We start from the raw sequence: 56,130 nt of genomic DNA on the forward strand, positions 1-56,130 counted from the left end.
TCACCGACCGCTTCCCGGCCGCGGTGTGTGCGGTACGACGACCGCTGCCCGCGCTGATGAGTTGGGCGGCCGTGTCCGCGGTGTCGCGCATGAGGGCGTGCAGTTCGGCCGCGGCCGGGAAGCGGTCGGTGAGTGCGGCCAGGGGGGATGCCGTGGCGCTCGGGAGGGGGGTGCGCAGTTCCGCCCGCAGTTTCACCAGACTCGGGGCGTCGAGGGACACGAGGGCGCCGTCCATGTCGAGCCGTACCGGGGGCAGTTCCCGTCGTACGGCCGGTCGCTGCGCTGCCAGTGCCGTCGGGTCGGCCGTTCCGCCCGCCGCCCACAACGCGACCGCCACGCGCCGGAGTTGGGCCAGTCCGGAGCGGTGGGGCGAGTTGGCGGCCACGACCAGGTGATCGCGTCCGCCGAGTGTGGCGTCGATGAGGGAGCCGAGTTGGCCCGTGCCGACCTGGACGAACGCGCGATGACCGGCGTCGTACATGGCCTCGACGAGCTGGCGGAAGCGCACGGGCTCCAGCAGATGCCGGATGAACAGCGCGCGGACCGCCGACTCGTCCGTGGGATACGGCGAGGCGGTGGTCCCCGACCACAGCGGGACCGTCGGCGGATGGAGGCGGAAGCGGTTCGTGGCCTCCTCGATCGGGGCGAGGTAGGGCTTCAACATCGGTGTGTGGAAGCCGGATTGGAAGGGGAGGACCTGACTCAGCACGCCCTGCGCGCGGAAGGACCGCACGAATCCGTCCACCGCTTCGGCGGGTCCGCACACCATCGACTGGCCCGGCGCGTTGTCGTGGGAGAGCACGATCCCGGCGCCGGTCCATTCGTCGGCCAGCGCCGACAGCACACGCTCGGCGGGGGCGCCGATCGCCCCGAAGGCGAGGCCCGGCACCGTCACCGAGTCGGGGTCGAACGCCTCCATGAAGTCGCTGACCTCGTCCGGCGAGTACACCCCGGCGGCGGTCATCGCGGTCCACTCACCGACGCTGTGCCCGGCGACCGCGTCCGGCACGACACCCATCCGGCGCAGCGCCGCGTCCAACAGCCGCCCGACGCCGACGACATCGAAGCCGTGGCGGCCGACGTCCCCCACCTGTGCGGGAGTCGAGGACTTGGTCGCGCGCAGCCCGAAGTGCGCGGCGACATCCTCGACCCGGGGCGTGAAGTCGCCCTCCAGACCCGGGAAGACGAACGCCAGTTTGCCCCCGCCGGACCCGAGCAGCGGGCTCGGCGTGAACCACACATCGCTACGGCCCTGCCACGCCCGCCCCTTGGCGATCGCCCGGCGGGCGAGCGCGAGCCGCTTGGCGTCCGGGGCGACGATGCCGAGCCGGGAGCGGCCGGCCGGGGCACTGGTTCGCGCTGCGGCCATGGCCAGTACGGCGGAGTCGTCGGCGTCCAGCAGCGCGGCCAGCGCCTCGGGGCTGTCGGCGGCGAGCGTCAGCACGCGTTCCGGCTCGTCGACGACCACGGCGGCCGTCCGTGGTGCGCGTGCGCCCGGCGCCTCCTCCAGCACCACATGCGCGTTGATGCCGCCGAACCCGAACGCGTTGACCGCCGCCCGCCGTACCGGCTGTTCGGACGTCGTCTCCCAGGGCGTCGCCTTCTCCAGCGGACGGAACCGGGTCGCCGCGAGTGCCGGATGCGGGTCGTCGCAGTGCAGGGTCGGCAGCAGCATGCCGTGATGGACGGCGAGGGCGGCCTTGACCAGACCGGCCACCCCGGCGGCCGGCATCGTGTGGCCGATCATCGACTTCACGGAGCCGATGACCGCATCACCGTCGGGCCCGAACACCTCGGCCAGCGTGGCCAGTTCGGCCCCGTCACCGGCCGGCGTCGCCGTGCCGTGCGCCTCCAGCAGACCGATCGAGTCGGGGCGCGCCGGGTCGAGTCCCGCCGCTTCCCAGGCCTGCCGTACGGCGTGGGTCTGGCCGGCCGAGTCCGGGTTGACGAGACTCGCGGCGCGGCCGTCGCTGGACACACCGGTGCCCCGGATGACGGCGTAGATCCGGTCGCCGTCGCGTTCGGCGTCGGCGAGCCGCTTGAGGACGACGACTCCCGTGCCCTCGCCGATCAGGATGCCGTCGGCCTCGCGGTGGAAGGGGCGGATGCGCTGGCTCGGGGAGAGCGCGCGCAGTTGGGAGAACACGCTCCACAACGTGATGTCGTGGCAGTGGTGGACGCCTCCGGCAAGCATCAAGTCGCAGCGCCCGGCGGCCAGTTCGGTCACGGCCTGGTCGACGGCGATCAGCGAGGACGCGCAGGCCGCGTCCACCGTGTACGCCGGGCCGCGCAGGTCGAGGCGGTTGGCGACCCGGGACGCCGCGAGGTTGGGCACCAGGCCGATGACCGACTCGGGACTGTCGGGGCCGAGCCGGTCGGTGAACGCCGTGCGGATCCGGTCGAGCTGGCCGGGATCCAGGTCCGGCAGCAACTCGCCCAGCGTGCGGACGAGTTGGCCCGCCGTGCGGACCCGCTGGTCGAGGCGGACCAGGCCGGGGGTGAGATAGCCGCCCCGGCCGAGCACCACGCCGACGCGCTGCCGGTCGGGCAGGCGGGACTCGCCGCCCGCGTCGGCGAGGGCGGCGGCGGCCACATGGAGGGCGATGAGCTGGTCGGGTTCGGTGCCGGGCACCGAGTTCGGCATGATGCCGAACCGGGTGACCTCGACCTCGGCCAGCCCGTCCACGAAGCCGCCGCGCCGGCAGTACACCTGGTCGGCCACGGCCGGACCGCTCGCGGAGTCCGGGCGGTAGTAGTCCGCGTCCCACCGCCCGTCCGGCACCTCGCTGATGGCGTCCGTGCCGGCCAGCAGATTCCGCCAGTACGCGTCGAGGTCGGCGGCGCCCGGCAACAGCACCGACATTCCCACGATGGCGACCGGCACTTGACGGTCCGTCATGGCTACCAGCCCGAAGCGGTGTAGACGACGGCTCCGGCCGACTCGTCGCCGAAGGCGAGTTCGCGCAGCAGCGCCGCGGTGCCCTCCTCGGGGTCGATCAGCGAGATGCCGCGCCGGGCGTACTCGCGTCCCAACTCCGGGGTGACCATGCCGTGGTGACCGCCGGTGGGCGCCCACGGACCCCAGTGCACGGTCAGCGCGCGGTGCCCGGTACGGGCGGCCCAGGCGGTGCCCAGGTTCTGGAGGGCGTCGTTGGCGGCGGCGTAGTCGACCTGTCCGCGGTTGCCGAGCACGGCCGAGATGGAGCCGAACAGGACCGCGAAAGCAGGGCCGTTGGGGAGTTGCTCCAGCGCCGACAGCAGGGTCTCGGCGCCGTGGGTCTTCGTGCCGTAGACCCGCTGGAAGGACTCGGTGGTCTTCTCGGCGATCAGCCGGTCCTCGATGACCCCGGCCGCGTAGACGACACCGTCGAGGCGGCCGTGTTCGGCGTGGATCTCCTTGACCGCCTGGAGCGCGGCATCCGGTTCGCGGAAGTCCACGGAGTGGTAGCGGGCCTGGCTGCCGAGCGCCGTCAGTTCGTCCAGGGTCGCGGTGATCTCCCGCTGGGCGAGCAGGAGTTCGGCGGTGCGGTTGATCTCGGCGGGGGTGAGCCCACCGCCCTGCCGGGCGAGGGCGGCGCGCAGTTCGGCCGGGGTGCGGGCGCCCGCCGTCGCCGGGTCCTCGGGACCGGCCGGGGCGGGCGTCCTGCCCAGCAGTTCGACACGGCACCGGGAGGCGGCGGCGAGGGCGACGGCGAACTTCGCGGTGATGCCCCGCGCACCACCCACCAGCAGCACCACCGAGTCGCGGTCGAGCCCGATCGCGGCGGCTTCGGCGACCCCGTCACCGGCCGGTCCGGCGCCGTTCGTCGCGAGTGCGCCCAGCGGGGTCTCCACCAGCTCAAGTCCGTGTCGTCCGGCGGCGGTTCGCAGCACCACCGGCTCCGTGCCGGGGGCGAGCAGTTCGGCGATCAGCGCGTCGGCGACGGCGGTCGGCGCGGTGTCCGCGAGCTCGACGACCCGGGCGACGGTGTCCGGATACTCCCGGGCCACCGTACGGAACAGCCCGTGCAGCCCCGCCGATCCGCCGTCCGCGCCCTGAACCGCGAGGAGTTGGCGCGGGCCGCGTCCCAGTGCCGCCTGGAACACGGGGAACGCGTCGGGCAGCACCGGCGCCGACGCGGTGAGCGGCGCGAGATACAGGACGGCGTCCACCTGGCCGTCGGCTTCGGTGAGTTGGTGCTCGGGAGCGACGATCACCGCGTCGGCGCCGTACGAGGACAGGCGCGCGGCGACCGCCTCCGGGCCGTCACCGTCGCCGTGGACGAAGAATCGTCGGCCGCTCAGGACGGAGGCCGGGTCAGCCGGGTTGTCGCTGTCCTGGTGCGGCAGGAGTACCGGCCGGAGTTGGAGGCGCTTCGGTGCGGAGCCGGTGACCTCGTCCTGCGGGGAGGTGCCGGCCGGGGTGGTGTCGCCTGCCGGAGTGCTCTCGACCGGGGCCGGGGCGGCGGGCTCCGTAAGGCGTGCCGACAGCCAGCCCGTGACGGAGGCCGCCGTGCGGGCCTTCGCCAGGTCCTCCAGCTCGGAGTCGTCGAGCATGGCGATGTCTGTCCCGCCGCCGATGCCCAGGCGTTGGGCCAGTTCGCCGGCGATCTCGGCCCGCTTGATGGAGTCGATGCTGAGGTCCGCCTCCAGGTCGAGATCGGGCTCGATCATGTCGACGGGATAGCCGGTGCGTTCGCTGATGATCTCCAGGACGACCCGGAGCACATCGGCCTCGGTGACGGCCTCGGGAGCCGACTCCGGCTGAGCGGTGGGCTGTTGGGGTATCGGAGCCTCGGCGGCCGGCAGCGCGGCCAGCTGCGGGAGCGCCTCGACCACGGCGGGCGCGGGTGCGGGCACCCAGGTTCCCTGCGGCACCGTGGCCTGTACCGCGCCGAAGTACGTCAGCAGGACGTCCCGTTGCGCGGCCACCATCTCCCGGCTGGTGCGCAGGAATTCGGAGATGAGCGCGTCCCTGTTCGCCTCGCCGGGGGCACCGGCGGTTCCGTCGGCGGGGTTTGTCGTCACAGTCGTCTCCACAACGCGTCGGGCCGGTGCGAGGGCACCGGGCAGAAGTGCTCCGGCGGCGGTACGGACGAGTTGTCCGTCGACCGTCCAGCCGGGTCGCGAGGGCACGGGAGTCCGGGCCGCGTCGACGGCGTCGCGCCCGTTGAACAGCCATCCGGTCCGCACCGGCAGCCCCGCGACGGCCAGTTGGGCCAGCGCGTCGAGCCAGCCGCGCAGCCCGCTGTCCGGCCGGGGCTCGCACGCGACCGTGCGGTGCGGGCGGTCGCCGAGGATCTGGTCGACCAGCCGGGTCAGCACGGATCCGGGTCCGGCCTCGACGAAGACCCGCGCCCCCGCCTCGTACATCGCCTCGATCTGCGCGACGAAACCGACCGGGGAGCCGATCTGCGCGGCGAGTTCGGCCCGTACCGCGTCGGCGTCGTCGCCGTACGGGGCCGCCGTGCGGTTGGACCACACCGGGAACTCGGGGGCGAGCACCGGCCGTTGGGCGAGGGCTCGCGCGAACCGCTCGCCCGCCGCCGCCACCAGCGGGCTGTGGAAGGCGCAGGCGACGGGGATGCGCTTGGCGCCGAGTCCGGCCTCGCGCAGCAGCCGCACGGCAGTGGCGACGGCCTCGGTGGGACCCGAAATGACCGTCTGGCGGGGCGAGTTGTGGTTGGCGACGACGACGGAGTCGGGGGCGCCCGCCGCCTTCAGGGCCTGCTCGACGTCCTCGGCACCGGCCGCGACCGCGGCCATCGTGCCCGGGTCGTCGGCGCCGGTGGCTTCGAGGATCGCCGCCGCGCGTTCGGCGCTCAGCTCCAGCAGCGCCTCGGGCGCGATCGCGCCCGCCGCGCACAGGGCGACCAACTCGCCGTAGCTGTGCCCGGCCGCCATGTCGGGCCGTACGCCCGCCTCGGTGAGCAGGGCGTGTGCGGCCAGCCCGGCGATGCCCAGCGCGGGTTGCGCGACCCGGGTGTCGGTGAGGCCGGCCTGCTGGCGGTCGCGGGCGGCGTCGTCGAAGGCGGTGGGCGGGTAGAGCGCGTCGGCGTGGTCGCGGCCGAGGTGCAGATAGTGCTGCAATTCGGGGAACGCGATGAACACGTCGGCGAGCATGCCGGGCCGCTGACTGCCCTGACCGGGGAAGAGGAACGCGAGCTTGCCGGTCGAGGTGTCCGCGTCCGCTGCGGTCTCCGCGAGGTGGACGCCCCTGGCCGGATCGTGTTCACCGGCCAGCGCCCAGCGCAGTTGCCCGGTCAGCTCCTCCACGTCCCGTGCCACGACGGCCACTTGCACAGGCTCGTGCCGGGCGTCCGCGCGGCGGGACGCGCTGAGGGCGAGGTCGCGCAGCTTCCAGGAGCCCGTCTCGGCGAGCTTCAGGATCTCCTCTATGCCCCGCCGCGCCGCCGTCCGGTCCGTGCCCCGGAAGGTGAACAACTCGGCGGGCCACGCGTCCAGTCCGTGCGCGGGCGGTACGGCATCGCCGTAGGCCTGGATCACCGTATGGAAGTTGGTGCCGCCGAAGCCGAACGCGCTGAGTCCCGCGACGCGTTCCTCGGCGGGGGCCGCCCAGGGCCGTGGCCGGGCGTGGAAGACGAACGGGCTGTTGTCCTCCTGCCAGGCCGAGTTGGGCTGCTTCATGTGCAGGGTGGGCGGCTTGACGCCGGTGTAGAGCGACAGCACGGTCTTGATGAGACCGGCGAGTCCCGCGGCGCACTTCGTGTGCCCGATCTGGGACTTGACCGAGCCGAGCGCACAACTGCCCGTCGCCGCGCCGGACTCGGTGAACACCTCGCTGAGGATGGACAGTTCGGTGCGGTCGCCGACGACCGTCCCGGTGCCGTGCGCCTCGACCAGGCCGACCTCGGCGGGGGAGACGCCCGCGTTGCGGTACGCCCGTTCCAGCGCGGCCCGTTGGCCCTCGGGCCGGGGTGCGGTGAGGCCCAGGGAGCGGCCGTCGCTGGAGCTGCCGACCCCCTTGATGACGCCGTAGATCCGGTCGCCGTCCCGCTCCGCGTCCGCGAGCCGCTTGAGGACGACGCACGCGACACCCTCGCCGAGCGCGATGCCGTCCGCCGAGCTGTCGAAGGCGCGGGAGCGGCCGGTGGGGGACAGGGCGTGCACGGAGGCGAAGAGGACGTAGTCGTTGATGCCGTTGTGGAGGTCGGCGCCCCCGCACAGCACGACATCGCTGGTGCCGCCCACGAGTTCCTTGCAGGCGACGTCGACGGCGGCCAGCGAGGACGCGCAGGCCGCGTCGACCGTGAAGTTGGCCCCGCCGAGGTCGAGCCGGTTGGCGATCCGGCCCGAGATGACGTTGGAGAGCATGCCGGGGAACGAGTCCTCGGTGAGGGTGGGGAGTTGCTCCTCGACGCCCTGCGGGATCTTCCCGTAGTAGGACGGCAGTACGGCGCGCAGCGTGGTCGCGTTGGACAGGTCGCTGCCCGCCTCCGCGCCGAACACCACGGAGGTGCGCGCGCGGTCGAACTCCCGCCCCCGGTCGCCGTATCCGGCGTCCTCCAGCGAGCGCCGGGCGGCTTCGAGGGCGAGCAGCTGCACCGGTTCGATGCTGCCGAGGGAGGTCGGCGGGATGCCGTAGCGCAGCGGGTCGAAGGGGATGCGCGGCAGGAAGCCGCCCCACTTGGACGGGGTGGCGCCGCCCTTGTCGGGCGAGTAGTGGACGGCGGGGTCCCAGCGGTCGGGCGGGACCTCGTCGACCGCGTCGTGGCCGCCGAGGATGTTCGCCCAGAACGTGGGGAGGTCGGGGGCCTGCGGGAACATGCACGCCATGCCGATGACAGCGATGTCCAGCGGGGCGGGTGCCGCCGGCTCGACATTCTCCTCAAGTCCCAGGCGGACGCGGGCGGTTCGCGTGCTGTCGGCCAGGAACCCGGCGGCCTCCTCGGTCACCGAGCGGTGCAGGGCGTCGATCGTGGTGGTCGCCGAACGCAGCACGGCGACCTCGCCGGCCATGAACATCCCCTCGGCGAGCTGACGTTGCTCGTCGACGGCGGCCAACGCGCCGTCCGCGTCCCGCTCCACGCCCTTGCTGGCGATCCGCAGCCGGCCGACGTTGAGCCGCTCCAGCTTCTCCCAGATCTGGCGGTCGGGTACGCCCTCCGCACGCAACCGGGCCTCGAAATCGAGGTAGTTGTCGCTGAACGGACTCGGTACGCAGCGGGTGGCATGACCGGGCGCGGTCTCCAGGAGCGCGGTCCGGGTCGCCCGGATCACCTGCTCCTGGAACAGGGGCTGGACCGCCCCGCGCGTCACCGCCTCCTCCGTGAACAGATAGGCGGTGCCCATCAGGACGCCGACGGCGGCGCCGCGCGCGGTGAGCGGCGCGGCGAGCGCGGCCACCATCGCCGCCGAGCGTCCGTCGTGCACGCCGCCCGCGAAGAACACCTCGACGCGCTCCGCCGTGCCCGGCTCGGCGGTCGCCAAGAAGTCGTCCAGGACGGCGAGTTGGGCCTCCCAGAGCGGGAAGCTGCCGCGCGGTCCGACATGCCCGCCGCACTCGGACCCCTCGAAGACGAACCTGCGTACCCCCGCGTCCAGGAACTGCCGCAGCAGCCCCGGCGAGGGCACGTGCAGGAAGGTGGCGATCCCGGCCCGCTCCAGCGCCTCGGCCTGCGAGGGACGGCCGCCCGCGATGATCGCGTGCGTCGGCCCCAGCTCCCGTACGGCTTCGAGCTGGGCGTTGCGCAGCTCCTCCGGCGCGAAGCCCAGCACCCCGACACCCCAGGGCCGGTCGCCCACGGCGGCGCGGGTCTCGGCCAGCACCGCACGCGACTGCTCGCCGCTCGACAGGGCCAGCGCGACGAACGGCAGGGCTCCGCCCTCCGCGACGGCCGCGGCGAACTCCGCCTGGTCGCTGACACGGGTCATCGGGCCCTGGGCGACGGGGAGTCGAGTGCCGAGGGCCCGGCTCATCCGGGAGCCGGCGCGCAGGGCGTCGGCCGGTCGCTCGTCGCGTACGGATTCCCTGATGGCGGCGGTGAGTTCACGCACCGTACGGCCTGTGTCGCCCCAGCGCTCGGCGAAGCGCGCGGCGAGGAAACCGTCCTGGCCGACCGGCAGCAACTGGGTGCGCGGGTCACGGGCGCCGAGCAGCTCGGACACCCGCTCGGCGGGCACCTGGGGGGCGTCCGGGCCGCGGCGCAGCAGCACCCGGTGACCGGCCACCAGCGTCGTCTCGGACCCGTCCATCGAGCGCAGCGCGGCGGCGGCCGCCTCGGGCAGACCCGACTCGGCGAGCAGTGCCAGTTGGCTGTCCAGGACGACCCCGGCCGCGCCACCGGCCACGGCGGCGGCGGCCGTATGCGGGCCGATGCCGCCGCAGGCCCAGACCGGGACGTCCACACCGGGCTCGGCGAGCAGCCGCTGGAGCAGCACGAAGGTGCTCAGCTCGCCCACCGGGCCGCCGCTTTCGGCACCGCGGGCGATCAGCCCGTGCGCACCGGCGCGGACCGCCGTGAGCGCCTGCTCCGGGTCGGTGACCTCGACCAGTACCCGGTACTTTTCGGCGACCTCGTCGATCCGCCAGGGCGCGCCCGCGGCGAGGACCACGGTGTCCGGGGCGGCGCCACCGCCCGCCGCGAGGTCACCGGGACCGACCCGGCAGTGGGCCGTGATCCGTACCCCGAACGGGCCGGGGGACCAGCGCCGGATACGCGCCAGGGCCTCTCTGGATCTTCGGTCGCCCGGCCCCATGTCCAGTACCCCCAGCCCGCCGGCGCGGCTGACGGCCGCCGCGAGTCGGGCATCCGGTTCATGGAACGGAGTGATTCCAATGATCAGTTCTGCGGCGCGCGCGACAGACGTCATGATTCTCCGAATAAACGGTGAAACTGCACGGTGGGGGGTTTCGGCAGGGGACGCCGATTGAATTCGCAGAGGCGCGAGATGGCTGATGAAAAGCTAGCCCCCTGTTACTCGTCGGTCAACAACGACAAGGCAAGCAGCATGTGTAGGGGAGTGATCCGGCCAGCCGAAAACCGGACCCCAAACAACCGAAAACCCGGCCAATTTCCTTCAGAGGGCACAGCATTCGGACCGCAGTGGCGCAAGCGGTCCAAAAGCCCCCGATATTCATCCGGGGCTCACAGTCCCGAAACACCACTGACGGCGGGACGGAATTATGTAAACGTTGGGTGTCGATGCCTCCTCGCATAAGCCGCGCTAGGTTGGCATCCATGAGCACACCGCGGGACCTGATGATCGTCGCCCTGGATGTCGCACCGGACCGCCCCGTCGAGACCGGTGATCTTTCGCTCGCGCTCGCCGGAGCGGAGGTGATCGACCTGCTCGCCGCCGAAGTCGTGGCGCTGGACGGCGACTTGATCGTGCCGAACCTCCAAGTCGCACTGCCGGACGGCCTGTTGGACCAGGCGGCGACCGCGCTGGTACGGCAGGCGCCGTACGAGTCGGTCGAGGACTGGCTGTGGCGGCGGGGGCGCGGCCTCTCCTCCGCCTATCTCGCCGCGCTGGAGGCGGAGGGCCTGGTCGCCCGGCAGCGCGGCCGCTGGCTCCCGGTCCGCACCGGGAGGACGGCCCTGGTCGACTCCCCGGCCCGCAGCCGCGCGGCGGACCGCTGGGCGGAGGGCGAACCCGTCCTCGCCCAGCTCGCCGCGGCCGCCGGGATCGGCGAGGTGTCGGACGAGGACTCCGCGAAGGTCACCGACGAGTCGCTGGACACGGTCCTGGCCGTCGTCCACGACGCGGTGACGGAGCTGGAGGCGGTGCGGCAGCGGAAGAGTGTGGAGGACGCGGCGTACGACAATGTGTGGCGCGGGATGTGACGGCTGCGCCGGCCGGGCCGGCGGTGGGCGGGTGCCGGTGGGCCGCGGTCCGTCCGGCGCGCGCCCACGCGTCCGCCCGGCCTCGGTGACGAGTCCCCTGGGCATGCCGTCCCGCTCGGCTCTCGGGGCGCGGGGCGACGTCCCGGACGTCTGCCGCGGATGCCGCAACTGCCCGCAAACCAGGGTCAGTTGATGGTCGTGTGTCTCGGGTGACGCCACGTGACGCATGGTAGTCGCATCCGTGCCGCCCGGCCTAGGGTCCTCCCCGGGCCCGCATATGCCTGGTGGCGGGCGTTGGCCAGTTGTCATGCCCTGTGGAGGGCAGCCATCTTCCGTAACCCCTTCGAGTGCGTAACCATGAAGGGGGATGCGTGTGTCATCGGCGATGAGGGGGACGAGCCGTGGATCTGTCGGCACTTGATGTCGAGACCGAATTGGTGGATCTCTCGGACGTGCCGGTGGCGGACCTGGGTTCCCTCGACTCCGTCGGACTGGCCGACCAGGCCGGGCGTCTGCTCGCGCTCATCGACGAGCCGCCCACGCTCGGCAACTCCAGCGGCGCCGGCTGCTGACAGCGCGGATGGCGGGTCCGGAGTCGGCGGTCGATGAGGAGGGCCATGTCGGTTGACGGACCCGCGCGCCACCGCCTGACGGCCGATCAGGTCCTGGAACTCGCCCAAGGCGGCGGGGGCGTGGCCTCCGTCGCGGTGCTGCGGTCCGCTCAGCGCAGCCGTCGGCTGGTGTTGTTACGGGCCCTGGTCGAGACCGTGGACGGGCGCCCGCCGCACGGCACCGGCCTGCCACCCGCGCAGCGCGCCTGGGAACTCCTCGGGCGGGCGGAGAGCGCGGACCGGGACGCCGTGGAGGCGGTCCTTCTCCATCCCAGCGTGGGGAGTTGGCTGACCCGGGCACTGCGCGCACTGCGTGCCGAGGACGGTTCCACGCCGGGGTCGACGGCGCTGCGCGACGCCGGCCATGTGCACGCCCTCGCCGCCGCGGCGGCCCTGAAGGCCGGGATCACCTTCCGCGCGGTCGTCCAACTCGTCGACGAGGGCCTGCTGTTGCCCTCCGTGGGCTGTGCGCCGCTCCCCGATCGGCCCGCCGCCACCGTCGAGGTGTACCGAGATCGGCGCGGCGCCGGAGTGCGCTGCGCCTCGGGGACCGTACCGTTACCCGACGACCTCACCCGGGACGGGCCCGGCTGGTGGGCGCTGCGCCGGCTGCGGTCGACACCCGAACTCCCTTCCTGCGCGCCCCTGTTGGAGGACCTCGACCCCTGGCGGCACTATCTGCGCCGCTTACCGGTCGAGCGGCTGGACGAGACCGAGGCCGCCGTGTGGCAGAGCCGGTACGAGGCCGCCTGGGAGCTGGTGCGCGGCCAGCGCAGAATCGATCCCGCCGGGGTCGCCGACTGCCTCCTCGCGATCACCCCGCTGCCCGACCGCAGCCCCGCGGAACTCTTCAGCGGCAGCGCCCCCGAGTCGTACGGCGGCGCGTTGATGAGCAGACCGGCGCGGCCCGTGGACATGGCCGCCGCCCTCGTCCACGAGGCCCAGCACACCAAGCTCAGCGCACTGCTCGACCTCGTCACCCTGCTGCGGGGCGGCCTGGAGGAGGTCCACTACGCGCCCTGGCGGCCGGACCCCAGGCCCCTGCGCGGAATCCTCCACGGGGTGTACGCGTTCCTGGGCGTCGCGACGTTCTGGCAGGCCCGGCGTGAGGGACCGGACATCGGCGACGCCGAACGTGCCGAGGCCGACTTCGAGTTCGCGTTACGGCGGAGTCAAGTCGAAGAAGGGTTACGGGTGTTGTGGGCCGAGGGGACGCTGACCGACCTCGGCGAGCACTGTCTGCGCGGTATCGAGCGCTCGCTCACCGTACTCCTGAAGGAACCGGTGCCCGCGGCGGCGGCCCTCGCGGTCGAGGAGGCCCGCGACGACCATCGCATGGTGTACCGGCTCTCCCAACTCCGGCTCGACGAGGCCGAGTTGACTGCCTGGGTGGACGCCTACGACGACCGCAGACCGCCCCCGCTCCGGGCCCCCGACGCCCACCCGCAGGCCGGTCCCGTCGCGGCCGAGATCCGCACCCGGCTGGTCCGAGTCCGCCTCGGTGACCCGGAGCGTTTCGCCCGGCTCCGTGACGATCCGCTGACCGGCGCCGGAGCCTCCCGCACGGACTACGCGTGGGCCGCGGGCGAACGCGAGACGGCACTCGCCGGCTATCGACGTCAGGTGGGCAGGCACCCGGAGGACCCCACCGCCTGGTCCGGACTCGCCCTCAGTCTCCCCGAGGGGCAAGCCCGGGAAGCCCTTCTGCACCGCCCCGAACTGGTCGCCGCCGTCCACCGCGAACTACGCCGCCGAGGCACCCCGCAGACTCCGGAGGCGGTGGCCGAATGGACCGCGGAACCGGCCGCCAGGTCCGAAGGGGACGACTGACGCGCGGCGGACCCGGTCGGCGTCGAGGAAGGCGACAGCCCGTCCCGAGCCGGAGGCCCGGCCGGACGGCACCCGTTCACGAACTTGAGGCGCTGTGTCCGCCGCCCGAACGGACCCGGGCGGCAGACACAGTGGCGGCGGACCGGCCGGCCCGCCGCGTCGGTTCAGCGGTGTGCCTCCACGTCGCAGTCCGCGCGCATCCCGCGTACGCAACCCACCGTGGCGGGGTGGTTGGCGCCCAGCACGGTGCGGTAGCGCTGCAGTGTGTCGGCGTGGATGGTCTCGCCCTCCTGGCTGCGGCCCAGCGCCCGCAGGTCCAGTGAGAGGTTCATGGCGCAGGCGAGGGTCGCCGGGTGGTTCTCGCCCAGCCGCGTCCGGCAGACCGGCAGCGTGCGCTCGTCGATCTCGGCGGCCTCCGCGTAGTCCGCGAGCGCGTAGTGGTCGCTCGCCAGATTGATCGCGATCGACAGTGAGCCCGGGTGGTCGGCGCCCAGCACCTCGGCGTGCGTGGTGTACGTCTCTTTGTCCGACGTCAGCGCCTGCTCCGCCTCGCCCAGCAGCCGCATGGTCACCGCGAGGTCGGCGGCGGCGGCGAGCACATAGGGATGCCGGGGGCCGAGCACGTCCCTGAGCGTCTTCAGGCACTCGGCACCCACCGTGCGGGCCCGTTCCAGTTCGGCGTTCTGCCGCAGGTCCATGGAGACGTTGAGCACGGTCGCGGCCACGTTGAGGTTCCGCTCGCCGAACCTGCTCCGGTACAGGCGGAGCGTCTCCTCGTTCAGCTCCAGCGCGCCCGCGTGGTCACCGGCCTTGCGGCGGGCCACGGCCAGGGTCCGGGCCGCGATCAGACTGATCGGCGCCGTACGGTCCCTGATGGCGTGCCGTACGCGTTGCAGGGCCTCCTCCTGCATCTGCCTGCTGGCGAGGTAGTCGCCGGTCTCGCGGACGTCGATGGAGAGGTTGGTGGTGATCAGCAGGGTGAGCAGGGCGTCGTAGCCCAGTGACCTGACCGCCGACTCCCGTGCCTGGGTGTCGATCTCCAGCGACTCCTCGAACTTGCCGACCAGGCGCAGCGCGAGGGCGTAGTCGTTGGCGGCGGCCAGGGTGGTGGGGTCGCCGTCGCCGTTCTCGCGCCTGGCCCGCCGCCAGCGGTCCTCCTCCAGTTCCACGGAGGCCGCGAAGTCGCCGCGGATCTGCGCGTTCTCCGACACCGCGCCGATGGCGCCGAGCGTGTTGGGGTGGTCGTCGCCGACGGTCGCCCGCAGCAGCCGCAGGTTCTTGTCGTTGAGGTCCGAGGCCTCCTTGAAGTTGCCCAGGGTGCGCAGGGCGTGGCCCAGGGTGGAGGCCACGGCGAGGGTCTGGAGGTCGGACTCGCCGAGCCGTTCGGTCCAGGCCTCGACCACTTCACGGCCGTACTCCCGGCAGGTGACGTGGTCGCCCGAGGTGTGGAGATAACGGACGACGTTGCGCACCATGTCGCGCACCCAGCCGTCGTCGCAGTCCACCGCGCGCGAGAACCGGGCGTGCACCAACAGCTCCGCGTAGCGCGGCCAGTTGTTCACGGCCATGTCGCCGGGGTCGTAGGTGGCGAGCAGGATGTGCGCCGCGTGCCGCATGTCGGCGCGCTCCTGCGGGGACATGCGGCCGACCAGGACGGCACGGACCAGACGGTGCATGTGGATCGTGTTGTCACGGTGGTTGATCTTGATGAGGGAGTACCGGCTGATCTCCCGGATCGCCTGCCCCAGTTTGACCGGATCGCGCAGCACTTCGGTGAGTTCCGCCGGGAGTTCGACCCCGCGGACGCCGGTGAAGATACGGCGGGCGATCGGTTCGGGCGCGAAGAACGAGCAGGCTTGCAGAAGTTGATGGGCTCCCGGATGACGCTCGGCGAGACGGCCCAGCGACATGTTCCAGGCGGCGGCGACCGGTTCCGGGTAGTCCACGGGCACTCCGGAGGCCAGCAGTTCATTGCGCTGGGAGTCCAGATCGGCCCGTTCGTCCTCGAAGATCTGGAGGTACTCGTCGACCGGCATACCGGTCTCGGACAGCCAGGCCGCGGCCTGTTCGAGGGCCAGCGGCAGATTGCCCAGCGCGTCCGCGACCCGGGCGGCCTGGTCCGGTTGCAGCTCCGGGCCGCGCCGGGCCAGGAGTTCGACGCTCTCCTCGGTGGTGAACACGTCGATGTCGACGGTCCGCGCGATACGCCCCCACTGCGGGTTGCGCGAGGTCACCAGGATCTTCCCCGGGCCGCCGAGCGGGAAGAACTGCCGTACGACCTCCGGGTCCTCGGCATTGTCGAAGACCAACAGCCACCGGTGGTACGGGCGGCCGGTCCGCAGGGCGTTGAGCACCGCCGCGATGGTGATCTCCTGCTCGCCGCCGGTCTCGATGCCCAGCGCGCCGCCCAACTGGGTCAGCGACACCCGGATCTGCTCGGGTCGTTCGGCGGAGATCCACCAGATCACGTCGTATTCATCGGCATGCTGATACACGTATTCGACGGCGATCTGGGTTTTCCCCACGCCGCCCAGACCGTGGAGTGCCTCGGGCAGTACGGCCGCCGCTCCCTCGAGGGTGAGCCTGCGGTGGAGGGCATCCAATTCCTTGCCCCGGCCGGTGAAACTCTGGTTCCGGGGTTGGACGTTCCACACCGGGACGAGATCTCCGGCCCGGCGCTCCTCCACGGCGGGCCCGCTCCGGGCGAGGGGGAGTGACACTGGGTCTCCTTCTGTGTATTCTTCGGGTAATTCAACTGGTACTGGATTACGTTGGTTTGTGGTTCCGGCCTCGGGTGGATCTTGGCTCGGATTCTGTGCCTGCGCCACGTTGATCACCTCGGGGCCCTGAATAATTGCAGTGGTTGATTCCCCCTCCTGCCCGGTGCCAGGGGGTGGGTGAGCTGGTGCGTATTGCTCCAGACGGCTGCGGAGCGAGCGGGAGGACGCCAAGTACGGGCCGCTGAGCGCGCGAGCCACTTTCACCTGGATGGCGGCATACGGAATGAGCCGTTCGTGCAGCGTGAGCTCCGTCGCCGGGGTATGCGGATCGTCGAGCAGCGCGCCGAGTTCACGCAAAGGCTGCCAGTTCCGGCCGAGCCGTTCGAGAGTGCTGCGCAGAAGATAGCGTGTCTCGTCCCGCGAAGGCGCCGCCGACAACATCAGATCGCGCACTCCGTCATGGAATTCGTAAGCAATTTCCGATTCGTTCAACGGATTTGTTCCGACCTGCCGCAGCAGGCCGCTCAGGAGAACTTCGGCCAATTCTCCGGGGCCTGTTCCGCTGTCGCCGGTCTGTAAGGCGAATTCCATCGTCGGAATGTTCAGGGGAATTGCGGAGAGCCTGGCCGCGAGTTCCCAGGCGGCCGGACTCGCGTCGGCCCTGAAACGGGAGACCCGCTCCATCGCGTTAGGCACCGAGGCTTCTTCGGGGAACGCCTCGGCGAGCGCGAACTGCCCCGGTGAGGTCACCCACAACTCCTGCGCGCCCGGCCGCAGCCCCGCCGCCACCTGCGCCCAGCGGGCCAGCCAGGACGGCGCCAGTTCGAGCACGGGGACCACGGGACCGTCCTCCTGTACGGCACCCCGCACCTGCCAACTCCCGTTCGGGGCACCCGGACCCGGCACCCGCACCCGGGCCAGCCGCGCGGGCAGACCGGTGCGGTGCCAGGCCGACTGCGCGAGGACGTGCACCACCGCCACCGACGCGTGTCGCGCCCACTCGCCGAGCAGCCGGGCCGCCCGTCCGCTGCGCCAGCCCGGACCGACCCCGTCGGTCAGCAGGAGGACCACCTGCCGACCCAGGTCCGGCCGGCGTACCGGCAGGGTCGACCGGCCGATGTGCCAGGAGGGTTCGGTGTCGGCGAGCTTGTCCCCGTCGATCTCGTGCACCCGGATGTCGCGGAAGGCCCCGGTGTGCCGGAGCACCTCCTCGAACTCGGCCGCGGGCCGCCGCCACACGGTCATCGAGGAACTGACGTCGACGATCAGCGCGGCGTCCATCCACCGCTCCCGCAACGGCCGGTACTCGGGCACCCAGCGGCTGCTGAGCGCGGCCGACTCCGCCGTCGCCTCCTCGTCCAGCTCCACCTCGGTCGTCGAGAGGGTGGGCCGCTTGAACGGCCGTAACGCTCGCGTGAGTTCACGGCTGCGGCTCGGCACCGACGTCACCCAGTGCGCCGTCGCGGAACCGTGCGCCGAGCGGGCACCGCCAGCGACGGCCGAGCCCGGCGGGCGCCCCACGAGCCCGCCGAGCTGGGCGAGCAGACCCCCGGGCCGGTGGTCCGTCGTGCTCTGGCCACCGCGCCCGGGCAGGTCGGTGGAGCCCGGGCCCCGATGGCCGGGGTCGGGCTGCGGCGAGGTGTGCTCGTCCTCGGGCAGGGCGTCGGTCGGCAGGGGAGTGGACAGGTCGAGGTCGGATCGCGACGGGCCGCCGGTGCCCGTCCGGTTCCCGGCGGGGTCGGTGCCCGCCCCGTTGACCAGGAGGATCAGTGCGTCGGCGATCTCGGACCAGGAGATGCCCAGCGGCTCGTCGGTGTCCGGTTCGCCGCTGCCGTGCCGCGTCACGTGTCTCTCACACCGTCTAGGCGGTGCCAGACGGCGCGCAGCAGCGTGTCCCAGTCGGCGCCGCGGGAGTACGCGCCGGAGGTGGCCAGCCAGATCGAGTTCAGCAACTGATCGGTCGCCAGGCCCTCCTCCTGCGCGCTGTGCTCGGCGAAGGTGCGGATGAGTTCGGCGACGCGCGGGTCCTTGTCCTGCGGGCCCAGATGGGCGGCCACGATGTCGGCCAGACGCTTGGGTTCCGGTTCCTCCATGTGCAGGTGCAGACAGCGGCGCAGGAAGGCGGGCGGGAAGTCCCGTTCACCGTTGCTGGTGATGACGACGAGGGGGAACTCCCGGCAGCGGACCCGGCCGTTCTCGATCAGCACCGTGCGGTCCGTGTCGTCCGACCGGACCTCCACCACCGACTGATGACTGCGCATGCGCGCCAGCTCGGGCACGGTGAACTCACCGGCCTCGAAGACGTCGAGCAGGTCGTTCGGCAGGTCCATGTCGCTCTTGTCGAACTCGTCGATCAAGAGCACACGGGGCAGCGCGTACGGGAGCAACGCCGTCCCCAGCGGCCCGAGTTCGAGGAACGAGCCGATGTTCGAGACAGGGGTGTCCGCCGTCGGACGCGGTGCGTCGCCGGGCGCCGGGGCGTCGTAGGTCGCGGCGGCATGGATCCGGCCCACGGCGTCGTAGCGGTACAGACCGGACCGGAGGGTCGTGTGGGACGTGATCGGCCAGCGGAGCACCCGCCCCAGCCGCAGCTCTCTGCTGATCCGGTACGCCAGCGTCGACTTGCCGGTGCCGGGGCGTCCCGTCACCAGCAGCGGACGGCGCAGGATCAGGGCGGCGTTGACGAGATCGGCCTCGGTGGGGTCCGCGGGCATGCCGTTGAGAGTCGCGCCGAGCCGGCGCCGCAACTCGGCCTCGCTCTCCGGAGGCGGGGTCGCCTCGACGGGGACGGCGGCGGCGCTGCCGGGGTCCTTCCTGCCCGAGCCCACCGCGCCGTTTGAGCCGGCGTCCGCGTCCGCGCCGGGGAGGAGTGCCGAGCGGCCGTCGAAGGTCCGCCAGGGCGGTGCCGGGGGCAGGTTTTCGGACAACTCGAAGTCGTGGAGCGGCAGTCCAGTGCCCCGGTAGATCCACCAAGGCCGCGGAATGCGTGATTCCGCCGCCGCTGTGCCGTCCCCGTCGAACGATGCCGTGCCGGTCATCGACCGCCCACCCCCTGGTCCGGTCCCGCCAACGGCTGGTGGCTCTCGATGGGCCGCGTGGGGTCGTCGAACAGCAGAACCAAGTGGTGACCCGGATGGTTGTCGCGGCCGTTCAAAGAACCCCCGTGGGCTTCGGTTCGCAATTGTGTCACGGCCTCGCGCAGCCCTGGAAGGTCGTGGAGCATGCCGTAAATGCGGTCGTCGGCCTGAACAACGCCCCGTTGTGCCGTCACGTCACGCGAGTCCCAGAGAAGAGCCGGCAGGCCGCAGCGCAAGGCGATCAGCGCCTCCCGCGCGCTGTCCGTCGCGGGTTCCGGCGGACCCGACAGCAGCAGACAGCCGATGGATCTGTCACCCCTCAACCGGGCGTCCAGCGAAGGGAGATCGTCGCACCGCGGATCGTCGTGCCCCGGACCTCCCATGACAAGGGGCCGCGCCAGCTCGGGAGTTCGGGACAGGGACGTCCAGCGCTGCTTCCACGCGCGATGCCAGCGAGGCGTCCGGCAGCGGGTGAGCGAACGGACCACCACGCAGTATCCGACCCCCAGGGAAGCGGGCTCGGGGCTGTCGATCTCGATCCGGAAGCGATGCACCGGCAGATTCAAGTCCTCCTGCCCGAGGGCGAATTCGACGTGAATTCGATCCGCGTCCCGGGCCCAGTCCTCGTCCGCCTCGAAGACCAGCCGCTCCACCTCGCGCTCCGCCTCCGCGAGCGTCACGTCGACGCTCGCCTCCTGCGCGGGCCGCCACGACGTGGGCTCGTCGGGGTCGTAGTGCCGCCACGAGGTGAGCCGGTAGCGCCCGGGTTCCTCCCGGCGCAGCAGCCGCACCACCAGATAGGCGTTGCCCGGTTCCGGGCTGTGCGCGTACGCCACTTGCTGGCGCAGGCTGCGCAACTCCGTGAGCAGGGACAGACCATGGGCCTGCGCGTCGTTCCAGGCGCGCAGCGCGATGCCCCGCTCGTACGGCGCCTCGGCGGCCACGTACTCGACGAAGGCCATCGTGGTGGGGAGCCCGTCGGGGCGGGCGTTGAGCCGGCTCAGCCCCTCGAAGGCGCTCCACGGGTCGTCGTACGGCGGCACCTGGCGCAGTCCGCCGGCGGCCCTGCGGCACAGGTCCGGCAGGTTGGGCAGGGCGAAGCCGTCCAGCAGCGGGCGGAGCGTCATCATCTCGCCGACCGGGAGCGCCGGGTCGGCCAGCAGATCGTCCGTCAGCCGGCGCAGTTCCGCCACGTCCTCGTTCAGGGCGGTGAGCGCCTCGTGGAGGGCGCGCATCGTGCGCGGGTTCTCCAGACAGGCCCAGGCGAGTTCGAGGAGGAAGTAGTGCGCCACGTCGTGTTCCCGGACCGGGGGAGGAGCGCCGAGTTCCTTGGCCATCAGACGCAGGCACAGGGCTCTGGAACTCCTCTCCTGCAGACTGCCGCACCTGGCCAAGGCTTCCGCCAGCTCCCGTACTAGTCCGAGACCGCCGCCCCCGTAGGCAGTCATTCCCCCATCCCTTCGTCGCCGTGCGCGACGGGAATGCGCGGCACTTTGCCACATCCGCCGCCGTCCGTCAGGGTTCTTCGAGAGATCAAGTACTACTTTTCACTTACGAGTTGATGACGCATCAGTTCCTCCCGCAGTGCCTCCACCGACGGCGCGTCCGGCCGCAGGGTCTCCAGGGCGTCCATCAGCCGGGACCAGCCGTCGGTGAACTCACAGGTCTGCAACAGCGCCAACGCCTCCTGGTGCTGGTTCGGTTGACGGCTGACCAGCACCGAGACCTCCGGCAGCAGATCGAGCAACTGCTGCCAGGTGACCGGGTTGGTGAGCCCGGGCACCGTCAGCAACAGCCCCGTGATCGCGCCGAGTTGCCGTACCGACAGCCGAGGCCGCACCACCCCCCGCCCCGGCACGACATCCAGCACCGACACCAACTCGAACGCGAACGCCGCCGCGTGCGCCGCCGCCACCGGCTGCCACACGGCGTCGTGCGCCCCGTCCTTGTCGCCGAGCAGGTCCGAGACGCCCCGGACGACCAGGGCCTGTACGGCGGGGTTGATGCGGGCGGCCGTGAGCAGGCCGAGGGCCTCCATCTCGACGGCCAGCGCGTCGCCCGCCGACTCGCTCAGCAGCCGACCGGAGGCCGAGCGGGCATGGGCGACCAGCTTCGCGCCCGTTGCCAGCGCGCCGATGTGCGCGGCCGGGGGCCGGGCGGGCACGGGGAGGATCCGCTGCTGCCAGGTGGCGTCGGCCGCGACCAGCCGGGCCTTCTGCACCAGGGCGAACGACGACGGCCAGGACTTGATACGTGGCCGGAATCCGTCCTCCTCGTCCCGGCCGCTCTCATAGCCGTAGACCGTGTCGGCCACCACCACGTCCCCCAGCGCGGCGTCCTTGCGACCGCCCGCGACCCCCACCAGCAGCAGCACGTCGGGACGCAGATGCCGGATCGCCCGCTCGCACAGCGCGGCCGCCAACTCGTTCCCGGGGCCCGCCAGTTGGACGGCCACCGTGTGCCGGCCGAAGCGGGCGAGTTCGTAGGTGGCGCCCTCCCACGTGCGCCGCGTGCGGCCGGGTTCGAGATGGCGGACGACGGCCCGGTACTCGGGCTCGATCGCCGTCAGCACGAAGACGTCGACGGCGCGGCCCTCCTGCGCAGCCACAGACGGTGCCCCCTCCCACCACGGACCGCCCCCGTCACGATCCGGACCTCCATGGTGCGGGATCGGCGCTGCCAGGGGAACGGTCCGGCCGCCACGTCATCGGGACGAGGCCGCCCCCGGCGGAGACGAGGCAGCCCGCAGCGGAATCGTCATCGTGAACACCGTCGCCCCGGGCTCCGACGTCAGCTCCACCGTGCCGCCGTGCGCCTTCGCCAGCGACCGCGCCACCGCGAGGCCCAGCCCGCTGCCGCCCCGGTCCCGGGTGCGGGCCTTGTCGACGCGGTAGAAGCGGTCGAAGACCCGGGCGCGGTCGTCCTCGGGGATGCCGGGGCCCGCGTCCACGACCCGCACCGACGCCGCGCCGGGCGCGACCGAGAGCGTCACCGACACCGGTGTCCCGGGCGGGGTGTGCACGGCCGCGTTGGTGAGGAGGTTGTCCAGCACCTGCCGGATACGGACCGGGTCCACCCGCAGCGGTACGGGTTCCTCGCTCAGCTCGGCCGTCAGCGGGTGGTCCGGGTGCCCCGCGCGGAAGGCGTCCGCCGCCTGCCCCACCAGCTCCACCAGGTCCGCGTCCCGCAGCCGTATCGGAGTCTCCACGTCCGCCGCGTCGAGGCGGGCCAGCAGGAGGAGGTCGTCGAGGAGGACGCCCATGCGGGCGGCCTCGGCGCGCAGCCGGGCCAGGTGCTTGTCGCGCTCCTCGGGGACGTTCGCCGCCGCGTACTGGAACAGGTCCGCGTAGCCGCGCACCGACATCAGCGGGGTCCGCAGCTCGTGCGAGGCGTCCGCGACGAACCGGCGCAGCCGCTGCTCCGCCTCCGCGCGCACCGCGAGGGAGTCGTCGATGTGCTCCAGCATCGTGTTGAACGCGGTGCGCAGCTCCTCCACCTCGGGCCCGCCGTTGCGGTTCTCCGCGCGCAGGGGGAGCCGGGCCGCCGAGTCGGTCAGGTCGTGCGAGGCGATGCCGTGCGCGGTGTGCGCCATGTCGCTCAGCGGCTGCAGCCCGCGCCGCAGCAGCCTGCGGCCGAGCACCACCAGCGCCAGCAGGGCAAGACCGAAGGCGACCACCTGGATGATCACCAGCTGTCGTACCGTGTTGTCGATCGCGTCCGTCGGCGCGCCGCTGACCAGCACCACACCGGGCTCGACCTCGCAGCCGCGCAGCCGGTACTCGCCCTCGCCGCTGAGGTCGCTGGTGCGCAGCACCTCGGTGCCCTTGGAGATCTGGGCCCGCGCCACGGCGGTGAGGCCGGCGATGTCCGACGGCAGGTCCGAGCTCTCCTCGGGCTTGCGGAGCACCGGGGTGCCGTCCTTGACGTCGTACACGGCGTAGTACCAGCGGTAGTACTTCTTGCCCTGGAGGGAGCCGTTCGCCGCGATGGACTTGGACTGGGCGACCTGGGCGAGCCCGAGCTGGTCGTCGAGCTGGTTCGACAGGTAGTCCCGCATGTACGTCGTCAGAGCCGTGCCCACGACGGCGAACACCACCAGGGCCAGCGCCCCGAGCCCCAGCGCCAGCCGGGTGCCGAGCCGCAGCCGCCGGTACGTCCGCCGCAGCCGTCCGATCATTCGGCGGCCTGCCGGATCACATACCCGAAGCCGCGCACGGTGTGGATCAGCGGATCGTGTCCCTCGTCGAGCTTCCGGCGCAGCCGGCTGACCACCAGTTCCACCACATTGGAGCGGCCACCGAAGCCGTACTCCCACACGTGGTCGAGGATCTGCGCCTTGGTGAGCACGGTCGGCGACTTCCGCAGCAGATAGCGCAGCACCTCGTACTCGGTCGGGGTGAGCGTGATCAGGTGGTCGCCGCGCCGCACCTCCCGGGTGTCCTCGTCCATCGTCAGGTCCGCGACCCGCAGCACCGAACGCGGGAAACCGGGCCCGGCGCTGCGCCGCAGCACGGTCCGCAGCCGGGCCATCAGCTCCTCCACGGCGAACGGTTTGACCAGGTAGTCGTCACCGCCCCGGGTCAGCCCCGCGACCCGGTCGGCGACCGCGTCCCGGGCCGTGAGGAACACCACGGGCACCATCGTCCCCGAGTGCCGCAGCCGGTCCAGCACACCGAACCCGTCGAGCCCCGGCAGCATCAGATCGAGCACCACGATGTCCGGCGCGAACTCGGCGGCCACGGTCAGCGCCTCCTCACCGGAGTACGCGCACGCGGCCTCCCAGCCCTCGTACCGGGCGACCGTCGCGACAAGGTCGGCGATCGGCGGGTCGTCGTCCACGACGAGGAGTCGTACTTTGTCCACCCGCTCATACTGCGCCACCCACCCACCGACGCCAGACCCGCGGCACCGCCACACCCACATCGATAACCACTTGAAAGTTCTTCGACAGGAAAACGACAGCCCCCCGAGGTGAAGCTCTACTCCCAGGACCCGATCAAGGAGCTGCCGTCCGTGACGACCGTCCAATCACCCCCTGCGCCCCCCACGGCGATACGCCCCAGGGTGGTGGCCCGCACGGGCCTGTACGCCGTGCTGGCCGCGAACGTCGCCGTGGTGACCGTCTTCTTCGCCCAGGCCGGATTCGCCTCCAACTCGCTGATCGTCATCGGCCGCCTCCTCGGCCTCTACGGCGCGCTCGTCATGGCCTTCCAGCTGCTGCTCGTGGCCCGCCTGCCCTGGCTCGACCGCCGCATCGGCATGGACCGGATGACCTCCTGGCACCGCTGGACCGGCTTCGCGCTGCTCTGGACGCTGCTCGGGCACCTCGTCTTCATCGCCTTCGGCTACGCGGAGGGCACCGACACCGGGCCCGTCGGCGAGGTCGTCGACCTGGCCGAGACCACCGAGGGCATCCTGCGCGCGCTCGTCGCCTTCGCCCTGATCCTCGTCATCGGCGCGACCTCCGCCCGCTACGCCCGGCGTCGTCTCGCCTACGAGACCTGGCACTTCATCCACCTCTACACCTACGTCGCGGTGGTCCTCGCCTTCACCCACCAGGTCGCGGTCGGTACGACGTTCACGGCGTCCTCCGCCGCCACGACGTACTGGTACACGGTCTGGGGCGTGGCCCTCGGCTCGGTGGCCGTGGGCCGACTGGTCCTGCCCCTGTGGCGCAACGTCCGCCACCAGTTCCGGGTCTCGGCGGTCGTCCCCGAGTCCGACAACGTGGTCTCGATCTACATCACGGGCCGCGATCTCCACCAACTCCCCGCCCAGGCGGGCCAGTTCTTCCTCTGGCGCTTCCTCACCAAGGACCGCTGGTGGCAGGCCAACCCCTTCTCCCTCTCGGCCGCCCCCGACGGCAACGGCCTGCGCCTCACCGCCAAGACGGCCGGCGACGGCACGGCCGCCCTGCGCCACGTGAAGGTCGGCACCCGCGTCTTCGCCGAGGGCCCCTACGGCGCCTTCACCACCCTGCACCGCAGGAAGACCGAGTCCCTGCTCATCGCGGGCGGCGTCGGCGTCACCCCGATCCGCGCCCTGCTGGAGGACCTGGAGGGCCACGCGGTCGTCATCTACCGCGTCTCCGCCGAGCGCGACGCGGTCCTCTACGGCGAACTGGCCGAGCTGGCCCGGGCCAAGGGCGCCGAGCTGCACCTGCTCACCGGCCCGCCCGTCCCCGACAAGCTCGCCCCGCGCGAACTCGCCCGGTTGGTACCGGACATCGCCGACCGGGACGTCTTCCTCTGCGGACCGCCCCCGATGATGAACGCGGTGCTGCGCACCCTCGGCGACATGGGCGTGCCCAAGCAGCAGATCCACTTCGAACGCTTCAGCCTGGCGGGATGAGAGACATATCGTGAAGCGAGTCATTCCTGTCCTGGTGCTGTCCGTCGCGGGTCTGATTCCCGTGTGGCGCTACGAGCCGTCCATCGGGACGACGACCACGACCACCACGGAAGCGGTGTCGACGCCGACTCCCACTCCTACGGCCACCTCGTCGTCCTCCTCCTCCTCGTCCTCGTCGACCCCTTCCACCTCCTCGAAGAAGGTCGTCCAGGGCACCGCGATCAACACCGACAAGGGCACCGTGCAGGTACAGGTGACCTTCGAGGGCGACAAGATCAGCGCCGTGAGCATGCTCCAGCAGCCGAACCACCCGCAGACCACGGCGGCCGTCCCGGTGTTGATCGAGGAGACCCTCAAGGCGCAGAGCTCGAAGATCGACACGGTGTCCGGCGCCACGATCACCAGCGACGCCTACGTCCAGTCGCTCCAGGCCGCGATCGACGCCAAGGGCGCGTGAAATGCGGCGAGTTGAGCACGTCATGGGGTTCCCCGTGTCACTGCGGGTCGACGACGAGGGCATCGGGGACGAGACGGCGGACGCGTTGTTCGCCTGGCTGCGCGAGGTCGACGCCCGCTTCAGCCCGTTCCGCGCGGACAGCGAGGTGTGCCGTCACGACCGTGGCGAGCTGCAACTCCCCGATCTCAGCGCGGACTTGACCGAGGTCCTCGACCTCTGCGAGCAGTACCGGCTCGCGACCGGGGGTGCCTTCGACGTCCGGCTGCCCGGCCGGCCCCTCGACCCCTGCGCGGTCGTCAAGGGCTGGTCGGTGCAGCGGGCGGCCGACCTGCTCACCGCCGCCGGGGCCCGGCGTTTCATCCTCAACGCCGGCGGCGACGTGGTCGTGGCCGGTGGTCCCTGGCGGGTCGGCGTACGGCATCCCGAGCACGCCGACCAGCTGTGCACGGTCCTGGAGTTGACCGACGGGGCGGTGGCGACCTCGGCGCGCTACGAACGCGGCGACCACATCGTCGACGGCCGTACCGGCACTCCCGCGACCGGGCTGCTCAGCGTCTCCGTCGTCGCCGACTCCCTGACGGAGGCGGACGCCACGGCGACCGCCGCCTTCGCGATGGGCCCGGAGGGCGTCGACTGGGCTGCCGCCCGGCCCGGTTGCGAGGTGTTCGCGGTCGACGCGGAGCGCCGGGTCCGGCGTACACCGGGATTCCCGGTCGCGACGGTGGCGGCGTAGGGGATACGACCGCAGTACTCACGACAAGCGGAAGGGCCGCCGGGGTCACCGGCGGCCCTTCCTGTCGGGAAATGTGGTTCAGGGAATTGATCAGCTGACGTCGGAGGCGTCCAGACGGTACAGCCCGCTGTAGGCGGAGACCGCCGTGCCGTGCGCCTTGACCCAGGTCGTGATCTCGGAGTTGGTGCCCTGGCCGCCGGTGCTGCTGACCATGATGTAGTGGAGCTTGCCCGACTTGACCAGGCTCTTGAGCTTGGCGAGCGTCATAGCGTTGTCGCTGCCGGACCAGCCGCCCATGGAGATCACGGGCTGTCCCGACTCCAGGATGATCGAGGACGCCGTCTGGTCGGTGGACACCGCCAGCAGCCAAGTGGCGCCGTCCTGGTGCTTCTTGAGGTATGTGATCATCGCGGACGAGACCTGCGTGTCACCGCCCATACCGCCGCCACCGGCCTGCTGCGCACCGGACTCGGAACCGGACTCCGAGGAGGTGGAGGAGTTCGACGAGGACGAAGGCGCCGAACCGCTGCCCGAGGGCCGGGTGCCGGTCGGGGCCGAACCGCTGGGCTTCGTACCGGACTTGGTGCCGCTCGGCGCGCCGCCCATACCGCCGCCACCGCCACCCATGCCGCCACCCGTGCTGGGCCCGGCCGTCGGGTTGGTGCCGTTCGTCGAGGAGGTCGCCGCCGAGACCGAGTAGGCCGCGGGGCCGGCGAGGAGGGCGACGACCGCCGCCAGGGCCGCGAAGCCCATCAGGCGGTGGCGGTGCGTGAACCGGCCGACCAGCAGGCCGAGTACGGAGGCGATGCCCGCCACCGCGACCACGATCTCCGCGACCGTGTACACCGTGCCGGAGCCGGAGACCCGCTGGAGCAGGACGACCGCCCAGATGGAACTGGCCGCGATCGCCGCAGGCAGCACCCAGGCCCACTTGGCCGCAGCGCCTTCACGGAAGGCGCGGTACAGCAGCACCCCGCCCGCACCGGCCAGGGCCGCGATACCGGGTGCCATGGCGGTGACGTAGTACGGGTGGAAGGTGCCCTCGGCGAGCGAGAACGTCAGGAAGTGGAGGACGAACCAGCCGCCCCAGAGCATGAGCGCCGCCCGCTTGGCGTCGGTGCGGGGAGCGCGGCCCCGCAGCACCAGGCCGCCGATCAGCGCGATCGCCGCGAAGGGGATCAGCCAGGAGATCTGGCCGCCCATGATCTCGTTGAACATCCGGTACAGGCCCGAACTGCCGCCGAACGAAGCCCCGTTGCCCTGCGAGCCGACCGAGGAACTGGCGCCGAAGATCCGGCCGAAGCCGTTGTAGCCGATGACCAGGTCCCACACCGTGTTGTCGGTGGAGCCGCCGATGTAGGGGCGGGAGGAGGCCGGGATCAGGTCGACGATCACCATCCACCAGGCGCTGGAGACGACCAGCGCGACGGTGGCGACGGCGAGGTTGCGGACGCGCTTGCCGAGGGAGACGTTCGTGGCCCAGAGGTAGACGAGGAAGAACACGGGCAGGACGACGTACGCCTGCATCATCTTGGTGTTGAACGCGAAGCCGATCGCGACCGCCGACCACACCAGCGGCATCAACCTGCCGTTGCGGACGGCCTTCATGAGGGCCGCGGCGCCGAGCATCATCAGCAGGACGAGGATCGGGTCCGGGTTGGTGTCGCGGGTGATGGCGACCGTGATCGGGGTGAGCGTGAGGACCACCGCCGAGATGGTGCCCGCCACCGCGCCGAAGTCACGCTTGACCTGGCGGTACAGGATGGCCACCGAGCCGGTGCCGGCCGCGACCATCGGCAGCATCAACTGCCAGGTGCCGTAGCCGAACACGCGGGCGGAGAGGCCCATCACCCAGAGGGCGAACGGCGGTTTGTCGACCGTGATGAAGCTGCCGGAGTCCAGCGCGCCGAAGAAGAACGCCTTCCAGCTCTTGGTGCCGCTGTAGACGGCCGCGTCGTAGAAGGTGTTGCCGGTGATCGAGGTCAGGTTCCAGGCGTAGAGCGCGGTGGCCAGCAGGAGGATCGCCCACAGGGCCGGGCGGGCCCAGCGCGGGTCGTCCTCCGGGCCCGTGAAGAGCCTTCTGGCACGGGCGGCGACGCCGCCGTCGGCGGGCGGGCCCGCCCGGTGCGAGCGCCGGGCGTCTTCCTGGTGGGGCGGCGGGGCGAGGGTTGTCATGACGCGTACTCCAGGTGTTCCGCGGAAGAGGCGGGCGCCCCGACGGGCAGGACAGGGGTGGTGGTGCGGGTGCGGTGGGGTACGGCGGCGATGCGGGCGCGGCCGGTGATCGTCTGCCTGAACATGCGGCGCATGCCCTTGAGGTCGTCGAGGGCGGTACGGACGATGTCGACGCGGCTGTCGGGGTCGTCGATCCAGTCGACCGGGACCTCGTGGATGCGGAGCCTGTTGCGCTGCGCGAGGACGAGGAGTTCGGTGTCGAAGAACCAGGCGGTGTCCTCGATGTGCGGGGCGAGCGCCCGGAACACCTCGGTGCGGACGGCCTTGAAGCCGCACTGCGCGTCCGAGAAGCGGGCCGCGAGGCCGGCCTTGAGGAGGAGGTTGTAGGAGCGGGAGATGAACTCGCGCTTGGCGCCGCGCTGAACGGCTGCCTGCCGGTGCAGTCGGCTGCCGATGGCCACGTCGCTGTGGCCGGAGAGGAGCGGGGCGACCAGGGGCAGGAAGCCTTCGAGGCCGGTGGACAGGTCGACGTCCATGTACGCGACGACGTCCGCCTCGGACTCGCTCCACACGTGCTTCAGCGCGCGGCCCCGGCCCTTGGCGTCGAGGTGCACGGCGTGCACGTGCGGCAGCCGCCGGGTGAGGTCGAGCGCCGCCTGCCAGGTGCCGTCGGTGCTCGCGTTGTCCGCCACGGTGATCGTGAACGGGAACGGGAAGGACGTTTCGAGGTATGCGTGGAGACGGCCGATGCTGCCGGCGAGGACGTGCGCCTCGTTGTACACCGGCACCACGATCTCGACCGACCGCTGCCGGACGCCTCCCGCGTTCTGTTCGTTCATGACGGTGACTTTCCGGGCCCTGCCTGGGGCGTTCCTGTGCCTTCGCTGAACGGTCGATGAGAATCAGCGGACTCACAGACAAGGCACAGTCAATCCGCGTCGAACCCCCAGGAAGCGGCACCCAAAACCCCTCAGGTGCCCGCCAAGTTCCCGCAACACAAGCCGTCTAGACTCTTCCCTCAACGGCCTGAGAAAGCGGTCAGGAACGGGCAGTTTCTGCCACATCCGAAGGGTATTCGGCGTTTTGATACGGATAGATTCAGTCACCAAGCGGTACCCGGACGGCACGGTGGCGGTCGACCGACTGTCCCTGGACATACCGGACCGATCGATCACCGTCCTCGTCGGCCCCTCCGGCTGCGGCAAGACGACCACCCTGCGCATGATCAACCGGATGATCGACCTCAGCGAGGGCACGATCTCCCTGGACGGCGCGGACATCACCAAGCAGCCGGTCAACACGCTGCGCCGGTCGATGGGTTACGTCATCCAGAACGCCGGGCTCTTCCAGCACCGCACGATCGTCGACAACATCGCGACCGTGCCGCGCATGCTCGGCTGGGGCAAGGAGAAGGCCAGGGCGCGGGCCACCGAACTCATGGAGCGGGTGGGCCTCGACGCCGCCCTCGCCAAGCGGTACCCGTACCAGCTCTCCGGCGGTCAGCAGCAGCGCGTCGGCGTCGCCCGCGCGCTCGCCGCCGACCCGCCCGTCCTCCTCATGGACGAGCCCTTCTCCGCCGTCGACCCCGTGGTCCGTAAGGGTCTCCAGGACGAACTCCTGCGGCTCCAGGGTGAGTTGGGCAAGACCATCGTCTTCGTCACCCATGACATCGACGAGGCCATCAAGCTCGGCACGATGGTCGCGGTGCTGCGCACCGGCGGCAAGCTCGCCCAGTTCGCCCCGCCCGCCGAGCTGTTGTCCGACCCGGCGGACGACTTCGTCGAGGACTTCCTAGGCGCCGACCGGGGCATCCGCCGGCTCTCCTTCTTCTCCTCCGCGGGCCTCGACCTCAAGACCTCCCCGATCATCGCCGTCGACTCCACCGCCGAGCAGATCGCCGAACGCACGACCCCCGGCGTGCCCTACCTCCTCGTCACCGACCTGGACGGCAGGCCGCTGGGCTGGAGCGAGGTCGGCGCACTCACCGCCGGCGGTGTCGACACGGCCCAACTCCTCTCCTACGGCCGCCCGTTCGAGGCCGGCAAGGACTCGCTGCGGGCCGCGCTCGACGGCGCGGTGCTGTCGCCCACCGGATGGGCGGTCGGCGTGGACGGCACCGGGCGCGTGGTCGGAGTCGTGTCGCAGACCGCGGTGGGCGAGGCGATCCGCAGTGCGCACGCGGCGGGCCTCGGCAACACGAAGGTCCTCGGATGAACGACTGGTTCCGCATCCCGAGCGACCTCCAGAACAGCTACCTCGGTCTGATCGGGCTGCATCTGCGCGAGGCCGTGATCCCGGTCCTCGTCGGTCTGGTGGTCGCGCTGCCCATCGCCCAACTGTGCGTGCGGCTGCGCTGGTTGTACCCGCCGGTGCTGTGGGTGACGACCGTCCTCTACGCGATTCCCTCGCTGGCGTTCTTCGTCGTCCTCATCGACTACACCGGCCAGACCGAGACCACCGTGATGATCCCGCTCGGCGTCTACAGCCTCGTGGTGTTCGTCCCGGCGATCGTCGACGGCGTCCGCTCGGTGCCCCAGGAGACCCTGGACGCGGCCACCGCGTTGGGCCTGGGGCCCATCCGCCGCTATCTCCAGGTGCAGTTGCCGATCGCCGTGCCCGCGATCATCGCCGGCCTACGGGTGGCCACCGTCTCCAGCATCTCCCTCGTCAGCGTCGGCATGCTGATCGGCAACCAGGGCGCGCTGGGCAACCTGCTCAACGACGGCCAGATCTACCACCAACCCCGCCTGATCTGGCTCTCCGTGATCACCACGGCCGTCCTCGCCATCGTCGTGGACGCCGTCCTGGTCGGCGTACGACTGCTCCTCACGCCCTGGATGCCGCGAGGCACCCGCAAGGCCCGCCCCGCCGAGGACCGGCCGGAACCGGCCGAACTCGCACTGGAGGACGCAGCCCGGTGAACGTACTCCACTACATCAACCTGTTCTTCAGCGACAACACCCACTGGCACGGCTACGACGGCATCCCGACCCGGCTGCGCGAGCACGTCCAGTACTCGCTGATCGCGCTCGCCATCGCCGCCGCCATCGGCCTCCCGATCGGCCTGCTGACGGGCCACACCGGCCGTGGCGGCAACACCCTCTCGCTCATCGCCACCGCCGCCCGAGCACTGCCCAGCTTCGGTCTGCTGGTGCTGATGTTCGTGCTGATCGGCTTCGGCCTGGTCCCGGTGATGATCCCGCTGGTCATCCTCGCCGTGCCGCCGATCCTGGTCACCACGTACGAGGCGATGCGTTCTGTCGATCCGACGCCGGTCGACGCGGCCCGGGGCATGGGGATGAACGAGGTGAACGTCCTGTTCCAGGTGGAGCTCCCGGTCGCGCTCCCGCTGATCCTCAGCGGTCTGCGCTCGGCGGCCATCCAGATCGTCTCCACGGCCACCATCGCGGCTTACGTCAGCCTCGGCGGCCTCGGCCGCTACATCATCGACGGCCTCTACCAGAGGAATTACGAAAAGGTCGTCGGCGGCGCCACCCTGGTCGCCGGCATGGCCCTCGTGACCCTGGCGGTCTTCTGGGGCATCGCACGGCTTGCGGTGTCCCCCGGGGTACGCAGGAGCAACTGAGCCCGGCCGTAAGCGGAAAGAGGGGGAGGGCCCGAAAGCCCTCCCCCTCTCCTCGTGCTCGCGGCTAGTTCTCCGTGCGCGCCAGCGCCAACTCCAGTACGACCAGCAGCGCGTCCCGCACCGAACCCCGCTCCCGCGCGTCGAACGCGATGACCGGGACCCGCTCGTTGACGTCCAGCGCCCAGCGGACCTCGTCGATGTCGTGCTCGATCTTGCCGTCGAAGGCGTTGAGGGCGACCGCGAACGGGATCTGCCGGTGCTCGAAGTAGTCGACGGCCGCGTAGCAGTCGTCGAGCCGGCGGGTGTCGACGATGACGAGACCGCCGACCGCACCCTCCACGATGTCGTCCCACATGAAGCCGAAGCGGTCCTGCCCGGGCGTACCGAACAGATACAGCTTCAACGTCGGGTCGATGGTGATGCAGCCGAAGTCCATGGCGACCGTGGTGGTGGTCTTGCGCGGGGTGAGCGAGAGGTCGTCCACACCCGCCGCGACCTCGGTGATGGCGGCCTCGGTGGTCAGCGGCTCGATCTCGGAGATCGCGCCCACGGTGGTGGTCTTGCCCACGCCGAAGCCGCCCGCGACGACCATCTTGACCGGCAGCGGCGGTCGTACGACGGTCTGCGCAGCCGCACCGGGGGCGACCGGTTCAGTCGGTGTCACGGAGTACTCCCCGGGAGTTGGGGATGGCGCGGAGGCCATCGATGACCCTTCGCAGGACGGTTGCGTCATGGGTGATGTCGGTATTGGGCACATGCACCGTCAACTGCCCGGCGGAGCGCAGGTCCTCGGCGAGGACCCGCACCACGTTCAGATGCAGCCGCAGCCGGGCCGCGATCTCCGCGAGGGACTGCGGCTGCCGGCAGGCGGCGACGATGTCGTGCTGCTCGAAGGAGAGCCGGTCGAGCACCGCGAGCCCGGCGGCCGTGGCCACCACCTGGGTCTCGACGGGGATCGGCCGCCCGGAAGCGGTGGCTCCCGCACCCGCGACCCGGCCGGCCGTCACCAGGAACGGCCGTACGGCTGAGGGCGTGCGCACCGGATCGCGATCCGGGGGTGTGGCCCCGTCCGCGCCGGCACCGTTCGGAGTGCGGCCGTCGGGCATGAGTGGCTGTTCCTCTCTCGACCGGTCGGGGACCGGTCACCGAGCCGAAATGACGCCGACGCTGTTCTTCAGCTGGAGCACCAGCTGGGGGTTGAGCGCGGAACCGGCACGGTTGGCGAACAGCGTCATCTCGTAGGCGATGTTGCCGAGCTTGGCCTCCTTGTCGGTGACGACGCCGAGGACGGCGCCGCTGCCGATCGCGGAGACGAGGACATGGCCGCCCTCCAGATCGATGATGACCTTGTTCAGGGCGCCGAGGCCGTAGTTGCCGGAGGCACCGGCGGCCAGGCTGGTGATACCGGAGACGATGGCCGCGAGCCGCTCGGAGTGGGCCTTCTCGCGCAGTTCCGCCACGGCGATCAGCAGACCGTCGGAGGACACCGCGATGGCGTCGACGACACCCGCGGTCTCCGTCGCGAAACGGTTGAGCAGCCAGTTGAAATCGGCTGCCGCTGCCTGCAGTTCGGCCGGCGTGGTGCCTCCCCTGGGAGTTTCACCTGTCGACGTACTCACTGCTCCGCTCCTTTCGGGAGGTGGTTCTGGTCGTGCGGGTGGTTCGCGTCCGTGGCGCGCAGCCCCGTGAGGGTGTCGCTGTCGCGATTCGCCTGCTCCACGGCGGCCTCGAACTCTTCGAGGGCCGAGCGGACGGCGTCCGCGTCGGCGGGCCGGGGGGCCTGCCGGGCGGCTTTTTGGGCGGCGGCGTCGGCGCCCGTACGAAGGGTGGCACCCCGGACCCGCCGACGCAGCGGCCGGGAGCCTCCGGCGTCGTCGGGGGCGGCGGACTCGTCCGCCGGGGCGTGGTGGGTGACGGCGGCGGGCTCCGCCACGACGACCGCCGGCTCCGTCTCGTACCGGGAGACCCGGCGCGGCAGCGGGGCGGGCTGATCGTCGGCCCAGGTGTGCTCCCGCACGGGTTCGGCGGCGACGGAGGGCCGCGGACCGGAGTCGGCGTACCCGGAGTCGCGTCCCGCGGAAGCACCGGCGGCGGTGGCCGGTCGTGCGGGCTGGGCGTCGACGGAGGGCCGCGAGCCGGAGTCGGCGTACGCGGAGTCGGCACCGTGGCCGGAGGAGCCGTAGCCCGACGAGCCGTAGCCCGCGCCGACAGCAGGTCGCCCGGAGTCGGTCCCGGCGTACCCGGAGTCCGAGGTGGCCCAGGACGGTGCCGGACGCTGCTCCGGGACGGAGCCCGCGGACCCCAGCGCCTTGCTCGACCCCGACCCCGTGCCCGACTCCAACCCCGCGAACCCGCCCGCCGAACCGCCCGAGGACAGCGCGCTCATGCGCAGCAGCAGCGTCGCCGGGATCGTGATCTCGGACGTCACACCGCCGCCCGGGGTGCGGGCGAGGGTGACGTCGATGTCCCAGCGGCGGGCGAGCGTACCGACCACGAACAGGCCCAGCACCTTCGTCGGCACCAGGTCGAGACGCTCGCGGCGGATGAGGCGGGCGTTCTCCTCGGCGATGCGCTCGGCGCTCATCCCGAGTCCGTGGTCGGCGATCACGATCAGCGCATCGTCGCCGTCGGTCCGTACGACCACCTCGACGGGGCTGCCCGCGGGCGAGAACGAGACCGCGTTCTCCAGGAGTTCGGCCACCATCAGTGTGAGGTCGCCGATGATGTCGGGCTCCACCATGACCTCGGTGTCGGCCCGCAGGCCCACCCGCTGGAAGCCCTCGATCTGGCCGAGCGCTGCCCGTACGACGTTGGTGAGTTCGGTGGGTCCGCCGTCCAGCACGGTCTCGCGGATGCCGGCGAGCAGCATCAGGCTGTCCGCGTTGCGGCGCAGACGGACGGCGATGTGGTCGATGGAGTAGAGGCGTTCGAGGAGCGCGGGGTCGGTCTCGCCGCGCTCCACCGCGTCGATCAGGGCGAGTTGACGGGTCGTCAGGTTGCTGACGCGGCGGCCGACGTTGCCGAACATCTCGGCGACGTTGCGCCGGCTGACCACCTGACGGGCGAGCAGCGCGGCGGCCGTGGTCTGCACATGGTTGAAGGCCTCGGCGAGGTCACCGATCTCGTCCTTCGCGGTGACCGGCATGTCGCGCAGCAGCGGCGGCCCGTCGTCCTCGGCGTCGTCGTCGGCCACGCGGGCGAGTTCCCGGCCCGCGACCTCGGCGACCTGCTTGGCCGCGCCGGTCAGGGCCTGCACCGGGCGGACCACCGAGCGGCGCACGATCACCACGAACGCGAGCCACAGCAGGAAGCCGAGCAGCGACAGGCTCAGCAGCAGTCCGGCGCGCCAGGAGGCGGAGCTGGAAGCGCTGTCGGCGCGGGTGGCGATCTGGCTGATGAGCGAGGTGGTGATCTTCAGCCGGCCCGCGGCCTGCTGCGGATAGGCGGGGTAGTCGCTCATGGCGTCCGCGAAGGCCTTGCGGACGGCGCCGGGCGTCTCCGCCTGAAGTCCGCTCGGGTCGATCTGCAGCTCCGCGTAGGCCTCGGCGATCAGCCGCTGCGCGGGGGTGTGCTCGATCCCGGCGAGCTGGTCGGCCTGCTCCTCGGTGGCGAACCGGGCGAACCGGGCGGCCTGGTAGGTGTACAGCTCGTAGGAGCCGACCGCGTTGTTGAACTCGATGAGCGCGTTGCTGTCACCGGTCGTCGCCGAGAACACGCTGGTCTCGAACGAGCTGTGGGCGGCATCGGCCCGCAGCACGGAGTCCAGCAGGTTGCCGGTGAAGGTGGTGGCGAGGTTCGCGTTGTGCTCGAGGTCGAGCCCGTCGATCAGACCGTCGGAGGCGCTGGTGTACGCCGGGTCGATGTTGTCGGCGGGCAGATAGCTCTGCTCGACGGTGTCGCGCAGCGTCTCCAGGCCGTTGATCTCCTTCAGCGCCTGGGCCTCGCTGCTCGGCAGCCGGTCGCCGAAGGTGTCGCGCACCTTCTCGACCTGCGCGTCCACGGCCGACTGGGCCCTGCGGTACGCGCTCTGCGAGGGCGTGCCACCGTCGTTGGTGGCCTCGAAGCGGACGGAGAGCAGGATGGCCTGCTGGTGCTCCGCCTCCACGAGGTTCACCAGCTCGGCGACCTGCCCGCTGTCCCGCACCAGTTGGGCCGCGTCGCTCGCGTCCGTCGACTGCCCGATCTCATCGGCGATGAGATACGCCAGCAGCACAGCGACCACCGCGAGCGGTACGCCGACGAGCAGATTGAGCTTGCGCCTGAAGGGCCAACGGTCTGCGAAGCCCCGTATGGACACCAGGCCTCCTTCGTGGGGTGTTGTCACGGTACGCGCAGCGACACACGTGACTGTTTTTGATCGAAGCGGCCCCCGCACACCGCTGTGACCGACGCCAACTCCGGGGAGACTACCGCCTCTTCGAACGATCAAGTGCGTCGCCCTACGTCAAGAATCAATTACAAAGCGCCCGTGTTCGTGACCGGTCTGTTTACGTTGCCTTCACAACTGGGCACCCATTGAGGCCAATCGGTGACCAGACTTCTCTTGACTGACCGAGAACCGGCTGGATTGGATCAGCGGAGTGCGGAATTCACGCCCCGCGCGTGGACGCCACAGCCATGCCTGCACGTCTGTGCCAACATCCGAGCCCGGAACGGGAATTGTGACTTCAAAAGCGAAGAACAGCTGGTCAAGTACTAGGTACCCCGGCGCGGCCGCCCTCGCGCTCGCCGCGACGGCTGCGCTTGTCACGGGATGTGGTTCGTCCTCCGACAGCAAGTCCGACAACCCGCTCTCGGGCGACAAGGCCAGCGGCGACACCGTCGTCGTCGGCTCCAACAACTTCGCCGAGAGCATCCTGATCGCCGACATCTACGGCGAGGCGCTCAAGGCCAAGGGCGTCAAGGTCACTTACAAGCCGAACATCGGCAGCCGTGAGACGACCTACGGCCTGCTCAAGAACGGCACCATCACCGTGCTGCCCGAGTACAACGGCGCGCTGCTGGCCTACCTCGACCCGAAGGCCACCCCGGCGACCCTCGCCGCGACCACGGCCGCGATCGACGCCAAGCTCGACACCAAGCTGACGCTCCTCGACCCGGCCGCCGCCGAGGACAAGGACACGGTCACGCTCAACGCCGAGACCGCGAAGAAGTACAACCTCACGTCCGAGTCGAGCATCGCGGACCTCAAGTCCATCGCCAAGGACCTGGTCATCGGCGCCTCGCCGGAGTTCCAGACCCGGCAGCAGGGCCTGGTCGGCCTGAAGTCCGTCTACGGCCTGGAGTTCAAGTCCTTCAAGGCGCTGGACGCGGGCGGCCCGCTGACCGCGGCCGCGCTGAAGAAGAACACCGTGCAGGCGGCCGACCTCTTCAGCACGGACCCGACCATCGCCAAGGAGAAGCACGTCACGCTCCAGGACCCGAAGCGGCTCTTCGGGTTCGAGAACGTGCAGCCCCTGGTCTACAAGAGCGGCCTCTCCGCCGCCGGCGTGGCCGCCCTCAACGCGGTCTCCGCGAAGCTCGACACGGCGACCCTGCTGGACCTCGACACCCAGGTGGGCTCGCAGAACAAGGACCCGCTGGACGTGGCGAAGGCCTGGCTGAAGTCGGCCGGCCTGGACTAGGTCCGCCCCCGATGACGCGGGTGCCTCCGCTTCTCCGGGAGGCACCCGCGTCGGCGTGCCCGGACGGGTCTAGTACCCGACGGAGAACGTCGCGTCCTGCTGTTCCGTCGCGGTCGAGATCGGGTCGATGCGCAGCACGTAGTTGGAGTGCCGGATGTAGCGCGTCGGGTTGTTGTAGGACCGGAAGGACGCCCAGGTGGAGTCCGCGAGGCCGGCGGTCCGGTAGAACGTGGCGTCCCCGGCGAACGTCGACGTGCCGTCGTTCACGTCGAGTTGGAGCGCGTAGTCGTAGTGCCGCAGGTACCGGGTCGGGTAGTTGACCGACTGGAAGGACACCCCGGCGCTGTCCGCGAGGCCCGGCACCAGCGTCCACTGCGAGTCGGTGTACGGGTCGAAGGCGTACGCGTCGATCCGTCCGACGAAGTTGGAGTGGCGGACGTAACGGGCCGGATAGTTGTAGGACTTGAGCCGGTTCCAGGCCGGAGTGCCCCACTTGGCGATCAGGTTGGTGTACTCGGTCGCGGTGATCGGCTGGATGCCGCAGTGCTTGGAGTTGAGCGGCTGTGTGTAGAGCTTCTGGTCCACTGCCGTCCAGGTGCCGGCGGCGAGGCTGCTGGTCTGCCAGGCGTAGAAGACGCCGTTCGGGTCCCAGGTGTCACCCCAGAGGTACCAAGTCCCGCTCGACGCAAGGGACTTGACCAGGGTCGGCGCCTCGGTGCCGTTGTGCGAGACCGCCGTGCTGAACTCGGTGAAGCTGCCCGGGTCCAGGGACGTGGACTTCGCGCCGACCAGCGTCGAACTCTTCTTGAAGTAGAGGTAGTTGACCCCGTTCACGCCCACGGCGAGGTCGCCGTCGATCACGTCGTAGCCGGGGTCGAAGAACACCTGCGGATCGCCGGCGGTCACGAAGTCGCTCGTGTAGTTGACCATGATGACGTTGTGGCCGCTGTCGTTGACGGCCGAGTAGATCACCCCGTACTGCCCGCGCCCCGCGTCCCAGTACGACTCCGGCGCCCAGGCGTGGGTGTCCAGGTCGTGCACCTTCATCCGCCGGTAGCCGGTGAAGGTGCGCAGGTCGGTGGAGTCCCAGACGTGGATGTACTGGCTGACGTACGACCAGTCGGTGCCGTTGAGGTCGGTCGCGAGGACCACGAACGTGCCGTCCTGCTTGCGCAGGATGAACGGGTCGCGCAGGCCCAGGGAGCCCGCGGTGGGGGTGGCGACGGGCGCGTTCTGGTTCAGCGGGGTCCATCGCAGGCCGTCGAGGCTGACGGCAAGGTGCAGACCGTAGTTGGCGCCGAGGAACGTCGGCGACTCGGTGAAGTAGCACATGACATAAGCCGAGTCGGTCGCGGCGTGCGCGCTCCCGGCGCCCAGCGTGAGCGCGCCGGTGGCCGCGAGGGGGACGGTCGCGGCCGCGCCGAGGAAGCTCCGGCGGGAGAGGTGGGGGAGGGGAGGGACGGCCATGTGTTCTCCAGGGGTGACGAGCGGCCCAGTGTTCGATATCACGAACGGAGTTCGGTAAGTCGATCAGAAGGTAGAGATGGGGCGTGTGCGCGTCAATCACACGGTCGTGCTTGGCCGGTTCTCGTCGTTCACGTAGGCGTCCGCTACGAGCCCCCTGTGTGGATGCGCGAGCCTCCGGCGTGCGTCACGATCCTCCGGTGTGGATCAGCAGCTCCGCCCGCGCCCGGGCCGCCGCCCCGATCGCCACCGCGTCACCGCCCAGCAGGGCCGGCAGCACCCGCACCGGATGGCCGCTCACCGGCGGCTCCAGCGCCAGGGTCTCCCGCACCGCCGACTCGACGAGCCCCCACGACCTGCTGACACCCCCGCCGATCACACACGTCGTGACATCCAGCAGCCCCGCCGTGATCAGCAGCGCACGGGCCACACCGCGCCCCAGCGCCGCGTATACGGCCCGCGCGTCCTCATCCCCCCGCCGGGCCGCCCCGGCGACCTCACGGGCCGTGAGGACGCGCCCCGTCCGCTCCTCGTACCGCGCCGCGACCGACCGCCCCGACGCCAGCGTCTCCAGATGCCCCCGACCGCCGCATGTGCACGGCAGCTCGCCGAACCCCGGCACATGACCGATCTCGCCCGCCGCCCCGCGCGGCCCGTCGTACAGGGCGCCATTCAGCCACAGCGCGCCACCCACCCCGGTGCCGAGCGTCATCCCGAGCACGTTCTCCTCACCCAAGACGGCGCCCCGCGCCACCTCCCCGCGCAGAAACGCGTTCACGTCGTTGTCGAGGAACGCCGGTACCCCCAGGGCCTGTTGGACGGCGGCCGTCACCTCGAACCCGGCCCAGTCCCGGAACGAGTCGCTCGCCACGAGGATCCGCCCGGCCCGCACGTCCACGAGTCCGGCCGCACCGACCCCGACCCCGAGCACCCGGGCGGGCGTACGGTCCAGCAGCAGCCGTAGCGCCGAGAGCGCGGCGGCGAGCATGGCCGCGCCGCCCTCGCTCGCCGGTGTCGGCACCTCGGCCCGGTCCAGGACGTCGAGTTCGGCCGTGCACAGCACGACCTGGGTGGTCGTCCCGCCGATGTCGACGCCGACGATCACCTGGGGAGCCTCGCTCACGCGTCGGCCCCCGTCCCCGACGCCAACCGGTGTTCCCTGCGCTCCCGCTGGAGCACCGGATCGGGCACGGGTACGGCGGCGATGAGCCGTCGCGTGTACGCGCTCTCCGGACGCAGCAACGTCCGCATGGTCGGCCCCTGTTCCTCGACCCGCCCGCCCCGCATCACGACCACGCGCCCGGCGAACCGCTGCACCACGGCCAGGTCGTGCGACACGAAGAGACAGGCGAACCCGAGCTCTTCCTGCAACTCGGCGATCACTTCCAGCACGGTCTGCTGCACGCTCACGTCCAGCGCGCTCGTCGGCTCGTCCGCGACCAGCAGCCGGGGTTCGAGCACCAACGCCCGGGCGAGACTCACCCGCTGCCGCTGCCCACCGGACAGTTCACGCGGCCCGCGCCGCGCCAACTCCCTGGGCAGCCGCACCAGTTCGAGCACCTCGGCGACCCGCTCCCGCCGCTCGGCGGCCCGCATGTCACGCCGGTGCACCCGCAAGGGCTCGGCCACACACTCCGCGACACTCATCCGCGCGTCCAGCGAGGCCACCGGATCCTGCAACACCACACCGACCCCGGCCAACAGCGCCCGCCGGGCCCGCCCCCGCGCCCCGCGCAGATCGGCCCCGAAGAGCGAGACGGTCCCCGACTCCGGCGCGACCAGCCCCAGAGCCACCCGCGCGGCGGTCGACTTCCCCGACCCGGACTCACCGACGAGCCCCACGGTCTCCCCGGCCCGCACGGTCAGCGACACGTCCTCCAGCGCTCGCACCGCACGGGGCCCGCGCCCGAACTTCACGCTCACATCCCGTAGTTCGACGACGGGAGCCCCCTCGACCTCCGGGCCCGCGCCACTCCCGCTCCCGGTCACGGCGAGCCGAGGCACAGCGGCCAACAACCGCCGCGTGTACTCGTGCGTGGGCCGCAACAGCACGTCCTCCACCGCCCCCGTCTCCACGATCTCCCCCTCCAGCATCACGGCGACCCGGTCGGCGAAATCGGCGACGACCCCCATGTTGTGCGTGACCAGCAGCACGCCGGTCCCCGAGTCGACGGCCAACGCCCGCAGCAGATCGAGTATTTCCGCCTGCACGGTGACATCGAGGGCGGTGGTCGGCTCGTCCGCGACCAGCAGTCCGGGGGAGTTGGCGATGGCCATGGCGATGACGACCCGCTGCCGCTGCCCACCCGACAACTGGAACGGAAAGGCGGAGGCCCGCCGCTCGGGGTCAGGAATCCCGACCCGGCGCAACAACGCGACGGCTTCGGCGGCCGCCTCCCGCCGCGACACGTCCCGGTGATTCCGTACGACTTCCGCTATCTGCCTGCCGATTCGGGTCAGCGGATCAAGAGCGGTGGCCGGCTCCTGAAAGACCATGGAGGCCGTACGCCCACGCAGCCGCGCGAGTTCGGCCTCACCGGCGCCGACCACATCCGTACCGGCGACCGAAACACCCCCGGACGCACGGGCGTTGCCGGGCAACAGCCCGAGCGCGGCGAGGGCCACGGTCGACTTCCCCGACCCGGACTCTCCGACAAGCGCCAGCGTCTCCCCGGGCGCGACCCGCAGCGAAACCCCGCGCACGGCGGGCACATCACCACTCTCGGTGGAGAAGGTGACGTCCAGGTTCTCCATCTCCAGGATGTCGTTCATCCGCGTCCCTTCACGTCGAAGGCGTCGCGCAGCCCGTCGCCGATCGCGTTGAACGCGCACACGACGAGGATGATCGCGAGGCCCGGTGGAACGATCAGCCACCAGCGTCCCGAGTAGGCGGCCGTCAGACCGGCCGAGAGCATGCCGCCCCAGTCGGTCGCCGGCGGCTGAACTCCCAGCCCCAGATAGGACACATAGGCGACGAGCAGAATCGCGTCGGCGACCTGGAAGGTGGCCGCGACGACGATCGTCGACACCGAGTTGGGCAGGATGTGCCGCACGATGGCCCGGGTGTGGGTACCGCCGATGGCCCGCAGCGTCAGCACATAGTCCCGCCGCTTCAAGGTCAACGTCTCCGCCCGCACCAGCCGCGAGGGCACGAGCCAGGACACCAGCCCCAGAATGACGATCAGCCCCGGCACACCCGGCGAGGTGATGGCGGACACGACCAGCAGGATGAACAGCGCGGGAATCGCGATCCCGGCATCCACGACCCGCATCATCACGGCGTCGACCCACCCACAGGCATACCCGGCGATCGACCCCCAGAGCGTCCCGATGACGGTGGCAAGGACACCGGCCGCCAATCCGACGAGCAACGACACCTTCCCGCCGTACATGAGCCGCCCCAGCTCGTCATGCCCAACGGCGTCGGTACCGAGCCAATGGGAGCCGCTGGGGCCGAGGTTGACCTGCGTGAGATCGGTATGGGTCTGGTCGGTGGAGTAGAGGAAGGGCCCGAGGAAGCAAAACAGAAAGAAGAGAGCAACTACTAGGAGCCCGGCGACGGCCAGCTTGTTGCGCGCGAAGCGCGCTCTCAGGGACGCGGGGCTGTTTCGATGTGCGGCTCCGCCGCGGGGCGCGGCCGGCCCCCGCCGACCCGCACTCTGAACGCTCACGTCATGGCCCCCTTCACGCGAGGATCCACGATCCGCTGGACGACATCGGCGAGCAGCGTCCCCACCACAGTCGCCACGGAAATGACAAGCACGCACCCCAGCAACACCGGATAGTCCGACGACTGGGCCGCACTCCAGAACAACAGCCCCATCCCCGGGTAGTTGAAGAGCTGCTCGACAACCAACGCACCCCCGAACAGCACCGGCACGTAGTACCCCAGCATCGCGATCACCGGCGTCAACGAGTTCCGGAACACGTGCTTGAAGAGGATCGCCCCCTGCCGGGAACCCCCCGCGCGAGCGGTCCGCACATAGTCCTCGGAGAGGTTCTCCAAGGTCGCCGCCCGCATGTACCGACTGAACACGGCCACCATGGAGGCCGCCCCGGTCACCACCGGCAGCACCAAGGCGACCGGATCGGCGAAGACTTGAGCCACCGTGTCCCCCTGCGGTGCCTGCGACGGAAACCACCGCACGACCTGTGTGAACACCAGCACCAGCACAAGTCCCAGGAAGTACACGGGAGTCGAGTACGCCACGAAGCTCAGCGTCGTGATGACGTAGTCGGCCGGCTTGTTCCGCCGTACCGCCTGCCACATGCCCAGCGGCAGGGCGAGCAGCAGCCCGACCACCGCCGACAACACGGTCAACACCAGTGTCTTCGGCAGCCGTTGCTCGATGAGCTGCGACACCGCCTCGTTCAGGGAGTACGACGTGCCGAGGTCCCCGTGCGCCAACTGCCGCAGGTAGTACAGGTACTGCACGGGCAGCGGCCGATCGAGCCCCTGGTCGTGGTTGAAGAGCGTGATCTGCTGGGGTGTGGCCTGCGGGCCGAGGATCCCGCGCGCGGGACCCCCGGGCAGCGCGTGCAGCAGACCGAACACCACGACCGTCACGATGAGGATCACGACCAGCGCCTGCGCGATCCGCCGGGTCAGATACAGGAGGGTGTCCATGCCTCAGCTGGTCCACTTCCACTGCGCCGGGTGGAAGTTGGCGAGCGGGTCCTGGGAGAAGCCGCCGAGGCCGTTCTTGACGACGGAGATCTGGTAGTCCGGCTCGGGCAGCCAGATCACCGGCAGATCCTTGGCGAGGGCCGCGCTGTAGTCCTGGACGGCCTGGGTCGAACTCGACGTCGTGGACGCGGAGATGAGCTTGTCGACGTCGGCGTTGGAGTAGTTGCCGAAGTTCGCGCCGCCCTTCGTCTGGAAGAGCGAGTCACCCGTCGGGAAGGCCGGGAAGTACCAACTGCCCGCCGTACCGAAGTAGGACAGCTGCCACTTGCAGATCGACTGCGCGGCCGTGCACTGCGGGGTCTGCGACAGCACGGAGTTGACCGGCGCGGTCTTGATGGAGAATTTGATGCCGGTCTTCGCGAGCGAGGACTGGATCGCGCTCATCATGTTGTCGGTCACCGTCGAGCCGGACTGTGACAGCACCTGCATCTGGAACTTCGTCCCCTTGGCGACCCCTTCACCGCACTGGGCGGCCCCGGTGCCGGGGCTGGTGCAGGTCATGACCCCGCCCTGCTCGGTCCAACCATGCCCGGTGAGAAGGGACTTGGCGGCCGAGGTCGAGAACGGATACGGGTCGCTCTTCTGCGTCGCCGACAGGAACGACGAGCTCTGCGCCTGCGGAATCGGCCCGTACCCGGGCACCGCCGTCCCGTTGAAGATGACCTTCGACAGACCGCTCTGGTCGATGGACCGCTGGACGGCCTGCCGGGCGTAGAGCTGCTTGAACACGGCACCCATGGCAGGGTTGTTGAAGTTGTACGGCATGTAGGTGATCGCCCAGCCCGACCACGGCTTCACGGAGTAGCCCTGCGCGGTGAAACTGTCCTTCTGGTCGAGGTCGGTGGCCTCGATGTAGCCGTAGTCGACGCTCCCCGAGCGCAGCGCGTTCTTCTCCGCGTCCGCCGTCGTGAACGGCAGGAGGTTCACGGTGGGGATGCCGGCCTTCTCGCCGCCGTCGTACTTCGCGTTGGCCGCCAGGACGACCTTGCCGGCCGTGGAGAAGGACTTCACGGTGTACGGGCCGCTGACCGTCTTCCACAGGGCGTTCGTCGCGTAACCGCCGATGTTCTTCGCCGCGTTGTTGAGGTACGTCCAGTCCTGCTTGGCGTCCCCGGCCTTGTCCCACGTGTGCTGGGGGAGCGGGTTGATCTGGCTCAACTCGTTGGCCAGCATCCACTGCGGGTTGTACGCCTTGTCGAAGGTGATCGTGAAGTGGCGGCTGTCCACGGTCTTGAAGGACGTCCAGTTGTCGGGCGCCTTGCCCGGGTTGTAGCCCGCCCACTGCGCCTTGTTCGCCTTGATGAGGTCGAACCAGAACTTCACGTCGGCGGAGGTGATCGGCTTCCCGTCGCTCCACTGCCGCTCGCCGAGCGTGATCGTGACGCTCTTGTTGTCGGCCGCGAAGTCGGCGGCGGTCGCCACCGAGCCCTTCTTGTTCCAGCCCATGGCCCCGGTCGAGCCGTCGTAGGCGATCAGCGGCTCCCACAGCGCGTTCGCGATGGAGATGTTGTTGGTGTTGAGGTGGGCCGCGGTGCCGATCGGCAGGATCCAGTTCGGGGTGAAGTTCGCGGGCAGCGCGTAGTCGATCGAGTCGTGGGACCCGGAGGACGACGTACCGCTCGACCCGGAGCAGCCCGCGAGCAGCAGCGAGGCCGTGGTCAGGGAGGCACCGGCGAGGAGTCTCTTGCGGACAGGGGACATGGTTCTCCTCGGAAAAAGAGGGGCGGAGGCGGGGGTGAGGACAGTCAACGACCCCTGTGGTCGAAGAAACAGGCGTGGCGCTGTAAAAAGCCTGTTACTGCCGTTCTGAAAAAAGCGCACAGGGCGTCCGGGTGACTTACGCTCATCGCCTCGTTCGTCGATCCGGAAGTAACTTCCTTCATGCCTGAAAAAAGTGCGCACCGCCGCAAGAGCACCTCGGGCGTCTCCTCACAGGCCGAGCACGTCCTCGAACTCCTCGCCTCCGGGCAGGCAGCCACCCGCACCGAACTCGCCGAACTGCTCGGCGCCGCGCCCTCGACGATCTCCCTCGCCGTGGGCCAACTGGTGTCCCTGGGCCTGGTCGCCGAGCACGGCACGCGCTCCTCGACCGGCGGCAGGCCGCGCAAGGTGCTGCGGCTGGGCGGCAGCGACGGCTTCGCGGTCGCGGCCGAACTCGGCGGCAAACACGCACACGTGGGGGTCGTGCTCCCCGGCGGTGGACTCACCGACGTGTCGACCGTGCCCTTCGCCACGGCGGACGGCCCGGAGGCGGCGCTGCCCGGCCTCGCCGAGACGCTCACCGCGCTCGCCGACCGGCACGGGCGGGACCGCCTGCGGGGCGTGGGGCTGTGCCTGCCCGGCCCGGTCGACATCGCCTCCGGGATCGTCACGCTGCCCGCCCGGATGCCGGGCTGGAACAGGTTCCCCATCCGCGACTGGCTCGCCGAACGCTTCGAGGTACCGGCCGCCGTCGAGAACGACGCCAACTGCATGGCCGTCGGCGAACACACCGTCCAGCCCGCCGAACGACGCCAGTCGATCATGGTCAAGGTGGGTACCGGGATCGGCGCCGGAGTCATCGCCGACGGCCGCCTCTACCGCGGCGGCACCGGCGCCGCCGGCGAGATCACCCACGTCCGCGTCGAGGCCGCCCAGGACACCCCCTGCTCCTGCGGCAACACCGGCTGCCTGGAGACGGTCGCCTCCGGCGCCGCCCTCGTCCGCATCCTGCGCGGCCACGGCCTCGACGTGACGACCACGGAGGACGTCGTACGCCTCGCCACCGACGCCCACCCCGAGGCAACCCGAGCGGTCCGCCAGGCCGGCCGCTACCTCGGCCAGGTCCTCGCCGCCAACGTCAACTTCTTCAACCCGGACGCCGTGTATCTGGGCGGCATCCTCTCCACCCTGGAACCCTTCGTCGCGGCAGTCCGCAGCCAGCTCTACGAGGGCTGCCACCCCCTGGTGACCGAACACCTGGTGATCGACCGAGCGAGCCTGGGCGCGGACGCGGGCCTGGTGGGCGCGGGCCAGTTCGCCCTGCAACAGGCCTTGGCGCAGGCATTGCAGACGGTCACGGACAGACCGGCGACGCGCTAGGTCCTTCAGGGGCGCCGGGCTGTGTCCATGTGCGGCTCCGCCGCGTGGACGCGGCCGGCTCCGACCAACCCGCACCCACCACACAACCTGGAGCTCCCGTGCCTTCATCCCGCCCCACCATCGCCATCGCAGGCCTGGGCATCGAATCCTCGACGTTCTCCCCGGCCCGCACCGAAGCCCCCGCCTTCCACCCCCAACGCGGCCCCGAAGTCCTCACCCGCTACCCCTTCCTGGCCCCCGGCACCCCGCTCAGGGAAGCCGCCGACTGGCAAGGCGCCCTCGTGGGCAAGGCCCTCCCGGGCGGCACGGTCACGGCAGCCGCGTTCACTCGACTCTCCGACGAACTCATCGACCGGCTAAGGGAATTGGGCCCCCTCGACGGCCTCTGGTACGACATCCACGGCGCGATGACAGTCGAGGGCCTGGACGACGCGGAGGCCCACCTCCTCGCCCGCATCCGGGAAACCATCGGCCCCCACACACTCGTGTCGACCTCCATGGACCTCCACGGCAACGTCTCCCGTGAACTGGTCCACGCCTCCGACCTGATCACCTGCTACCGCATGGCCCCGCACGAGGACGCCATGGACACCAAGGAACGCGCCGCCCGCAACCTCGTCGACCTCCTGGCGAGCGGCGCCCCCCGCCCGGTGAAGGCCTGGATCCCGGTACCGGTACTCCTCGCGGGGGAGCAGACCTCCACCCGTATCGAACCGGCGAGGAGCGTCTACGCGGCCGTAGAGGACGTGGAAGCGAAAGACGGGGTCACGGACGCCGCGATCTGGGTCGGCTACGCGTGGGCCGACGAGCCCCGCAACCGGGCCGCGGTCGTCGTCACCGGCCCGTCCGCCGCCCAAGTCACTGCAGGCGCCGAACAGTTGGCGCGCGGCTTCTGGGAGGCCCGGCACGACTTCGCGTTCGTCGCGCCGACCGGGACTCTGACCGAGTGCCTGGACGAGGCCCTCGCCTCCACCGCCCGCCCGTACTTCATCAGCGACACCGGCGACAACCCGACCGCCGGCGGTGCGGGAGACGTCACCTGGGGCCTCCAACAGGTCCTGGAACGCCCGGAGTTCAAGGACCAGGACGGCCCGACGGTCATCTACGCGTCACTGCCGGGACCGGCCGCCGTAGCGGTCCGGAACGCCCGGAGCGCGCGGGTGTCGGCGCCACCGTGACCGTCACGGCGGGGGCGGAGGTCGACGACCGGCACGCGCCCCCGCTCACCCTCACCGGTGTCGTCCACTCGGTCCGGCGCGGCGACCGGGACGCGGAGACCGAAGTGGTCCTCAGGGTCGGCAGCGTGTATGTGATCCTCACCCGGCTGCGGAAGCCGTACCACCACGAACACGACTTCACGGACCTGGAGTTGGACCCGCGCTCCGCCGATCTCGTGCTCGTCAAGATCGGTTATCTCGAACCCGAGCTCTTCGCCATGGCCGCCGACTGGAAGATGGCCCTCACCCCGGGCGGGGTCGACCAGGACCTGGTCCGGCTCGGCCATCACCGCATCCGGCGGCCGATGTTCCCCTTCGACCACGCCATGCCCGATCCGGATCTCACGGCCCGGATCGTCAACTCCTCGGACGAGCCGCTCACCGGGGCGGACGAGTGAGCTTGCCGCCCCCGCCGTCCTCGATGGCCGCCTCGATCAACTGGTCCAGCAGCGCGATCAGTACGTTCCGGCACGAGTCGCGCTCCCGCGCGTCGCACAGCAGCACCCGGACGTCCTCCGGGAGGGCCAGCGCCTCGCGCACCGCCTCCGCGGGGTAGGGGTGTTCGCCGTAGAAGCCGTTCACGCCCACCACGAACGGGATGCCCCGGCGTTCGAAGAAGTCGACGGCCGCGAAGCTGGACTTCGGGCGGCGGACGTCGATCAGGACGACCGCGCCGAGCGCGCCGAGCGCCAGGTCGTTCCACATGAACCAGAAACGCTGCTGGCCCGGGGTGCCGAACAAATACAGCACCAGGTCCTGGCCGATGGTGATCCGGCCGAAGTCCAGGGCCACAGTGGTGGCCCGTTTCTCCTCGATGCCGTCGAGGTCGTCGACGGCGAGGCCCGCCACGGTCAGCGGTTCCTCGGTGCGCAGCGGCGCGATCTCGCTGACCGCACCGACCATGGTGGTCTTGCCGACGCCGAAGCCCCCCGCGATCAGGATCTTGACCGTCTCGGGTGGCGCGGGTGCCGGAGCGATGGTGTCAGAGCCGGTCAAGGCCCTCCCTCACTTTCTGCAGCAGGTCCATGTCCGGGCTGGTACGGGAGACCGGGTGCGGCGGACGGGCCGTGATCATCCCCGCCTCCAGCAGATCGCAGAGCATGATCACCACCACGCTCACCGGAAGGTCGACAAGGGCCGCGACCTCCGCCACCGCCAGCGGCTCGGCGCACAGCCGCAGGATGCGGGACTGCTCCGGCTGCGGGCGGGGCGCCCGCGCGGGCGCCGGATCGACCGCGGTCACCGTGGTGATGAGGGTGAAATCGGCGCGGCTGGGCCGGGTTCTGCCACCGGTCAGCGTGAACGGCCGTACGAGCCGCCCCGCCGCGTCGCCACCGCTCACCTCACTCGCCGGCGCCGGCCGCGGGGCCGACGCCGGCCCGCGGCGCGGCGCTGAGATGCTCGCCTATCTTCTTCACCAGCATGTTCATCTGGTAGGCCACGACCCCGACGTCCGCGCCCGGACCGGTCAGGACCACCAGATGCGCGCCGGGGCCCGCCGAGGTGAGGATCAGATAGCTGTTCGCCATCTCGATCAGCGCCTGGCGCACCGGACCGCCCCGGAAGTCCATGCTGACCCCCTTGCTGAGGCTCATCAGCCCGGACGCGGTGGCCGCGAGCCGCTCGGCGTCGTCGCGCAGGAACCCGGTGGACTTGCTGACGACCAGGCCGTCCTCGGACAGCACGACGGCCTGGTTCACCTCGGCCACCCGGTCCACGAGTCCGGTGAGCAACTGGTCGAGCTGGGTGTGCGTGGCGGGGACGGGTCGTGTCATGGCGGAGTCCTTCATGAGCGATCGGCGGGCGGATTGGGGGAGGCTGCTGCTTCCTCCCGGTCGTACTGCGTCGGCGCGTCGTCGTCGATGGTGTCCCGCGCCCGGAACGTGCCACGCTGGAACCCGGCCAGCGAGGATGCCGCGCGTTCCGCGGTGAAGTCTTCCAGCTCCAGGTCCTCCTCGACCGGGGCGGCCTCCTCCCGCAACTCACTGGCCAGACTGGTCTGCGGCACCCGCCGAGGCAACGGGGTCAGCCCGCCGAGCCCGGCGGTGACCGACTCGGACTCGGGCGACCGCGCCGGCGGGACGACGGGCCGGGCCTTGGGCGCGGGACTCGGCGCGTCAACTGTCCGATCGGCCAAGGCGGTTGACGCCGGGACCGCCGCCTTCTCCGCCTTTTCCGCTACGACGGCCTCGGCATCGGATACTCGCGCGGCGCCCCGAGCCGACTCCTCGGGTGCCTCGGGTGCCTCGGGTACGACGATGTCGTGCGGGATCAGCACGATCGCGGTCGTCCCGCCGTACGGCGAGGAGCGCAGGGTCACCGCGATCCCGTGCCGGACGGCGAGCCGGGCGATCACGAACATGCCCAGCCGCAGGTCGTCGGCGAGGGCGACCACGTCGAACTGCGGGGCCACCGCGAGCTGTTCGTTGAGCGAGGCGTAGTCCTCCTCGGACATGCCGAGCCCGCGGTCCTCGACCTCGATCACGAGGCCCTTGGCGACCATCGCGGCCCGCACCCCGACGGGACTGGGCGCGGGGGAGTACACGGTCGCGTTGTCGATCAGTTCGGCCAGCAGGTGGATCACGTCCGCGACCGCGGGCGGCGCCAGGCACACCTCCTCCTCGGTGTGCACCTCCACCCGCTGGTACTCGGCGACCTCGCCGACGGCGCTGCGCAGGATGTCGATCAGCGCGACCGGCTCGGTCCAGCTGCGGCGCGGCTGCTCACCGCTGATGACGACGAGGTTCTCCTCGTAGCGGCGCAACTGGCTTGCGGTGGAGTCCAGTTCGTACAGGCCGCGCAGCACCTCGGGGTCGTCGTGCCGGCGCTCCAGCTGGTCGAGCTTGGTGAGCTGGAGGTTGACCAGGTTCTGGCTCTGCCGGGCGATGCCGAGGATGACCTTCTGGAAACCCCGCCGGGTGTCGGCGAGTTCGACCGCGGTGTGCACGGCGGTGCGCTGTGCGGTGTTGAACGCCTGGGCCACCTGGCCGAGTTCGTCGTTGCCGTAGTCCAACGGCGGGGTCGCCGACTCCACGTCGATCTTCTCGCCCCGGTTCAACCGGGCGACCACGTCCGGCAGTCGGTCCTCGGCGAGGCTCAGGGTGGCCATCTTCAGGCCGCGCAGCCGGCGGGACAGGGAGCGGGTGATCCGCCAGGACATGACGACGCACAGCAGCAGCGCGCCGAGTCCGCCCGCGCTCAGAGAGGCGGCCGTGACGAGCAGGTTGTGCGCCTTGTCTGAGCTGCGGTCGAGGAGTCCGGACGTCTGCTGCCTGATCAACGACTCGTACTCTTCGGCGACTTGGGACAGTGCCGCGTTCCACTGCTTCTGCTCGTCGGGCAGGATGATCTTGCCTGCCGTGCCGTTGTCCGGCACCGCCTTGCCCGCCGTACCGGCCGTGAGCACCGCGTCCTCCGTGGACTCCAGGGTGCTCCACTCGACGCTCTGCAGGATGTGCTCGATCCGCGTCTTGGTGGCGCCCTGGAACCCGGTGGCGATCTGGTCCTCGACCAGCCAGCGCCGGGCGTGCACCAGCTCGGCGAACTGCTCCCACGCCGCGTTGTCGACGTGTCCGGAGGGCCACGCCAGCGTCAACTGCGCGTCCTCCTGCGAGACCAGCTCCGCTCCGTGCTCCAGCGCGACCAGCGGTTCGGCCTGCGAGGTGAGGTCGCCGTCGTCGACCTGGGACAGCTGCTGGAAGGCCTGGATCTGGTCGTCGATGATCGAGGTGTACTGGTCCAGCACCTGCTGGGGCGTGATGTCGGTGGGCTTGTCCACCTGGCTGCGGTAGTACTCCAGGCTGTCCACCGACGCGACGACCGAGTACATCCGGTCCCGGATACGGGTGGGCGCCTCCTTGATCGCGCCGGACTGGGCCACGAGTTGGGCCACCGCCTTGTCCGTCGCCGCGCGCTGGGCGTCCAACGCGGCCTGCGAGCCGTGTGGATCCGCCATCCACGCCGCCGAGAGACTGCGCTCCTTCTGGAGCGCGAGCGCGGCCTCGGTGCCCATGGCGCCGGTCGACCTGCTCAACTCCGTCTGCGAGCGCAGCCGTAGCCCCTCCGTGAACATCTGGCTCGTCGTCAGGCCCCACATGGCGGCCAGCGTGATGCTGGGGACCAGGGCGAGCAGGATCAGGGAAAGACGTATGGAACCGACGCGGCGCCGGGCACCTGTCCGTGGAGACATCGTGGTCGTCCTCGCTACATCCTCGTACGAAGTGTCCGGTCAGCGCGTTCCGTTGGCCGCGAACTTCGCGACCGCGCCGACGTTCGTCTTCGTCACGAACGCCGGACCGGTGAGCACGGGAGCCACCCCGCCGCCACTGATGTTGCCGTTGGTCTTGTACAGCCACAACGAGTCCACGGCCAGATAGCCCTGGAGATACGGCTGTTGATCGACCGCGAACTGTACGGCCCCGCTCTGCACGGCCTTGACCAGGTCCTGGTTGAGGTCGAAGGTCGCGACCTTGGCACTGCTGCCCGCCGCCTTCACGGACTTGACCGCCGCCAGGGCGAAATCGGCGCCCAGCATGACCACTTCGTCGATGCTGGGGTCCTGCTTCAGCCGGTCCGTGACCCCCGCGGACACGGCGTCCATGTCGGTGCCGTCCACATAGAGGTTGTCGGTCTCGCCGGTGAACGTCTTCTTCACGCCCGCGCAGCGCGCCTCCAGGGCCACATTGCCCCGCTCGTGGATCACGCACAGCGCGTGCTTGGCCTTGAAGGCGTCCAGTTTCTCGCCGACGGCGCGGCCCGCGACACTCTCGTCCTGCCCGAAGAACTCCAGGATGCCGTCCGACTGCCAGGAGTCGATACCGGAGTTGAGGCCGACCACCGGAATGTCCGAGGCCTTGGCCTGCGCGATCGGCGCCTTCATCGCGTCCGGTTTGGCGAGCGTCAGCGCGATGCCGTCGACCCCGTCCCGGATCGCGTCCCGCACCAGCTCCGCCTGTCCCGTGGCATCGGCGTCGCTCGCGTACGTCAGCTCGACGCCGTCCTTCGCCGCGGCGGCCTCGGCGCCCTTCTGCACCAGCAGCCAGAAGGCGTCGCCCTTGCTCGCGTGGGTGACCAGCGCGATCTTGAGCCGAGCCTTTCCGGCGGCACCGGCCGTGTCCGTACCGGAGTCGGAACCCCCGGTCCCGGAGCAGCCGGAGAGCAGCAGGGAGCCCGCCACGGCGAGGGTGAGCGCCGTGCCGCGTATGAGACGGACGGGGGCTTGAGATGCGGGAGGAGTGGTCATGGGGGGTGCGGCACCTCGCTGTGCGGCCGAGCCTGAGGACGGGGAGAGTTCGCCCGGGGCCGTATGAGGTACGCCGGCCGGGAGTCTCCCGTTGGCTCGGAGCAAATCGTGTGTGACCGCTGGTAGTCAAGTGAGCAGCGACATGGAGTGAGTTGTTGCTGCCGCATTGTGATCATCTCGACGTCGTACGGAAGTTGATGGGGTGAAGCGCGGGAGAATCGGTGGTTACGGCTTCCGGGCCACCGCACCGTACATCGCGATGTCCGCGTCCCTGATCGGTTCGGTGTCCGTCCCGTCCGGTCGCCACTTGTGCACCTGGACGATACCGGGCCCGACGAGTTCGAGCCCCTCGAAGAACTCCTCGGCCTCCGGATACGTCCGCAGACGCATCGGCATCCCGCGGGCCGCGTACTCACGGGCGACCCGGCCCACCTCGTCCGGCGCGAACTCGGCCGTGCCGATGGACATCGCCAAGTAGCTGCCGGAGGGCAGGGGTTCGAGGAGCCGGCGGACGATGCCCACGGCGTCGTCCGCGTCCAGCACGAAGTGCACGATCGCGATCACCGTCAGCGCGACCGGTTCACCGGCGTCGAGCGTCCCGCGGAACTCCGGCGCGCGCAGGATCGCCGCCGGGTCCAGCATGTCGGCCTCGACGTACGCGGTCCGGCCCTCGGGCGTGCTGTCCAACAGGCCCTGGGACAGGGCGAGTACGAGCGGGTCGTTGTCCACGTAGACCACGCGCGCGTCCGCTGCCGTCGCCTGCGCGATCTCGTGGATGTTCGGCGAGGTCGGGATGCCGGAGCCGATGTCGAGGAACTGCCGTATGCCCGCCTCGCCGGCGAGATACCGCACGGCCCGGTTCATGAAGTCGCGGTTGGCCCGCATGTGCACCGGCATGGCGGGCCACTCGCGGATCATCGCGTCACCGGCCTCCCGGTCGGCGGGGTAGTGGTCCGTACCGCCCAGGATGTAGTCGTAGATCCGGGCGGAGTGGGCGGTGGTGGTGTCGACGCGGCTGTGATCGGGCAAGACGGGGCTCCCTGAGTGAGATTTCGCGGTCACGGGTGTCGCCGATGGAAGAAATCCTCGATCCCGGACCTCCGGCTGGAAGGGGCGTCCTCGCGATTCCACGCTTCGGTCATGAGTCAACTCAGCGCACACTCACGGTCGACGACCCCCGCGGGGTCCTACCCACGGCGATGGTCGGCACTCGTCGCCCTGCTCCTCGCGGAGGCGATGAACCTGCTCGACGCGACGGTCGTGCAGGTGGCCGCGCCCGCGATCCACGCCGAGCTGGGCGGATCGGTGTCCGACGTCCAGTGGTTCACCACCGCCTACACCCTGCCGTTCGCGGTACTGCTGATCACCGGCGGCCGACTCGGCGACATCGCGGGCAGGCGACGGCTGTTCGTGCTGGGCGTCACCGGATTCACCCTCGCGTCCCTCGCCTGCGCGCTGGCCCCGGATGTGGGGTTCCTGATCGGGTTCCGCGCCGTCCAGGGAGCGTCCGCGGCCCTGGTGATCCCACAGACCATCGGGTTGATCAAGGCGATGTTCAGCGGCGAGGAGATGTCGAGGGCGCTGGGCAGCATCGGCCCCGTGATGGGTCTCGCCGCGGTCTGCGGCCCGGTGCTCGGCGGTGTCCTCACGCACGCCGATCTGTTCGACTCCTCCTGGCGCGCGGTGTTCCTGGTCAATGTCCCGCTCGCCCTGGTCGTCCTCGCGCTGTCCCCCCGGCTGCCGGAGAACCGCGCCCCGAAGCGCCCGACGCTCGACCTCACCGGCACCCTGCTGGCCATGACCGGCACCGGACTTCTGGTCCTTCCGCTGATCGGGGCTGACATCTCCCGGCTGTCCGGGCGGAGTTGGGCTGCGGTGACCTCGGGCCTGCTGATCCTCGCCGGCTTCGCACTGCACCAGCGCCGGGTGGCCGCGACCGGACGCAGCCCGCTGGTGGAACCGAGCCTGTTCGCCCGCCCCGGCTTCCCCGCCGCCCTCGTCGCCTCCACGACCTTCTTCGCGGTGACGACCGGCCTCATGACGGTCGTGGTACTGCAACTCCAACTCGGCCTGGGTGTCGGGGTGTTGAAGGCAGGCCTGACCCTGGCCCCCTGGTCGGTCGGCCTCGCCGTCTCGTCCTGGGCGGCGGGCGCACATCTCGTACGCCGGTACGGGCAACGGGTGATGCTCGCCGGCCTCGGCGTCCTGCTGACCGGAATGCTGGGCGCGATCCTCGTCTACGCCCGCGTGGTCCCCGGCGCCTACCCGGTCCTGCTGCTCCCCGCGCTCGCGGTGGTCGGGCTCGGCGCCGGTCTCTTCACCCCGGCGTTCTTCACCCACGCGCTCAAGCCGCTCCGGGCCCAGGAGTTGGGCTCGGCGGCGGGGTTGCTGAACGCCGTCCAGCAGCTGGGGGCGACCTTGGGGGTCGCGGTCCTCGGGAGCGTGTATCTGGCGAACGCGGGGGCGGGGGCTGGCGCCACGGTTGGGG

At 70.8% G+C, this 56,130-nt stretch carries 38 protein-coding genes and 1 pseudogene; 13 read left to right on the plus strand and 26 right to left on the minus strand.

Annotated elements, in window-relative coordinates; all coding sequences use genetic code 11:
• Positions 1–2,899, minus strand: a 2,899-nt coding sequence (locus JHN63_RS08040; RefSeq protein ID WP_200678341.1) for a type I polyketide synthase, incomplete at its 3' end; no start/stop codon positions are given.
• 2 nt (positions 2,900–2,901) lie between these two features.
• Positions 2,902–9,813 (minus strand): type I polyketide synthase, encoded by a 6,912-nt coding sequence (locus JHN63_RS08045; RefSeq protein ID WP_200678342.1) that lies wholly within the window; start codon positions 9,811–9,813, stop codon positions 2,902–2,904.
• Positions 9,814–10,181: 368 nt separating this feature from the next.
• On the opposite strand from JHN63_RS08045, the gene JHN63_RS08050 reads away from it, so the two are divergent.
• The 3 genes from JHN63_RS08050 (at position 10,182) to JHN63_RS08060 (ending at position 13,228) form a co-directional block, all read left to right on the plus strand.
• Complete coding sequence (locus JHN63_RS08050) at positions 10,182–10,787, plus strand: GPP34 family phosphoprotein (RefSeq protein WP_200678343.1); 606 nt, start codon at positions 10,182–10,184, stop codon at positions 10,785–10,787.
• 401 nt (positions 10,788–11,188) lie between these two features.
• Positions 11,189–11,359: a hypothetical protein gene (locus JHN63_RS08055; protein ID WP_200678344.1), complete on the plus strand. Its 171-nt coding sequence runs from the start codon at positions 11,189–11,191 to the stop codon at positions 11,357–11,359.
• Positions 11,360–11,404: 45 nt separating this feature from the next.
• Complete coding sequence (locus tag JHN63_RS08060) at positions 11,405–13,228, plus strand: HEXXH motif domain-containing protein (RefSeq protein ID WP_200678345.1); 1,824 nt, start codon at positions 11,405–11,407, stop codon at positions 13,226–13,228.
• Between the two features lie 164 nt (positions 13,229–13,392).
• Here the strand turns inward: JHN63_RS08060 and fxsT are convergent, their stop codons facing one another.
• The 6 genes from fxsT to JHN63_RS08090 form a co-directional block, all read right to left on the minus strand.
• Entirely contained in the window at positions 13,393–17,793 is a 4,401-nt protein-coding gene (fxsT, locus tag JHN63_RS08065; protein WP_307781846.1) for an FxSxx-COOH system tetratricopeptide repeat protein, read from the minus strand.
• Complete coding sequence (locus JHN63_RS08070; RefSeq protein ID WP_200678346.1) at positions 17,790–18,986, minus strand: MoxR family ATPase; 1,197 nt, start codon at positions 18,984–18,986, stop codon at positions 17,790–17,792. Before JHN63_RS08070 ends, fxsT begins: the two co-directional genes overlap by 4 nt.
• Positions 18,983–20,527, minus strand: a complete 1,545-nt coding sequence (locus JHN63_RS08075) for a hypothetical protein (RefSeq protein ID WP_307781847.1) — start codon at positions 20,525–20,527, stop codon at positions 18,983–18,985. Before JHN63_RS08075 ends, JHN63_RS08070 begins: the two co-directional genes overlap by 4 nt.
• A 38-nt stretch (positions 20,528–20,565) precedes the next feature.
• Positions 20,566–21,633, minus strand: coding sequence for a hypothetical protein (locus JHN63_RS08080; RefSeq protein ID WP_200678349.1), 1,068 nt, complete (start codon positions 21,631–21,633; stop codon positions 20,566–20,568).
• Between the two features lie 96 nt (positions 21,634–21,729).
• Positions 21,730–23,202 (minus strand): cell wall metabolism sensor histidine kinase WalK, encoded by a 1,473-nt coding sequence (locus JHN63_RS08085; protein WP_200678350.1) that lies wholly within the window; start codon positions 23,200–23,202, stop codon positions 21,730–21,732.
• Positions 23,199–23,888, minus strand: a complete 690-nt coding sequence (locus JHN63_RS08090; protein WP_200678396.1) for a response regulator transcription factor — start codon at positions 23,886–23,888, stop codon at positions 23,199–23,201. The genes JHN63_RS08085 and JHN63_RS08090 overlap by 4 nt, the downstream gene beginning before the upstream one ends.
• Before the next feature lie 150 nt (positions 23,889–24,038).
• Here JHN63_RS08090 and JHN63_RS08095 point away from each other — a divergent pair, with 150 nt between their 5' ends.
• Genes JHN63_RS08095 through JHN63_RS08105 form a run of 3 tightly spaced genes read left to right on the plus strand, consistent with a single transcriptional unit; the run spans position 24,039 to position 26,566 of the window.
• The gene (locus JHN63_RS08095) at positions 24,039–25,376 is read left to right on the plus strand and encodes a ferric reductase-like transmembrane domain-containing protein (protein ID WP_200678398.1); all 1,338 of its coding nucleotides are present in this window, start codon (positions 24,039–24,041) and stop codon (positions 25,374–25,376) included.
• Positions 25,377–25,386: 10 nt separating this feature from the next.
• On the plus strand, positions 25,387–25,833 hold the full coding sequence (locus JHN63_RS08100; RefSeq protein WP_200678351.1) for an FMN-binding protein: 447 nt from the start codon (positions 25,387–25,389) through the stop codon (positions 25,831–25,833).
• A 1-nt stretch (position 25,834) separates the two neighbouring features.
• Positions 25,835–26,566: an FAD:protein FMN transferase gene (locus JHN63_RS08105; RefSeq protein WP_200678352.1), complete on the plus strand. Its 732-nt coding sequence runs from the start codon at positions 25,835–25,837 to the stop codon at positions 26,564–26,566.
• 90 nt (positions 26,567–26,656) lie between these two features.
• Here the strand turns inward: JHN63_RS08105 and JHN63_RS08110 are convergent, their stop codons facing one another.
• Both JHN63_RS08110 and JHN63_RS08115 read right to left on the minus strand, forming a co-directional pair.
• Positions 26,657–28,741, minus strand: coding sequence for a glycosyltransferase family 39 protein (locus JHN63_RS08110; RefSeq protein WP_200678353.1), 2,085 nt, complete (start codon positions 28,739–28,741; stop codon positions 26,657–26,659).
• Positions 28,738–29,580, minus strand: coding sequence for a dolichyl-phosphate beta-glucosyltransferase (locus tag JHN63_RS08115; RefSeq protein ID WP_200678354.1), 843 nt, complete (start codon positions 29,578–29,580; stop codon positions 28,738–28,740). The genes JHN63_RS08110 and JHN63_RS08115 overlap by 4 nt, the downstream gene beginning before the upstream one ends.
• Positions 29,581–29,824: 244 nt before the next feature.
• Here JHN63_RS08115 and JHN63_RS08120 point away from each other — a divergent pair, with 244 nt between their 5' ends.
• The 3 genes from JHN63_RS08120 to JHN63_RS08130 are packed head-to-tail and all read left to right on the plus strand — an operon-like array spanning position 29,825 to position 32,327.
• Entirely contained in the window at positions 29,825–30,955 is a 1,131-nt protein-coding gene (locus JHN63_RS08120) for an ABC transporter ATP-binding protein (RefSeq protein ID WP_200678355.1), read from the plus strand.
• Positions 30,952–31,662, plus strand: a complete 711-nt coding sequence (locus tag JHN63_RS08125; protein WP_200678356.1) for an ABC transporter permease — start codon at positions 30,952–30,954, stop codon at positions 31,660–31,662. The genes JHN63_RS08120 and JHN63_RS08125 overlap by 4 nt, the downstream gene beginning before the upstream one ends.
• Positions 31,659–32,327: an ABC transporter permease gene (locus JHN63_RS08130; protein ID WP_200678357.1), complete on the plus strand. Its 669-nt coding sequence runs from the start codon at positions 31,659–31,661 to the stop codon at positions 32,325–32,327. The genes JHN63_RS08125 and JHN63_RS08130 overlap by 4 nt, the downstream gene beginning before the upstream one ends.
• A gap of 64 nt (positions 32,328–32,391) precedes the next feature.
• On the opposite strand, the gene JHN63_RS08135 is transcribed toward JHN63_RS08130, so the two are convergent.
• The 4 genes from JHN63_RS08135 to JHN63_RS08150 are packed head-to-tail and all read right to left on the minus strand — an operon-like array spanning position 32,392 to position 36,624.
• On the minus strand, positions 32,392–32,991 hold the full coding sequence (locus JHN63_RS08135; protein ID WP_200678359.1) for an ATP/GTP-binding protein: 600 nt from the start codon (positions 32,989–32,991) through the stop codon (positions 32,392–32,394).
• Positions 32,978–33,433 (minus strand): DUF742 domain-containing protein, encoded by a 456-nt coding sequence (locus JHN63_RS08140; RefSeq protein ID WP_200678361.1) that lies wholly within the window; start codon positions 33,431–33,433, stop codon positions 32,978–32,980. The genes JHN63_RS08135 and JHN63_RS08140 overlap by 14 nt, the downstream gene beginning before the upstream one ends.
• Positions 33,434–33,469: 36 nt before the next feature.
• The gene (locus tag JHN63_RS08145; RefSeq protein WP_200678363.1) at positions 33,470–33,946 is read right to left on the minus strand and encodes a roadblock/LC7 domain-containing protein; all 477 of its coding nucleotides are present in this window, start codon (positions 33,944–33,946) and stop codon (positions 33,470–33,472) included.
• Entirely contained in the window at positions 33,943–36,624 is a 2,682-nt protein-coding gene (locus JHN63_RS08150) for a sensor histidine kinase (protein WP_200678365.1), read from the minus strand. Before JHN63_RS08150 ends, JHN63_RS08145 begins: the two co-directional genes overlap by 4 nt.
• Positions 36,625–36,988: 364 nt before the next feature.
• On the opposite strand from JHN63_RS08150, the gene JHN63_RS08155 reads away from it, so the two are divergent.
• Positions 36,989–37,951, plus strand: a complete 963-nt coding sequence (locus JHN63_RS08155; RefSeq protein WP_200678367.1) for an ABC transporter substrate-binding protein — start codon at positions 36,989–36,991, stop codon at positions 37,949–37,951.
• A 69-nt stretch (positions 37,952–38,020) separates the two neighbouring features.
• Here JHN63_RS08155 and JHN63_RS08160 read toward each other — a convergent pair whose 3' ends face one another.
• The 6 genes from JHN63_RS08160 to JHN63_RS08185 all read right to left on the minus strand — a co-directional run bounded on the left by JHN63_RS08160 (position 38,021) and on the right by JHN63_RS08185 (position 45,803).
• Positions 38,021–39,418 carry a glycoside hydrolase family 43 protein gene (locus JHN63_RS08160; RefSeq protein ID WP_200678369.1) on the minus strand — a complete coding sequence of 466 codons (1,398 nt, stop codon included), beginning with the start codon at positions 39,416–39,418 and terminating at the stop codon, positions 38,021–38,023.
• Between the two features lie 184 nt (positions 39,419–39,602).
• Positions 39,603–40,538, minus strand: a complete 936-nt coding sequence (locus tag JHN63_RS08165; RefSeq protein WP_200678371.1) for an ROK family protein — start codon at positions 40,536–40,538, stop codon at positions 39,603–39,605.
• Positions 40,535–42,187 carry an ABC transporter ATP-binding protein gene (locus JHN63_RS08170; protein WP_200678373.1) on the minus strand — a complete coding sequence of 551 codons (1,653 nt, stop codon included), beginning with the start codon at positions 42,185–42,187 and terminating at the stop codon, positions 40,535–40,537. Before JHN63_RS08170 ends, JHN63_RS08165 begins: the two co-directional genes overlap by 4 nt.
• Complete coding sequence (locus JHN63_RS08175; protein WP_307781848.1) at positions 42,184–43,086, minus strand: ABC transporter permease; 903 nt, start codon at positions 43,084–43,086, stop codon at positions 42,184–42,186. Before JHN63_RS08175 ends, JHN63_RS08170 begins: the two co-directional genes overlap by 4 nt.
• Positions 43,083–44,042 carry an ABC transporter permease gene (locus tag JHN63_RS08180; protein WP_200678375.1) on the minus strand — a complete coding sequence of 320 codons (960 nt, stop codon included), beginning with the start codon at positions 44,040–44,042 and terminating at the stop codon, positions 43,083–43,085. The genes JHN63_RS08175 and JHN63_RS08180 overlap by 4 nt, the downstream gene beginning before the upstream one ends.
• A gap of 3 nt (positions 44,043–44,045) precedes the next feature.
• Complete coding sequence (locus JHN63_RS08185; RefSeq protein ID WP_200678376.1) at positions 44,046–45,803, minus strand: peptide ABC transporter substrate-binding protein; 1,758 nt, start codon at positions 45,801–45,803, stop codon at positions 44,046–44,048.
• 180 nt (positions 45,804–45,983) lie between these two features.
• Here JHN63_RS08185 and JHN63_RS08190 point away from each other — a divergent pair, with 180 nt between their 5' ends.
• Together JHN63_RS08190 and JHN63_RS08195 are read left to right on the plus strand one after the other, a co-directional pair.
• A complete protein-coding gene (locus JHN63_RS08190; protein ID WP_200678378.1) occupies positions 45,984–47,183 on the plus strand; it encodes an ROK family transcriptional regulator in 1,200 nt (399 codons plus the stop codon).
• Between the two features lie 98 nt (positions 47,184–47,281).
• Positions 47,282–48,798 (plus strand): annotated as a pseudogene (locus tag JHN63_RS08195) (M81 family metallopeptidase).
• On the opposite strand, the gene JHN63_RS08200 reads toward JHN63_RS08195, so the two are convergent.
• The 6 genes from JHN63_RS08200 to JHN63_RS08225 form a co-directional block, all read right to left on the minus strand.
• Positions 48,779–49,396, minus strand: coding sequence for an ATP/GTP-binding protein (locus tag JHN63_RS08200; RefSeq protein WP_200678380.1), 618 nt, complete (start codon positions 49,394–49,396; stop codon positions 48,779–48,781). The pseudogene JHN63_RS08195 and the gene JHN63_RS08200 sit on opposite strands and share 20 nt — an antisense overlap.
• Positions 49,383–49,742 carry a DUF742 domain-containing protein gene (locus tag JHN63_RS08205; protein ID WP_200678382.1) on the minus strand — a complete coding sequence of 120 codons (360 nt, stop codon included), beginning with the start codon at positions 49,740–49,742 and terminating at the stop codon, positions 49,383–49,385. Before JHN63_RS08205 ends, JHN63_RS08200 begins: the two co-directional genes overlap by 14 nt.
• Before the next feature lies 1 nt (position 49,743).
• Positions 49,744–50,175, minus strand: a complete 432-nt coding sequence (locus tag JHN63_RS08210; protein WP_200678384.1) for a roadblock/LC7 domain-containing protein — start codon at positions 50,173–50,175, stop codon at positions 49,744–49,746.
• 11 nt (positions 50,176–50,186) lie between these two features.
• On the minus strand, positions 50,187–52,589 hold the full coding sequence (locus JHN63_RS08215) for a nitrate- and nitrite sensing domain-containing protein (RefSeq protein WP_200678387.1): 2,403 nt from the start codon (positions 52,587–52,589) through the stop codon (positions 50,187–50,189).
• A 39-nt stretch (positions 52,590–52,628) separates the two neighbouring features.
• The gene (locus JHN63_RS08220) at positions 52,629–53,642 is read right to left on the minus strand and encodes a substrate-binding domain-containing protein (protein ID WP_200678389.1); all 1,014 of its coding nucleotides are present in this window, start codon (positions 53,640–53,642) and stop codon (positions 52,629–52,631) included.
• A 225-nt stretch (positions 53,643–53,867) separates the two neighbouring features.
• A complete protein-coding gene (locus JHN63_RS08225) occupies positions 53,868–54,671 on the minus strand; it encodes an SAM-dependent methyltransferase (protein ID WP_200678390.1) in 804 nt (267 codons plus the stop codon).
• Between the two features lie 111 nt (positions 54,672–54,782).
• Between JHN63_RS08225 and JHN63_RS08230 the strand changes: the two genes are divergently transcribed.
• Positions 54,783–56,130 (plus strand): MFS transporter (locus JHN63_RS08230; protein ID WP_200678392.1); only part of this gene is annotated, 1,348 nt, incomplete at its 3' end.

The organism is Streptomyces sp. MBT65, from assembly GCF_016612545.1.
Taxonomy (GTDB): Bacteria; Actinomycetota; Actinomycetes; order Streptomycetales; family Streptomycetaceae; genus Streptomyces.

Coding starts and splice junctions, on each gene's coding strand:
- JHN63_RS08105 (WP_200678352.1), top strand. CDS start 25,835: ATGCGGCGAGTTGAGCACGTCATGGGGTTCCCCGTGTCACTGCGGGTC.
- JHN63_RS08220 (WP_200678389.1), bottom strand. CDS start 53,642: ATGACCACTCCTCCCGCATCTCAAGCCCCCGTCCGTCTCATACGCGGC.
- JHN63_RS08190 (WP_200678378.1), top strand. CDS start 45,984: ATGCCTGAAAAAAGTGCGCACCGCCGCAAGAGCACCTCGGGCGTCTCC.
- JHN63_RS08160 (WP_200678369.1), bottom strand. CDS start 39,418: ATGGCCGTCCCTCCCCTCCCCCACCTCTCCCGCCGGAGCTTCCTCGGC.
- JHN63_RS08060 (WP_200678345.1), top strand. CDS start 11,405: ATGTCGGTTGACGGACCCGCGCGCCACCGCCTGACGGCCGATCAGGTC.
- JHN63_RS08180 (WP_200678375.1), bottom strand. CDS start 44,042: ATGGACACCCTCCTGTATCTGACCCGGCGGATCGCGCAGGCGCTGGTC.
- JHN63_RS08125 (WP_200678356.1), top strand. CDS start 30,952: ATGAACGACTGGTTCCGCATCCCGAGCGACCTCCAGAACAGCTACCTC.
- JHN63_RS08210 (WP_200678384.1), bottom strand. CDS start 50,175: ATGACACGACCCGTCCCCGCCACGCACACCCAGCTCGACCAGTTGCTC.
- JHN63_RS08215 (WP_200678387.1), bottom strand. CDS start 52,589: ATGTCTCCACGGACAGGTGCCCGGCGCCGCGTCGGTTCCATACGTCTT.
- JHN63_RS08185 (WP_200678376.1), bottom strand. CDS start 45,803: ATGTCCCCTGTCCGCAAGAGACTCCTCGCCGGTGCCTCCCTGACCACG.
- JHN63_RS08045 (WP_200678342.1), bottom strand. CDS start 9,813: ATGACGTCTGTCGCGCGCGCCGCAGAACTGATCATTGGAATCACTCCG.
- JHN63_RS08085 (WP_200678350.1), bottom strand. CDS start 23,202: ATGATCGGACGGCTGCGGCGGACGTACCGGCGGCTGCGGCTCGGCACC.
- JHN63_RS08115 (WP_200678354.1), bottom strand. CDS start 29,580: ATGAACGAACAGAACGCGGGAGGCGTCCGGCAGCGGTCGGTCGAGATC.
- JHN63_RS08110 (WP_200678353.1), bottom strand. CDS start 28,741: ATGACAACCCTCGCCCCGCCGCCCCACCAGGAAGACGCCCGGCGCTCG.
- JHN63_RS08075 (WP_307781847.1), bottom strand. CDS start 20,527: ATGTGGCAAAGTGCCGCGCATTCCCGTCGCGCACGGCGACGAAGGGAT.
- JHN63_RS08050 (WP_200678343.1), top strand. CDS start 10,182: ATGAGCACACCGCGGGACCTGATGATCGTCGCCCTGGATGTCGCACCG.
- JHN63_RS08170 (WP_200678373.1), bottom strand. CDS start 42,187: ATGAACGACATCCTGGAGATGGAGAACCTGGACGTCACCTTCTCCACC.
- JHN63_RS08070 (WP_200678346.1), bottom strand. CDS start 18,986: ATGACCGGCACGGCATCGTTCGACGGGGACGGCACAGCGGCGGCGGAA.
- JHN63_RS08140 (WP_200678361.1), bottom strand. CDS start 33,433: ATGCCCGACGGCCGCACTCCGAACGGTGCCGGCGCGGACGGGGCCACA.